At 72.2% G+C, this 56,170-nt stretch carries 45 protein-coding genes; 31 read left to right on the forward strand and 14 right to left on the reverse strand.

The annotated features are described in order from the left end of the window. The first annotated feature begins 216 nt into the window (after positions 1 to 216). The 9 genes from ACZ6MA_RS22970 (at position 217) to groL (ending at position 11,474) form a co-directional block, all read left to right on the forward strand. A complete protein-coding gene (locus ACZ6MA_RS22970; RefSeq protein ID WP_469435792.1) occupies positions 217 to 1,224 on the forward strand; it encodes a methyltransferase in 1,008 nt (335 codons plus the stop codon). Between the two features lie 12 nt (positions 1,225 to 1,236). Continuing rightward, positions 1,237 to 3,033: an ABC transporter ATP-binding protein gene (locus ACZ6MA_RS22975; RefSeq protein ID WP_469435793.1), complete on the forward strand. Its 1,797-nt coding sequence runs from the start codon at positions 1,237 to 1,239 to the stop codon at positions 3,031 to 3,033. After that, positions 3,030 to 3,992, forward strand: a complete 963-nt coding sequence (locus ACZ6MA_RS22980) for an LLM class flavin-dependent oxidoreductase (protein ID WP_469435794.1) — start codon at positions 3,030 to 3,032, stop codon at positions 3,990 to 3,992. Before ACZ6MA_RS22975 ends, ACZ6MA_RS22980 begins: the two co-directional genes overlap by 4 nt. Continuing rightward, positions 3,989 to 5,536 carry a flavoprotein gene (locus ACZ6MA_RS22985; protein WP_469435795.1) on the forward strand — a complete coding sequence of 516 codons (1,548 nt, stop codon included), beginning with the start codon at positions 3,989 to 3,991 and terminating at the stop codon, positions 5,534 to 5,536. The genes ACZ6MA_RS22980 and ACZ6MA_RS22985 overlap by 4 nt, the downstream gene beginning before the upstream one ends. After that, complete coding sequence (locus ACZ6MA_RS22990) at positions 5,517 to 8,150, forward strand: M16 family metallopeptidase (protein ID WP_469435796.1); 2,634 nt, start codon at positions 5,517 to 5,519, stop codon at positions 8,148 to 8,150. The genes ACZ6MA_RS22985 and ACZ6MA_RS22990 overlap by 20 nt, the downstream gene beginning before the upstream one ends. Positions 8,151 to 8,320: 170 nt before the next feature. Next, a complete protein-coding gene (locus tag ACZ6MA_RS22995; RefSeq protein ID WP_469435797.1) occupies positions 8,321 to 8,791 on the forward strand; it encodes a hypothetical protein in 471 nt (156 codons plus the stop codon). Beyond that, positions 8,788 to 9,114 carry a transcriptional regulator gene (locus tag ACZ6MA_RS23000; RefSeq protein WP_469435798.1) on the forward strand — a complete coding sequence of 109 codons (327 nt, stop codon included), beginning with the start codon at positions 8,788 to 8,790 and terminating at the stop codon, positions 9,112 to 9,114. The genes ACZ6MA_RS22995 and ACZ6MA_RS23000 overlap by 4 nt, the downstream gene beginning before the upstream one ends. Positions 9,115 to 9,414: 300 nt before the next feature. After that, positions 9,415 to 9,723 (forward strand): co-chaperone GroES, encoded by a 309-nt coding sequence (gene groES / locus ACZ6MA_RS23005; RefSeq protein WP_215081936.1) that lies wholly within the window; start codon positions 9,415 to 9,417, stop codon positions 9,721 to 9,723. A 128-nt stretch (positions 9,724 to 9,851) separates the two neighbouring features. Continuing rightward, complete coding sequence (gene groL / locus ACZ6MA_RS23010; RefSeq protein WP_469435799.1) at positions 9,852 to 11,474, forward strand: chaperonin GroEL; 1,623 nt, start codon at positions 9,852 to 9,854, stop codon at positions 11,472 to 11,474. Between the two features lie 206 nt (positions 11,475 to 11,680). Here the strand turns inward: groL and ACZ6MA_RS23015 are convergent, their stop codons facing one another. Beyond that, positions 11,681 to 12,442 (reverse strand): SDR family NAD(P)-dependent oxidoreductase, encoded by a 762-nt coding sequence (locus tag ACZ6MA_RS23015; RefSeq protein ID WP_469435800.1) that lies wholly within the window; start codon positions 12,440 to 12,442, stop codon positions 11,681 to 11,683. Then, a complete protein-coding gene (locus tag ACZ6MA_RS23020) occupies positions 12,439 to 13,191 on the reverse strand; it encodes an MOSC domain-containing protein (protein ID WP_469435801.1) in 753 nt (250 codons plus the stop codon). The genes ACZ6MA_RS23015 and ACZ6MA_RS23020 overlap by 4 nt, the downstream gene beginning before the upstream one ends. An 81-nt stretch (positions 13,192 to 13,272) precedes the next feature. Between ACZ6MA_RS23020 and ACZ6MA_RS23025 the strand changes: the two genes are divergently transcribed. Next, positions 13,273 to 14,184: a LysR family transcriptional regulator gene (locus tag ACZ6MA_RS23025; protein WP_469435802.1), complete on the forward strand. Its 912-nt coding sequence runs from the start codon at positions 13,273 to 13,275 to the stop codon at positions 14,182 to 14,184. Between the two features lie 76 nt (positions 14,185 to 14,260). Here the strand turns inward: ACZ6MA_RS23025 and ACZ6MA_RS23030 are convergent, their stop codons facing one another. Further along, complete coding sequence (locus tag ACZ6MA_RS23030; protein ID WP_469435803.1) at positions 14,261 to 14,575, reverse strand: WhiB family transcriptional regulator; 315 nt, start codon at positions 14,573 to 14,575, stop codon at positions 14,261 to 14,263. A 444-nt stretch (positions 14,576 to 15,019) separates the two neighbouring features. Between ACZ6MA_RS23030 and ACZ6MA_RS23035 the strand changes: the two genes are divergently transcribed. The 4 genes from ACZ6MA_RS23035 to ACZ6MA_RS23050 all read left to right on the forward strand — a co-directional run bounded on the left by ACZ6MA_RS23035 (position 15,020) and on the right by ACZ6MA_RS23050 (position 19,511). After that, on the forward strand, positions 15,020 to 15,631 hold the full coding sequence (locus tag ACZ6MA_RS23035; RefSeq protein ID WP_003948568.1) for a response regulator transcription factor: 612 nt from the start codon (positions 15,020 to 15,022) through the stop codon (positions 15,629 to 15,631). Positions 15,632 to 16,015: 384 nt separating this feature from the next. Further along, positions 16,016 to 16,618: a sigma-70 family RNA polymerase sigma factor gene (locus ACZ6MA_RS23040; RefSeq protein WP_469435804.1), complete on the forward strand. Its 603-nt coding sequence runs from the start codon at positions 16,016 to 16,018 to the stop codon at positions 16,616 to 16,618. 143 nt (positions 16,619 to 16,761) lie between these two features. Then, positions 16,762 to 18,264, forward strand: coding sequence for an IMP dehydrogenase (gene guaB / locus ACZ6MA_RS23045; RefSeq protein WP_469435805.1), 1,503 nt, complete (start codon positions 16,762 to 16,764; stop codon positions 18,262 to 18,264). Between the two features lie 119 nt (positions 18,265 to 18,383). Next, the gene (locus ACZ6MA_RS23050) at positions 18,384 to 19,511 is read left to right on the forward strand and encodes a GuaB3 family IMP dehydrogenase-related protein (RefSeq protein ID WP_365373573.1); all 1,128 of its coding nucleotides are present in this window, start codon (positions 18,384 to 18,386) and stop codon (positions 19,509 to 19,511) included. Positions 19,512 to 19,592: 81 nt separating this feature from the next. On the opposite strand, the gene ACZ6MA_RS23055 is transcribed toward ACZ6MA_RS23050, so the two are convergent. Next, a complete protein-coding gene (locus ACZ6MA_RS23055; protein WP_469435806.1) occupies positions 19,593 to 20,156 on the reverse strand; it encodes a hypothetical protein in 564 nt (187 codons plus the stop codon). A gap of 221 nt (positions 20,157 to 20,377) precedes the next feature. Between ACZ6MA_RS23055 and ACZ6MA_RS23060 the strand changes: the two genes are divergently transcribed. Beyond that, complete coding sequence (locus ACZ6MA_RS23060; protein WP_469435807.1) at positions 20,378 to 21,532, forward strand: rod shape-determining protein; 1,155 nt, start codon at positions 20,378 to 20,380, stop codon at positions 21,530 to 21,532. 163 nt (positions 21,533 to 21,695) lie between these two features. Here ACZ6MA_RS23060 and ACZ6MA_RS23065 read toward each other — a convergent pair whose 3' ends face one another. Next, a complete protein-coding gene (locus tag ACZ6MA_RS23065) occupies positions 21,696 to 22,967 on the reverse strand; it encodes a nucleotide sugar dehydrogenase (RefSeq protein WP_469435808.1) in 1,272 nt (423 codons plus the stop codon). Between the two features lie 343 nt (positions 22,968 to 23,310). On the opposite strand from ACZ6MA_RS23065, the gene ACZ6MA_RS23070 reads away from it, so the two are divergent. Continuing rightward, complete coding sequence (locus ACZ6MA_RS23070; RefSeq protein ID WP_469435809.1) at positions 23,311 to 25,017, forward strand: glycerol-3-phosphate dehydrogenase/oxidase; 1,707 nt, start codon at positions 23,311 to 23,313, stop codon at positions 25,015 to 25,017. An 8-nt stretch (positions 25,018 to 25,025) separates the two neighbouring features. Here ACZ6MA_RS23070 and ACZ6MA_RS23075 read toward each other — a convergent pair whose 3' ends face one another. Next, positions 25,026 to 26,237 (reverse strand): serine hydrolase domain-containing protein, encoded by a 1,212-nt coding sequence (locus ACZ6MA_RS23075; protein ID WP_469435810.1) that lies wholly within the window; start codon positions 26,235 to 26,237, stop codon positions 25,026 to 25,028. Between the two features lie 114 nt (positions 26,238 to 26,351). Between ACZ6MA_RS23075 and ACZ6MA_RS23080 the strand changes: the two genes are divergently transcribed. Further along, positions 26,352 to 28,334, forward strand: coding sequence for a protein kinase domain-containing protein (locus ACZ6MA_RS23080; RefSeq protein WP_469435811.1), 1,983 nt, complete (start codon positions 26,352 to 26,354; stop codon positions 28,332 to 28,334). Positions 28,335 to 28,498: 164 nt separating this feature from the next. Further along, a complete protein-coding gene (locus tag ACZ6MA_RS23085; RefSeq protein WP_469435812.1) occupies positions 28,499 to 31,225 on the forward strand; it encodes a protein kinase in 2,727 nt (908 codons plus the stop codon). A 30-nt stretch (positions 31,226 to 31,255) separates the two neighbouring features. Here ACZ6MA_RS23085 and ACZ6MA_RS23090 read toward each other — a convergent pair whose 3' ends face one another. Beyond that, positions 31,256 to 32,845: a class I adenylate-forming enzyme family protein gene (locus tag ACZ6MA_RS23090; protein WP_469435813.1), complete on the reverse strand. Its 1,590-nt coding sequence runs from the start codon at positions 32,843 to 32,845 to the stop codon at positions 31,256 to 31,258. Positions 32,846 to 33,006: 161 nt separating this feature from the next. Between ACZ6MA_RS23090 and ACZ6MA_RS23095 the strand changes: the two genes are divergently transcribed. From ACZ6MA_RS23095 to ACZ6MA_RS23110, 4 genes are all read left to right on the forward strand, one after another. Further along, complete coding sequence (locus ACZ6MA_RS23095; protein ID WP_469435814.1) at positions 33,007 to 34,269, forward strand: amidohydrolase family protein; 1,263 nt, start codon at positions 33,007 to 33,009, stop codon at positions 34,267 to 34,269. 6 nt (positions 34,270 to 34,275) lie between these two features. Beyond that, positions 34,276 to 35,445, forward strand: coding sequence for an acyl-CoA dehydrogenase family protein (locus ACZ6MA_RS23100; protein WP_469435815.1), 1,170 nt, complete (start codon positions 34,276 to 34,278; stop codon positions 35,443 to 35,445). Positions 35,446 to 35,447: 2 nt separating this feature from the next. Next, positions 35,448 to 36,506 (forward strand): acyl-CoA dehydrogenase family protein, encoded by a 1,059-nt coding sequence (locus ACZ6MA_RS23105; RefSeq protein ID WP_469436034.1) that lies wholly within the window; start codon positions 35,448 to 35,450, stop codon positions 36,504 to 36,506. A gap of 413 nt (positions 36,507 to 36,919) precedes the next feature. Then, a complete protein-coding gene (locus ACZ6MA_RS23110; RefSeq protein ID WP_469435816.1) occupies positions 36,920 to 37,399 on the forward strand; it encodes an ATP-binding protein in 480 nt (159 codons plus the stop codon). Between the two features lie 336 nt (positions 37,400 to 37,735). Here the strand turns inward: ACZ6MA_RS23110 and ACZ6MA_RS23115 are convergent, their stop codons facing one another. After that, a complete protein-coding gene (locus tag ACZ6MA_RS23115; protein ID WP_469435817.1) occupies positions 37,736 to 38,662 on the reverse strand; it encodes a cyclase family protein in 927 nt (308 codons plus the stop codon). Between the two features lie 137 nt (positions 38,663 to 38,799). Here ACZ6MA_RS23115 and ACZ6MA_RS23120 point away from each other — a divergent pair, with 137 nt between their 5' ends. The 4 genes from ACZ6MA_RS23120 (at position 38,800) to ACZ6MA_RS23135 (ending at position 43,521) form a co-directional block, all read left to right on the forward strand. Then, positions 38,800 to 39,711 carry an SDR family oxidoreductase gene (locus ACZ6MA_RS23120; protein WP_469435818.1) on the forward strand — a complete coding sequence of 304 codons (912 nt, stop codon included), beginning with the start codon at positions 38,800 to 38,802 and terminating at the stop codon, positions 39,709 to 39,711. A 47-nt stretch (positions 39,712 to 39,758) separates the two neighbouring features. After that, positions 39,759 to 40,922 (forward strand): acyl-CoA dehydrogenase family protein, encoded by a 1,164-nt coding sequence (locus ACZ6MA_RS23125; RefSeq protein WP_469435819.1) that lies wholly within the window; start codon positions 39,759 to 39,761, stop codon positions 40,920 to 40,922. Then, entirely contained in the window at positions 40,919 to 42,382 is a 1,464-nt protein-coding gene (locus tag ACZ6MA_RS23130) for an aldehyde dehydrogenase family protein (RefSeq protein ID WP_469435820.1), read from the forward strand. Before ACZ6MA_RS23125 ends, ACZ6MA_RS23130 begins: the two co-directional genes overlap by 4 nt. A gap of 65 nt (positions 42,383 to 42,447) precedes the next feature. Next, the gene (locus ACZ6MA_RS23135) at positions 42,448 to 43,521 is read left to right on the forward strand and encodes an alcohol dehydrogenase catalytic domain-containing protein (protein WP_469435821.1); all 1,074 of its coding nucleotides are present in this window, start codon (positions 42,448 to 42,450) and stop codon (positions 43,519 to 43,521) included. Between the two features lie 48 nt (positions 43,522 to 43,569). Here the strand turns inward: ACZ6MA_RS23135 and ACZ6MA_RS23140 are convergent, their stop codons facing one another. After that, positions 43,570 to 44,664, reverse strand: a complete 1,095-nt coding sequence (locus ACZ6MA_RS23140) for a GlxA family transcriptional regulator (protein WP_469435822.1) — start codon at positions 44,662 to 44,664, stop codon at positions 43,570 to 43,572. A gap of 232 nt (positions 44,665 to 44,896) precedes the next feature. Here ACZ6MA_RS23140 and ACZ6MA_RS23145 point away from each other — a divergent pair, with 232 nt between their 5' ends. Both ACZ6MA_RS23145 and ACZ6MA_RS23150 read left to right on the forward strand, forming a co-directional pair. Beyond that, positions 44,897 to 46,207 (forward strand): MFS transporter, encoded by a 1,311-nt coding sequence (locus ACZ6MA_RS23145; RefSeq protein WP_469435823.1) that lies wholly within the window; start codon positions 44,897 to 44,899, stop codon positions 46,205 to 46,207. Between the two features lie 77 nt (positions 46,208 to 46,284). Continuing rightward, positions 46,285 to 47,301: a hypothetical protein gene (locus ACZ6MA_RS23150; RefSeq protein WP_469435824.1), complete on the forward strand. Its 1,017-nt coding sequence runs from the start codon at positions 46,285 to 46,287 to the stop codon at positions 47,299 to 47,301. A 98-nt stretch (positions 47,302 to 47,399) separates the two neighbouring features. Here ACZ6MA_RS23150 and ACZ6MA_RS23155 read toward each other — a convergent pair whose 3' ends face one another. The 3 genes from ACZ6MA_RS23155 to ACZ6MA_RS23165 all read right to left on the reverse strand — a co-directional run bounded on the left by ACZ6MA_RS23155 (position 47,400) and on the right by ACZ6MA_RS23165 (position 51,572). Then, positions 47,400 to 48,035, reverse strand: coding sequence for a flavin reductase family protein (locus ACZ6MA_RS23155; protein WP_469435825.1), 636 nt, complete (start codon positions 48,033 to 48,035; stop codon positions 47,400 to 47,402). Positions 48,036 to 48,394: 359 nt separating this feature from the next. Continuing rightward, positions 48,395 to 49,291, reverse strand: a complete 897-nt coding sequence (locus tag ACZ6MA_RS23160; protein ID WP_469435826.1) for an enoyl-CoA hydratase/isomerase family protein — start codon at positions 49,289 to 49,291, stop codon at positions 48,395 to 48,397. Positions 49,292 to 49,346: 55 nt separating this feature from the next. Beyond that, the gene (locus ACZ6MA_RS23165) at positions 49,347 to 51,572 is read right to left on the reverse strand and encodes an acetate--CoA ligase family protein (protein WP_469435827.1); all 2,226 of its coding nucleotides are present in this window, start codon (positions 51,570 to 51,572) and stop codon (positions 49,347 to 49,349) included. Between the two features lie 109 nt (positions 51,573 to 51,681). Between ACZ6MA_RS23165 and ACZ6MA_RS23170 the strand changes: the two genes are divergently transcribed. Then, the gene (locus tag ACZ6MA_RS23170) at positions 51,682 to 52,122 is read left to right on the forward strand and encodes a Zn-ribbon domain-containing OB-fold protein (protein ID WP_469435828.1); all 441 of its coding nucleotides are present in this window, start codon (positions 51,682 to 51,684) and stop codon (positions 52,120 to 52,122) included. A gap of 9 nt (positions 52,123 to 52,131) precedes the next feature. Here ACZ6MA_RS23170 and ACZ6MA_RS23175 read toward each other — a convergent pair whose 3' ends face one another. Beyond that, positions 52,132 to 52,815 carry a pyridoxine/pyridoxamine 5'-phosphate oxidase gene (locus ACZ6MA_RS23175; protein ID WP_469435829.1) on the reverse strand — a complete coding sequence of 228 codons (684 nt, stop codon included), beginning with the start codon at positions 52,813 to 52,815 and terminating at the stop codon, positions 52,132 to 52,134. A 143-nt stretch (positions 52,816 to 52,958) separates the two neighbouring features. Beyond that, positions 52,959 to 54,131 (reverse strand): thiolase C-terminal domain-containing protein, encoded by a 1,173-nt coding sequence (locus ACZ6MA_RS23180; RefSeq protein WP_469435830.1) that lies wholly within the window; start codon positions 54,129 to 54,131, stop codon positions 52,959 to 52,961. Between the two features lie 88 nt (positions 54,132 to 54,219). On the opposite strand from ACZ6MA_RS23180, the gene ACZ6MA_RS23185 reads away from it, so the two are divergent. Together ACZ6MA_RS23185 and ACZ6MA_RS23190 are read left to right on the forward strand one after the other, a co-directional pair. Continuing rightward, a complete protein-coding gene (locus ACZ6MA_RS23185; protein WP_469435831.1) occupies positions 54,220 to 55,533 on the forward strand; it encodes an acyl-CoA dehydrogenase family protein in 1,314 nt (437 codons plus the stop codon). After that, positions 55,530 to 56,009 (forward strand): nitroreductase family deazaflavin-dependent oxidoreductase, encoded by a 480-nt coding sequence (locus ACZ6MA_RS23190; RefSeq protein ID WP_469435832.1) that lies wholly within the window; start codon positions 55,530 to 55,532, stop codon positions 56,007 to 56,009. Before ACZ6MA_RS23185 ends, ACZ6MA_RS23190 begins: the two co-directional genes overlap by 4 nt. Positions 56,010 to 56,170: the final 161 nt, after the last annotated feature.

Below are 56,170 nucleotides of genomic sequence, written 5' to 3' on the forward strand. Positions count from 1 at the left end.
CGCCAGCGCGGCGCTGAGCGCCGAGCCCCACTTGACGAAGCCCCCCCTGGTCACCTCGCCCGTCCTATCCCCCCCCCCCCCCCCCCTCTCTCCTCCCCCCTCCCCCCCCCCTCCCCCCCCCCCCCCCCCCCCGGGCCCGGGTGCGGGCGGCGACCCCCGTCCGCCCGCACCCGGGCCCATCCGTCAACGTCACCACACCCACCTGGAGCATCAGACATGGACGACCTGGCTCACGCCCAGCAACTCGTGGACTCGGCCGACCTGTTGCGTCCGGCGGCCATCCGCGCCGCGGCGACGCTCGGGGTGGCGGACCACCTCGCCGCCGGGGTGGGCGACGTGGAGGAGCTGGCGCGTCTGTGCGGAACGCGCACGGATCTGCTCGGCAGCCTCCTGGGCTATCTGACGACTCTCGAACTGCTGCGGGGCAACAAGGACGAGGGGTTCGCGCTGGAGCCGGCCGGGCTGCCTCTGCTGACCGACCACCCGTTCTCCGTGCGCGACAACCTCCGTGACGACGGCATGGCCGGCCGGTCGGACATCGCGCTCGTCGGACTGGTCCACACCATCCGCACCGGCGAGCCCGCCCATGTGGGGCTGTTCGGCCGGGGTTACTGGGAAAGCCTCAACGACGGCCCCGCCTTCGTCGAAGCCATGGAGCGCCTGTCCTCGGACCAGTTGGTGTGCGACGCGGAACTGATCGTCGACGGCTACGACTGGACGGGCGTGCGCGACGTCCTCGACGTGGGCGGCAACAGCGGCGCGGTGCTGATCAACCTGCTGCGCCGGTACCCGCATCTGCGCGGCACCGTGGTCGACCTGGAGAATTCGGTGGCGCTGGCCACCAAGAATCTCGCGAACGCCGGTCTTCAGGACCGGGGCGACGCCATGGTCGGCAGCTTCTTCGAGCCGCTGCCACCCGGCCGCGACGTCTACCTGCTCTCCGCGATCCTGGCCGACTGGGACGACGAGAACGCGGTCGCGATCCTGCGCCGTTGCGCCCAGGCCGCGGCCGGAACCGGGAAGGTCCTGCTCGCCGACGTCAGCCTGGACGCGCGCGTGGCGGGCCCGGAGACCGACCGCACGGAGCTGTGGCTGCGCGCCATGATGCCCACGCCCGTGCGGACCGTCACGGAGCTGAAGGCGCTCGGCCACGCGGCGGGCCTGCGGGTGACGTGGGAGGGACCGGCCACCGCGGTCAGGTCGTTGATTGAGTTCTCGGTCTAGGAGATCACTGCAATGAGCACGGCGAGTACGAGCGGGGACGCGCCCAAGGAGCGGTTGCTCATCCTGCGGGAGATATTCCGCGGCAGGTACCTGCTGCTGGCGGGGGTCATGGGCCTGGCCCTGGCCGCCACGTCGGCGACGCTGGTCCTGCCGTGGACCGTGGGCAAACTGCTGGCCGCCATCCAGGGGGACCAGGGCTTCACCCGGTGGACCTGGATCATGGTCGGAGTCGGCCTGGGGGCCGCCGCCGCCAACGCCCTGGCCACCTATCTGCTGTCCCGGATGGGCCACCGGCTCATCTGCGACCTGCGGGTCCGCAGCATGCACCACTCGCTCGGCCTGGGCCTGCACGCCGCCCGCGCCGAAGGCACCGGCAACCTGGCGACCCGTCTCACCGCCGACGCCGCCGCGGTCAAGAGCGTCGTCGACATCGGCCCGATCCAGCTGCCGATGTCGCTGATCACCCTGATCGGCACGCTCGTGATCATGGGGCTGCTGGACTGGATGCTGCTCCTGATCACCCTCGGGGCGTTCCTCGCGGCCCTGGCCGTCATCGCCGCGGTGGTGGTCGCACTGCGCCGCAAGTACATCGCCATCCAGGACGAGGTCGGCTCCCTCACCGAGCACTTCGTCGCGATGATGGAATCGCTGACGGTGATCAAGGCCTACCGTGCCGAGCGGCTCGTCTCCGACCAGCTCACCGCCCGCGCGCGGCAGGTCGCGACCTTCGAGACCGAGGCCTCCGCGCTGGAGGCCCTGATGGTCCCCGTCATCAACCTGGGCCAGCAGATCGCCCTGGTGGCCATCGTCCTCGGCGGCGGCGCGCGCATGGTGAGCGGCGACCTCGACCTGGGCACCTTCGTGTCGTTCCTGCTTTACCTGTTCCAGCTCGCCGCACCGATGATCATGGCGATGTCGGGAATCACCACCATCCAGGCGGGCCTGGCCTCCCGCAAGCGTTTCGACGACCTCTTCGCCCTTCCCTCCGAGAAGCCGGCGGCGCACACGGCCCCCGGCGACGCGTCACCGGCCGTCGCCGGAGCCCCCGCCGTCCGCTTCGACCAGGTCGCGTTCTCCTACGGCCAGGAGCCCGTGCTGCGGGAGGTGGACCTCACCGTCCCCGCCACCGGGCTGACCGCGATGGTCGGGCTCTCCGGTTCGGGCAAGTCCACCGTCCTCGGGCTGGTCGAGCGGTTCATGGACCCCGACCAGGGCCGGGTGGAGGTGTTCGGCAGGGACGCCGCCGAGTGGCCGCTGGAAGCCCTGCGCGGCCGGCTCGCCTACGTCGACCAGGCGTCCACGCTGCTGCGGGACACCGTGCGGAACAACCTCACCCTCGGCCAGGAGACCCCGGTCGACGAGGAGACCCTGCTGCGCGCCCTGCGGGACGTCGGCCTGGAGGAAGAGGTCCGCCACCTGCCCGACGGGCTGGACACGGTCCTGGGCGGCGCCCACGACCTCTCCGGCGGCCAGCGGCAACGACTGGCCCTGGCCCGGGCCGCCCTGTCGCAGGCACCGCTGGTCCTGCTCGACGAGCCGTCCTCCCACCTGGACAGCATCAACGAGGTGCGGCTGCGCCGTCTGATCGACCGGATCAGCCAGGACCGCGCGGTACTCGTGGTCGCCCACCGGATCTCCACCGTGCGCCACGCCGACCACGTGATCGTGATGGACGGCGGCCGGGTGACGGCCCAGGGCCGCCACGACGACCTGATGCTGACCAGCCCCATGTACGCGGAGCTGGTGCACGGGCAGGAACTCGGACTCTCCGGTGAGCCGGCCGACCTATCGACGGGAGCCAACCGGTGACCACCTTCTCCTTCATCGCCCCCTTCGCCCCGTACCGCCCGGAGCAGCTGCTGCCGTACGCCGCCCTCGCGCAGTGGAGCGACGCGCACCGGCTGTGGCAGGGCCAGGCCGTGCTGAACGACCCGTTCCAGGACTTCGCCCACGCCGCGGCGAGCGGCTTCCGGGTACCGACCGGCACCGGCGTCACCTTGATGCCACAGCGTCACCCGTACCAGGCGGCGCTCCAGGCCCACGCGCTGGCCGTGTCCAGCGGCCACTCGGTGGTGGCCGGGTTCGGGCCCGGTGCGGTCTCCTTCCAGCGCAGCCTGCTGGGAGCGCCGTACCGCAGCCAGCTCGGCGCGGTACGCGAATACGTCTCCGTCATGCGCGGACTGCTGGAGCAGGGCGAGATCAGCCAGGAGGGCGAGTACTTCACCTGCCACTCGGAGTTCCCGCTGATGCCCCGCCCGCCGGTGGAACTCGGTCTGGGCGTGCTGCGCCCGGCCATGGCACGGCTGGCCGGGGAGATCGCCGACGTCGCGATCACCTGGCTGACCCCGGCGCCGTACGTGCGCGATGTCGTCGTGCCCGCGCTCCGCGCCGGGGCCGAGGCCGCCGGGCGCCCCGTGCCCCGGGTAGCGGTGATGGTCCCGCTGGCACTGGCCGCGGCGGACCGGGACCCGGTCGAGCTGGCGGCCGTGAGCAACACCGGTCACACGCTGCTCCCGCACTACATCGACATGCTGGCCCGGTCCGGGATCACGGTGAACCCCGGCGACCCGCGGGGCAACGCCGAGGCGCTGCTCGCCGGCGGCGCCTTCCTCTACGGCGAACCGGACGAACTGGCCGCGCGCCTGCGGGAGTACGCCGACGCCGGGGCCGACGAGATCGTCCTCAACGTCACCGGCGTGCACATGCGGTACGGCGAGCGGGCCTCGCTGACGGAGCTGGAGACGCTCCTGGACAAGGTCACGTCATGATCGACGAGACACCGGCCGGAGCCCCCGCCGACCTGGGCCTGACCCGGATGCTCGTGGTGATCACGGGTTCCGCCTACGCCTGGTCCAGCCCGTACTGGCTGGAGCACCTCCGGCTGTCCTGCCCGGGGCTGGAGGTCCGTGTCGTGCTGACCCGCAGCGCGGAGCGCTTCGTGACCCGGCAGGCGGTCGGCTCCCGGGTGGGCGGTGCCGTGTCGAGCGACATCTGGCCCGCCGAGGACGAAACGGCGCGGCACGTGGAGTGGGCCGAGTGGGCCGAGGCGATCGTCGTGTACCCGGCGACCGTGCACTTCATGGCGCGCCTGGCGCTGGGGCTCGCGGACAGCCCCGTCCTGCTGGCCGCCCAGTGCACCCGGGCGCCGGTCGTCGTCGCGCCCGCGCTGCCGCCGGGCGCCCTGGAGGGCGACGCGTTCCGGGGCCACTGGGCCACGCTCGCGGCCCGGCCGAACGTCGTACTGGTCCCGCCGGTCCCGGGGCGCAGCCTGACCACGGGCCGCGAGGACGCCTGGGTTCCCCCGCCGATGCCCGAGGTGCTCCAGCTGCTCGCCGAGCGCCTGGCCGAACTCGCCGCCGCGCGGGACCGCTCCGCGGTGCCCGGCCCGCCGGGCTCCGGGGGGTTCGAGTCCGGGACCGAGTTCGGCACCGGGCTGCTGCGTACGTCGGTCCACACCCTGCCGACGGGCGGGACGCGCTGGCGAAGGTCGCCGGGGCCGCTCGCGCCCACACCGTTCCGGCCCGTCGACGACACGGTCCGCGCGGCGCTGGCCGAGGCCGGGGACGCCGACGGCGCCCGGCTGGTACCGGGGGACGCCGAGGGCCCCGCCCGGGTCTACGACGTGCGCGGCGCGATCTCCGCCGCGCACCTGCTCCTGCACCAGGGCCCCGGCGCCGAACTGCGCGGGCCCCTGCGCGACCTGGGCCGTCTGCTGCGCGCCGTCCACGACCTGGAGCCCCCCGCGGACCTGCCGGCCCGGCCGGCGCGCGGGCTGACGCGGCTGGGCGACTGGCTGGCGGGCCGGGCGGCCAGCCCGCGCGCCGCCTGTGTCCAAGGACAGTTGCGCCGCACCCTGGGCGAGGAGCGGTGGAGCCGGGTGACCGCCTGGTACCGGGCGACCGTCGCCGACCCCGCGACGGTGCTCGCGCACGGCGCGGCCGGCCTCGGGTCCTTCGTCGTCGACTCCGGCTCCGGACGCTCCGAGCTGCTCGTCGGCGAGGACGTGTGCGCGGCGCCCTGGTACTTCGACCTCGGCTGGGTCGTCGGCGAGCTGGTCGAACTGCAGTGGCAGCTGGGCGGCGACAAGGAATCGTGGCAGGCCCTCACCAGCGCGCTGTTCGAGGGATACGGCCGCGAGCTGGGGCAGGAGTGGACGCGGATGGCAGTGCTGCGCATCCTGCTCCACGTCCATGACATCGCCGCCTACGTCGACGACTTCGACCGCGGCTTCGACCACTACTGCGACTTCCTGAGGTTTCTCGTCGACCTCTCGCAGAACGAGGATTCCCAGGATGATGCACAAGGTCAGTAGGGCCACCCTCGACAACGGTCTGCGGGTCGTCGTCGAGCGGCAGCCGGGAGCGTCGCGCACGGCGGTGTGTGTCCACTACGGCGTCGGTTACCGGTCGGAGCGGCCCGACCGGGAAGGGTTCGCCCACCTCTTCGAGCACTTGATGTTCCGGGGCAGCGCGAGCCTTCCCGAGGGCAGCTTCTACGACCACATCCACCCGCTGGGCGGCCAGGCCAACGGCACGACCCACCAGGACTACACCGACTACCACCAGGTGGTGCCGGCCGCTGCCCTGGAACAGGCGCTGTTCAGCGAGGCCGACCGGATGCGGGCCCCCCGGTTCACCGAGCGGTCGCTGGCCGGTCAGCTGGACGGCATCGAGGTGGAGATCCACGAGGCCGTGGAGTCCCGGCCGTTCGGCGGGTTCCCCTGGCCCCTGCTGCCCGGTGTGGTCTTCGAGAACTTCGCCAACGCCCATGACGGGTACGGCCGTCTGGAACAGCTCCGCACGGCGACGGTCGCCGAGTGCGAGGAGTTCTTCGAGGCCCATTACGCCCCGGGCAACGCGGTGCTGACCGTGGTCGGCGATCACGACCCCGAGGAGCTGCTGGCCCTGGCCGAGCGGTACTTCGGCGGCATACCCCCGCGCCCGACCGCGCCGGCACCCGATCTGCGCGAGCCGCACCCGACCGAGGACCGGTGGGCGACCTGCACGGAACCCGCGGTGTCCGTGGCGGCCGTGGCCGTCGGCTACCGGCTGCCCGACCCCCGCGCGGACCTGGCGGGCTATCTGGCGCATGCCGTACTGGCCGAGATGATCAGCCAGCAGGGACTGGAGGGCGTCCAGGCGGCGTCGGCCGGCTGCGGCGTCTTCGGCCCGCTGGACGCCAGGGACCCCGACCTCCTGGTCCTCACCGCTCTGGTGCCCCCGGCGGACTCGCCGCGGCAGGCGGTGGAGGCGATGACCGGCCGGTGGCTCTCCTGGGCCGAGGACCCCCGGCTGGAGCGGGCCCAGGCCCAGGCCGTCCGCCGCATGATCACCGAACACCACCGGCAGCACGTCGACGTCTACGCCCGCAGCCGCGCCCTGGGTCGCCTCGAACTCCTCTTCGGCCGGGCCGAGCTGCTCGACGAACTCCCCACCCGGCTCGGCGACATCGGCCCCGGCGACGTCGCCGCCGCCGCTCGCGGTCTGCACGCGGCGGCCAAGGGCGTGCTGGTGATGACCCCCGGCGCGGCCAGGACCCGGCCCGCCCCGGCCCGCGGTACGGCCCCCGCGCCCGTCGCGGCGCGGACCTCCGGCACGCCCCGCCCGGCGGCCGTCCCGGCACCGGCCCGGCCGGTCCCGCCCCTGGGCGCGCAACCCGCGCCGTACTACGGCCCGCGCCGCGAGGTCACGCTCGTCAGCGGTACGCGCGTCGTGGCGGTCAGGGACGCCCGCGTGCCGTTGGTCGAGCTGCGGCTGCGGCTGCCGCTGGGCGCGCCGGGGTGGCGGCGCCCGGAGGACGCCGAGGCGCTGGCCCATGTGCTGGCCGGACGCACCGGGGCGGCGGGCCGGGCGGAGGAGCGGGGCGGCTCGTTCCATCTGTCCACCGACGGCCAGTGGCTCGACGTCACCGGTTTCACCCCACCGGACGGGGTCACGCACTGGCTGGGCCTCCTCGCCGAACTCGCGGCACCGGTGGACGCCGTCGTGCCGCTGCGCACACCGTCGCGCCGCCGTGACCCCGGGGCGGTGACCGATACCGCGTTGCGCGGGCACTGGCTCGCCCGCTTTGCCCCGGCGCGCGAACGGGCCGGGGAGCGCCTCGGCCTCGAGGCGGTGCACCACGACATCCTGCGCCGCGGCGGGGGCTGGCTGGTGGCCGTCGGCGACATCGATCCCGACCGGTTCGCCGCCGACGCGGAACGCGCCCTGTCCGGCTGGAAGACCGGCGCCCCCGGGGAAACGGACCGGTACGGGGAGACGGCGGCGTCGCCGGCCGCCGGCACGCTGGCGCTGCATCACGACGCCATGGCGGACGTGCACCTGACGCTGAGCGCACCGGAGCCGGCGGGGGACACCGCCTCGGCGGCCCGGTACCTGGCCACCGCTGTGGCCGGTGCCCACTATCAGTCCCGGCTGGCTTCCCACAGTCTGCACGCGGGCCTGGACCATACGGTGTTCTCCGCGCGCGACATCTGCCTCGGCTTCTCCCGGGCCTACGTCAGGGCGACATTGCCCGAGCGGCACGCGGCCCGCGGCGTGGCGGGCATCGCGGAGGTACTGGGCGCACTGCGGACCGTTCCCGTCACCGCGGCCGAACTCGAACCGATCCGCACCTTCTGCGCCGCCCAGCTGCTGGGGGTCTTCGACTCCCCGGCGGCCAAGGCCGACCTGCTGCGCGACACGGTCTCGGCGGGCAGGCGGCCCGACTGGGCGGAACGGCTGCCGGAACTTCTGCGGCGGGCGACCCCGGCAGAGGTCACCGCGGGGTGCGCCGACCTCTTCGCCGTGGACCGGATGACCCTGGTCGTGCTGGGCAGGCCGGGGCCGGCTGCCGAGGCGGCCGACCGGTGGACCGCGCTGCTGGCGGGCGACGGCATGCCGTCGGCTTCCCTCCCACGCCCGTACGCCGGCCGTCCCCCGGTGTGACCTTTCGCCCCCTCGCCTGTGCACTCGCCCCGTGCACTCGCCCCGTGCCCGCCCGGACCTTCGAGCCGGGCGGGCACGTCCTTTCGCGCCCGCCGCGGTGGCGGGACGGATCCGCGTTCCGCGGGCCCGCGGCCTTCCGCCGGGGCGGTGATCCGCATATACTTTCCAACATGGAAAACAGTTTCTCCGACCCCAGTACGCCCGATGCCGCCCGCGCCCTCGCCGCCCTGGACACCGCGGCCGGGTCCCGTGCCCAGGTGGCCGACCGGATCGCCAGCCCCTGGTGGTACCACGGAGGGCTGGGCCTCGCGTTCGCCCTGATGTTCGTCTCGATGAGCCTGCGGGTGGCCAACTGGGCCGTCGGGCCCTTCGTGCTCGCGGTGCTCGGACTCGGCTGGGCGCTCAGGCGCTCGACCGGCGTTTCCATGGACCGCTATCTGGGCACCCCCGCCGCCAGTCGGCTGACCATGGCCTACGTCGTGGCGCTGCTCGCACTGGCCGCCACCGGCATGGGTCTGGAGTGGGGCGCGGACCTGCGGGGGGCCATCGCCGGCGCCGGCGTCCTGATCGGCGTCCTCACCACGGTCATGGGCTTCCGCATCGACGCGGCCGCACGACGAGACCTCCGGGCGGGGCGGTGACCGAGCCGCGCTTCGACGAAGTGATCCACGCCCCCAACCGGCTCCAGATCTGCGCCATGCTCGCCCCCGTCGAGACCATGGCCTTCGGCACCCTCCGCGATGCCCTCGACGTCAGCGACTCGGTGCTCAGCAAGCACGTCAAGGTTTTGCAGGCGGCCGGATACCTGGAGGTCACGAAGGCCCGGGGGGCCTCCTACCCCCGCACCTGGATCGCCCTGACCGGGGACGGCCGCCAGGCCTACGCCGGGCACATCGCCGAACTCCGCCGCATCGTCGAACTGGGGACCCCCGCCCAGAGGGATCCGGCACCGCCCGGTGAGTGACCCGGAGGATTACCCCTCGCGTCGCGCGGGCAGATCCACCCCGGCGACCGCCCGGGCGCCGGTGCGACGCCCTGCGCGAGGGGTCGCCCAAGGGTTCGGCCGAGGCGCGCGGCGCACCTCGAATTGGCACTCCGCTTGACCGAGTGCTAACCGCGTCATAGTCTCGGCTCCGTTGGCACTCTCCACCGGGGAGTGCCAGACACGGCGACGGGCAGCTCCGGCACCCGCGACGACGGATCCGACCTGGTCGCCACCTCAGACAGTTAACCCCGTGAGATCTCCGAAGGGGGAGGTCGGATCGTGACGACCGCCAGCTCCAAGGTTGCCATCAAGCCGCTCGAGGACCGCATTGTGGTCCAGCCGCTCGACGCCGAGCAGACCACGGCCTCTGGCCTGGTCATCCCGGACACCGCGAAGGAGAAGCCCCAGGAGGGCGTCGTCCTGGCCGTGGGCCCGGGCCGCTTCGAGGACGGCAACCGTCTTCCGCTCGACGTTACCGTCGGCGACGTCGTGCTCTACAGCAAGTACGGCGGCACCGAGGTGAAGTACAACGGGGACGAGTACCTCGTCCTCTCGGCTCGCGACGTTCTCGCGATCGTCGAGAAGTAGCCGGGGTCCGGGGGCAGGTCCCCGGAAAGTACCGAACCCCAGTTTGCATTGATCTACGCCCCGGCCACCCGAGTCTGAACAACCGGGCGACCGGGGCGTAGTTCGTTCGAGAGGACACAACAGCTCCCATGGCGAAGATCCTGAAGTTCGACGAGGACGCCCGTCGCGCCCTCGAGCGCGGCGTCAACAAGCTTGCCGACACCGTGAAGGTGACGATCGGTCCCAAGGGCCGCAACGTCGTCATCGACAAGAAGTTCGGTGCCCCCACCATCACCAACGACGGCGTCACCATCGCGCGCGAGGTCGAGCTCGACGACCCGTACGAGAACCTGGGCGCCCAGCTCGTGAAGGAGGTGGCGACCAAGACCAACGACATCGCGGGTGACGGCACCACCACCGCCACCGTGCTGGCCCAGGCGCTGGTCCGCGAGGGTCTGCGCAACGTCGCCGCCGGCGCCTCCCCGGCCTCGCTGAAGAAGGGCATCGACGCCGCGGTCAAGGCCGTGTCCGATGAGCTTCTCGCGACCGCCCGTCCGATCGAGGACAAGACCGACATCGCCGCCGTGGCCGCGCTCTCCGCGCAGGACAAGCAGGTCGGCGAGCTCATCGCCGAGGCGATGGACAAGGTCGGCAAGGACGGTGTCATCACCGTCGAGGAGTCCAACACCTTCGGCCTGGAGCTGGACTTCACCGAGGGCATGGCCTTCGACAAGGGCTACCTCTCGCCGTACATGGTCACCGACCAGGAGCGTATGGAGGCCGTCCTCGACGACCCGTACATCCTGATCCACCAGGGCAAGATCTCCTCGATCCAGGACCTGCTCCCGCTGCTCGAGAAGATCATCCAGGGTGGCTCCTCCAAGCCCCTGCTGATCATCGCCGAGGACGTCGAGGGCGAGGCCCTGTCGACCCTGGTCGTCAACAAGATCCGCGGCACGTTCAACGCCGTGGCCGTCAAGGCCCCCGGCTTCGGCGACCGCCGCAAGGCGATGCTCGGCGACATGGCCACCCTCACCGGTGCCACCGTCATCGCCGAGGAGGTCGGCCTCAAGCTCGACCAGGCCGGTCTGGACGTGCTGGGCACCGCCCGCCGCGTGACGATCACCAAGGACGACACCACCATCGTCGACGGTGGCGGCAACTCCGAGGACGTCGTCGGCCGCGTCAACCAGATCAAGGCCGAGATCGAGTCCACGGACTCCGACTGGGACCGCGAGAAGCTCCAGGAGCGCCTCGCCAAGCTCGCCGGTGGCGTCTGCGTCATCCGCGTGGGTGCGGCCACCGAGGTCGAGCTCAAGGAGAAGAAGCACCGTCTGGAGGACGCCATCTCCGCGACCCGCGCCGCGGTCGAGGAGGGCATCGTCTCCGGTGGTGGCTCCGCGCTCGTCCACGCCGTCAAGGTCCTCGAGGGCAACCTCGACAAGACCGGCGACGAGGCCACCGGTGTCGCCGTGGTCCGCCGCGCCGCCGTCGAGCCGCTGCGCTGGATCGCCGAGAACGCCGGCCTCGAGGGCTACGTCATCACCGCGAAGGTGGCGGAGCTCGACAAGGGCCAGGGCTTCAACGCCGCGACCGGCGAGTACGGCGACCTGGTGAAGGCCGGCGTCATCGACCCGGTCAAGGTCACCCGCTCCGCCCTGGAGAACGCCGCGTCCATCGCGTCGCTGCTGCTCACGACCGAGACCCTGGTCGTCGAGAAGCCGGCCGACGAGGAGCCCGAGGCCGGCCACGGCCACGGTCACTCCCACTAGTCGCCCATCCGTCGGCTCCGCGGCCGCGGGGTCGCTGCGGGCTGGTTTCGGCTGAGGTCAGCCAAAACCAAGCCCGTCCGGCGATTGAGGACACCACCGAGCAGCGGTGGAGCGGGCGATACGGCCCGCACCTCATACGAACGGCCGAGGCCGGCACCCCAAGGGGTGCCGGCCTCGGCCGTTCCCGTGCCCATCCGGCCGAAGGCCTACCGGCGGCCCGTCCCCGACGACGCCCGGCCCAGCGCCCCGCGCGGGGCCAGCTTCGCCAGACCGCTGAACGCCTTGTAGCGGGGGTCGGGCACGGACACCGTCTTGCCGCGCGCCAGGTCCTTCAGCGCCGAGGTCACGAGCTTGTCCGCGTCCAGCCACAGCCAGTTCGGGATGTTCTCGGCGGGCATGCCCGCCCGCTCATGGAACTCCGTGCGGACGAAGCCGGGGCACAGCGCCATCAGCCGCAGCCCGCTGCCCTCCAGGTCCTTCGCCGCGCCCTGGGTGAACTGCACGACCCACGCCTTGCTCGCCCCGTACGTGCCGCGCGGCACGAACGCGGCCACCGACGCGACGTTGACCACGCCGCCGCGCCTGCGCTCGCGCATGCCGGGGACGGCCGCCGACGTCAGCCGCAGCACCGCCTCGCAGTGCACCTTGAGCATCCGCAGCTCGTCGGCCATGGTGACCTCGAGGAAGACGCCCTTGTTCCCGAACCCGGCGTTGTTGACCAGCAGATCCACCGGCTGTGTACGGTCCGAGAGCCGGTTCTCGACCGCCCCGATGCCCTCGTCCTCCGCCAGGTCCGCGCGGAGCACCTCCGCTTCCACGCCGTGCCGGTCGTGGAGTTCGGTCGCCTGTTCGTTGAGCCGCTTCTCGTCGCGCGCCACGAGCACCAGGTTGTGCCCGTCGGCCGCCAGCCGCCGAGCGAAGGCCGCGCCGATGCCCGCCGTCGCTCCCGTGATCAGTGCAGTCGTCATACGGGAACGTTAGTGCTCGGCGCCGTCCCCCGGGGGGCCTCCGGGGCTCCGACTGACCCTTCCGGCTGATTACGCTGCCGCGCCGCGGCGGAGCGGGCGGCCTCCAGGGCCTCCGGGTGCAGGGCGTCTCCGGCCGCCAACACCCGGGGCAGCAGGGACCGTTCGGTGGTGAGGGCGCGGAAGAGGAAGGAGATGCTCACCTCGTGGCCGGGCCGGTGCACGAGTGTCACCGCATCACCCACACGGACCTCGCCGGGCTCCACGACCCGCAGATACGCCCCGGGCGCCGCCGCCCGGGTGAACCGCTTCATCCAGCCCGACTCGCCCAGCCAGTCGGCGAACGTCCGGCAGGGGATGCGCGGCGCGCTGACCTCCAGCACCAGATCCGCGCCGATCCGCCAACGCTCGCCGATCAGCGCGCCATTGACGTCGACCCCCCTGGTGGTGAGGTTCTCGCCGAAGGAGCCGTCGGGCAGCACGCGGCCCAACTCCCGCTCCCAGTCGTCCAGGTCCTCGCGGGCGAAGGCGTACACCGCCTGGTGGTCCCCGCCGTGATGGCGCCGGTTGACCACCTCGTCACCGGCGAGTCCGCTGCCCGCCGTGCCCTTCGGGCCGGGCGGAGCCACGGCGACCGGTCCGGCGACGGGGCGCTTGTCGATGCCGGTGGCCAGACCGGCCGCGAAACCGGGGGCGTCCCCGGGGGCCGGCGCGGTCCGCGCGCCGCCGACGTTCACAGAGATCACATGCATGAAAGGAAAGGGTAGGCACGACCCCTCAAAGGGGCGAACGCATATTTTCGGCCGCCCCCAAGAAGGCCTTATGCTCGACGCATGATCGAGGCTCGTCATCTGAGGGTGCTGCGCGCGGTGGCCGCCACCGGTTCGTTCTCGGCCGCGGCGCGTGAGCTGGGCTGCACCCAGCCCGCCGTCAGCCAGCAGATGAAGGCCCTGGAGCAGTCGACGGGCACCCCGCTGCTGATCCGCACGGGCCGTGAGATGCGGCTGACCCAGGCGGGCGAGGCCCTCGTCCGGCACGCCTCCGGGATCCTGGCCGGGCTGACCGCGGCCGAGGAGGAGATCGCGGCGATCGCCGGGCTGCGCGCCGGGCGGGTGCGGCTGGTCTCCTTCCCCAGCGGCAGTTCGACGCTGGTGCCGGGCGCGCTGGCGGCGATGCGGGCCGCCCATCCGGGCACCCGGGTCTCCCTCGTCGAGGCCGAACCGCCGCGCTCGGTGGAGATGCTGCGCGACGGCGACTGCGAGATCGCGCTGGCCTTCCGCTACCCCGAGGTGCGCGGTGCCGACCCCGCGGCGAGCGCGGAGTGGGACGACCTGGTCGTACGGCCGCTGCTGACGGACCGGCTCATCGGTGTGATCCCGGAGGGGCACCGGCTCGCCGGGGCCGACCGCGTCGGGATCGGGGAACTGGCCGAGGAGCCGTGGATCGCGGGCTGCCCGCGGTGCCGGCGGCACCTGGTGGAGGTGTGCGAGAGCGCGGGCTTCACCCCGCGCATCGACTTCGCGACCGATGACTATCCGGCCGTGTTCGGGCTGGTGGGGGCGGGGCTCGGGGTCGCGGTGATGCCGGAACTGGCCCTGGAGTCGGTACGCCCCAAGGGCGCCCGGATCGTCCCGGTGGAGCCCGTCGTGCAGCGTGAGATCGTCGCCCTCACCCTGCCGGACCTGGCCCGGGTTCCGGCCGTCGGGGCGATGCTCGAACAACTGGCGGCCGCCGCCCGCCGGTGACGGGGGCCGGTAAGACGTTTCCTCAGCGGTCACGCCGAGCGGTGGAACGTTTCTTCATGCGCCGGGGTAGGGGGCCTCACGCACTGAGAACGCCGGTCACGGCGATGCCCCGGTGTCGCGCGCGCCCCATCAGCTCCTCACGCTCATCCTCAGTGAGGCCGCCCCATACGCCGTAGGGCTCGCGCACGGCCAGCGCGTGCGCCGCGCACTCCGCGCGCACGGGACAGCGCATGCACACCTCTTTCGCCGAGGCCTCGCGGGCGCTGCGGGCGGCGCCGCGTTCGCCCTCGGGATGGAAGAAGAGGGAGCTGTCGACCCCTCGGCACGCCGCCAGGAGCTGCCAGTCCCACAGGTCGGCGTTGGGACCGGGAAGACGGGAGAAATCTGCCATTGCTATCCCCTCGGAGCGATCTGTGACGCGAAGTGAGCGATGTGTGAGTGGTTCCTGAGTGGTGTGCGGGGTGATCCTTTTAAGGAGTTCCCCATCATCTGCTGTGTAAGCAGATGTAAATATGACTCATTGCGAATCTAGCCATAGACACCAGCAAATGGGAAGAAAAACGGCGCCGGATGGGCAAATGGGGCATGGCACGGGTGGTGAGACGGGCGCCCCCAATGCGCCCTGCTCCGTGTCCGCGCCCTCACGTAGAGTGCCGAACGTGGCCGACCGAGCCCGTAACTCTTTCGGGTGACCGTCGTTGAGAGTGCGGAGGCGGTTGACGGATGAAGCAGTCGGGCAGGTGTCCGACCCAGCGGGAAAACGTCGATCGCACAGGTGACGATCAGTACCAGCCTGGAGGCTCAAGGTGACGCGCATCAGCTGCGGAGGGCGGTCATGACATCCGTCCTCGTCTGCGACGACTCCCCGCTTGCCCGAGAGGCGCTCCGTCGTGCGGTGGCGACCGTGCCCGGCGTCGAGCGTGTGACGACGGCGGCCAACGGCGAGGAAGTCCTCCGCCGCTGGGGCGCCGATCGTTCGGACCTCATTCTGATGGACGTTCGGATGCCGGGGCTCGGCGGTGTGGAGACCGTGCGCCGGCTGCTCTCCGCCGACCCCGGGGCCCGGATCATCATGCTCACGGTGGCCGAGGACCTCGACGGGGTCGCGCTCGCGGTCGCCGCCGGGGCGCGCGGCTATCTGCACAAGGACGCCTCGCGCGCCGAGCTGCGGGCGACCGTGACCCAGGCGCTCGCCGACCCGACGTGGCGGCTCGCCCCCCGGCGGCTGCGCTCGGCGGAGATGGGCGCGGCGCCCACGCTCACCGCGCGGGAGATCCAAGTACTCGAAGGCATGAGCCACGGCCGGTCCAACGCGGAGATCGGCCGTGAGCTGTTCCTCTCCGAGGACACGGTCAAGACCCACGCGCGGCGTCTGTTCAAGAAACTGGGCGCCTCGGACCGGGCGCACGCGGTGGCGCTCGGATTCCGCTGGGGTCTGGTCCGCTAGACCGCGGTCCGCTGGACCGTGGTGGTGTGGCGCGCAGTGTCGTGAGGCCGCGGTGCGCGCCACCCGGTGGTGCCTGCCGCGGCCGCACCGCGTCGGCGTCCGACGCCGAAACTCCGAGGGATGCCGCATCCTTGGAGGTGTGACTCCTCCCCGGCAGGAGCCGAGGCTTCTCACTCGGCCCCAAAAGATCTCATGACGGACAAGGCTGGCCCCGTGCCCCACGGCACGGGCACAAGCTATCGGTGGAGTCGTGAGTGCAGGGGCGGGCATACCCGAAAGGGGGAGGCGCTAGACGTGAGTGCGAGGACACCGACGCGTAACGGTTCGATGCACAACCACGAGGGCGATGCCACGGAAGGTTCCACACCGAGGCACCATGGACCGATGCGCGACGACGACAAGGCGGGGTCTCCCATGCCCGCGGCCCCAGGGGAGATCGGCGCCCTCGTCGCGCGCGCCGTCGAGGGCGACCGGCGGGCGACCCACGATCTGCTGGCCCTGGTGCACCCGCTGGCTCTGCGCTACTGCCGTACACGGCTGTCGCGGCTGCCGGGTGACGCCCGGCACTTCGTGGACGACCTGGCCCAGGAGGTCTGCCTGGCGGTGCTGTGCGCCCTGCCGCGCTACCGCGACACCGGGCGCCCCTTCGAGGCCTTCGTCGTGGCCATCGCCGCGCACAAGGTCGCCGATCTGCAGCGGGCCGCGATGCGGCATCCGGGCAGCACCGCGGTGCCGTCCGACGAGATGCCCGAGCAGCCCGACGACTCGCTCGGTCCCGAGGAGCGGGCGCTGCTCAGCAGCGACGCCGAGTGGGCCCGGAAACTCCTGGCGAACCTTCCGGAGAACCAGCGCGAGCTGGTGCTGCTGCGGGTCGCCATCGGGATGACGGCGGAGGAGACCGGACAGATGCTCGGCATGTCGCCGGGGGCGGTGCGGGTCGCCCAGCACCGGGCGCTCAGCCGGCTCCGGGCGCTCGCCGGGCAGTGAGCCATGCCCGGGCGGGCCCGGGCACACCGTCGAATAGTAGGAACATACAAGTGATGCGGGACTCAGCCGTCGTGGAATGGGACACCTGTGACGGCCGTTAGCATGGGAGTCCGCGCTGGGGCAAGACCATTTGGGAAGGTGTCATGACTGACAACGTCGACGGAATGCCCGGAAAATTCGCGATGCTCGGTCTGACATACGACGACGTCCTGCTGCTGCCGGGCGCCTCGGAGGTACTGCCGAACGGGGTCGACACCTCGTCCCGCGTCTCGCGCAACGTCCGGGTCAACATCCCGCTGCTGTCCGCCGCGATGGACAAGGTCACCGAGGCGCGGATGGCGATCGCCATGGCCCGCCAGGGCGGCGCGGGCGTGCTGCACCGCAACCTGTCCATCGAGGACCAGGCCAACCAGGTCGACCTGGTCAAGCGCTCCGAGTCGGGCATGGTCACCGACCCGATCACGGTCCGCCCGGACGCCACGCTCGCCGAGGCCGACGCGCTGTGCGCGAAGTTCCGGATCAGCGGCGTGCCGGTCACCGACCCGGCGGGCAAGCTGCTCGGCATCGTCACCAACCGTGACATGGCCTTCGAGCTGGACCGCCGCCGTCAGGTGCGCGAGGTCATGACCCCGATGCCGCTGGTGACGGGCAAGGTCGGGATCTCCGGCGAGGACGCGATCGAGCTGCTCCGCCGCCACAAGATCGAGAAGCTGCCGCTGGTGGACGACGGCGGCGTGCTCAAGGGCCTCATCACGGTCAAGGACTTCGTCAAGGCCGAGAAGTACCCGAACGCGGCGAAGGACTCCGAGGGCCGCCTGGTCGTCGGTGCCGCCGTGGGTGTCGGCGAGGAGGCGTACGAGCGCGCCCAGGCGCTCGTCGCGGCCGGTGCGGACTTCCTGGTCATCGACAGCGCCCACGGCCACAGCCGGGGCATCCTCGACATGATCGCCAAGGTCAAGTCCAACATCGACGTCGACGTCGTCGGCGGCAACGTCGCCACGCGTGACGGTGCCCAGGCGCTGATCGACGCGGGCGTCGACGGCGTCAAGGTCGGGGTCGGGCCGGGTTCGATCTGCACGACCCGGGTCGTCGCCGGTATCGGCGTCCCGCAGGTCACCGCCATCTACGAGGCCGCGCAGGCGTGCCACGCGGCCGGTGTGCCGCTGATCGGCGACGGTGGGCTGCAGTACTCCGGCGACATCGCCAAGGCCATCGCGGCCGGCGCCGACACGGTGATGCTCGGCTCGCTGCTCGCGGGCTGCGAGGAGTCGCCGGGCGAGATGGTCTTCATCAACGGCAAGCAGTTCAAGTCCTACCGGGGCATGGGTTCGCTGGGCGCGATGCAGTCGCGCGGCCAGGCCCGCTCGTACTCCAAGGACCGCTACTTCCAGGACAACGTCCTCTCCGAGGACAAGCTCGTGCCCGAGGGCATCGAGGGCCAGGTGCCCTACCGTGGCCCCCTCTCCTCGGTGGCGCACCAGCTCATCGGCGGTCTGCGGGCCTCCATGGGCTACGTCGGCTCGGCCGATGTGCAGGAGCTGAAGGACAAGGGCCGCTTCGTGCGCATCACGTCGGCGGGGCTCAAGGAGAGCCACCCGCACGACATCCAGATGACGACCGAGGCACCGAACTACTCCCGCCGGTAGTAGCCGGTAGTCATAGGCGGTTCGTACGGAGCCCGCGACCGAAAGGCCGCGGGCTCCGCCGCGTCGGGGATACTGGTATGCGCAGACGGAGCGCCAAGGAAAGTTGAAAGGCCACACACGTGACTGAGATCGAGATCGGGCGCGGCAAGCGCGGCCGCCGGGCGTACGCATTCGACGACATCGCCGTCGTCCCGAGCCGCCGTACGCGCGACCCGAAGGAGGTCTCGATCGCCTGGCAGATCGACGCCTACCGCTTCGAGCTGCCGTTCCTGGCCGCTCCCATGGACTCGGTCGTCTCGCCCGAGACCGCCATCCGCATCGGCGAGCTGGGCGGCCTCGGGGTGCTGAACCTCGAGGGCCTGTGGACCCGCTATGAGGACCCGGAGCCGCTGCTCGCCGAGATCGCCGAGCTGGACGAGACGGCCGCGACCAAGCGCCTGCAGGAGATCTACGAAGCTCCCATCAAGGAGGAGCTGATCGGGCAGCGCATCAAGGAGGTCCGTGACTCCGGTGTCGTGACCGCCGCCGCGCTCTCCCCGCAGCGCACCGCGCAGTTCTCCAAGGCCGTCGTCGACGCGGGCGTGGACATCTTCGTGATCCGCGGCACCACCGTCTCCGCCGAGCACGTCTCCGGCGCCGCCGAGCCGCTGAACCTCAAGCAGTTCATCTACGAGCTGGACGTCCCCGTGATCGTCGGCGGCTGTGCCACCTACACCGCGGCGCTGCACCTGATGCGCACCGGCGCGGCGGGCGTCCTCGTCGGCTTCGGCGGTGGCGCGGCGCACACCACGCGCAACGTGCTGGGCATCCAGGTCCCGATGGCGACCGCGGTCGCCGACGTGGCCGCCGCCCGCCGCGACTACATGGACGAGTCCGGCGGCCGTTACGTCCACGTCATCGCCGACGGCGGCGTGGGCTGGTCCGGCGACCTGCCGAAGGCCATCGCCTGTGGCGCGGACGCCGTGATGATGGGCTCCCCGCTGGCGCGCGCCACGGACGCCCCGGGCCGCGGTTACCACTGGGGCATGGAGGCCGTCCACGAGGACGTGCCGCGCGGCAAGCGCATGAACCTGGGCACGGTCGGCACGACCGAGGAGATCCTCGCCGGTCCCTCGCACACCCCGGACGGCTCGATGAACATGTTCGGCGCGCTGCGCCGTGCGATGGCCACCACGGGCTACAGCGAGCTGAAGGAGTTCCAGCGGGTCGAGGTGACGGTCGCGCCGTCGCAGCACGACAACCGCTGAGCCGGCACTTTCGAGGGGCCCGGACCGCTGCGGCGGCCCGGGCCCCTCGGCGTGTGCGGTCTCCCGCCGGGGCGGGGCTTGTCAGGCGCCGAGCTTGCGGGCGGTGCTGAAGGCGCCGATGCCGCCGAGGGCGTAGAAGAGCGCGTCGATGCCGCTCAGGTCGTCCTGCCACACCTCGTTGACCGTGTCGAAGTGGTCGAAGAGCACCTCGGTGAGGGACACGTGGAAGCCGTCGGCGAGCGCCAGGGCGTAGCCGAAGGTCTGGCCGAGGTAGACGCCGAGCAGCCCGAGGAGCGCGCCGACGACGGGCAGGGCGGCGTTGCGCCCGCCGATCTTGCCGAGGGCCGCGCCGACGAGGGCGCCGATACCGACGGCGAGGTAGCCGATCTGGCGGCCGTCGGTGGCCTTGAGGATGTAGCCGTAGATGCCGGCGCCGACGAGCATGGCCACGATGCCGAGGAGCACCGCGAGGCCCACGTTGCCCTGGCGGACCGGCGCGGGCGGCGGGAAGCCGCCGGGAGCACCGTACTGCGGAGCACCGTACTGCGGGGCGCCTTGCGGGGGTGCGCCGTACGGCTGCTGCGGCGGCTGCTGGCCGTAGGGGTTCGGCTGCTGCTGCGGCGGCTGCTGCCAGGGCTGGTTCATGGTCGTGTTCCCCCGTGGGTGAAGAAGATGAGTGAAGAAGACGGGCGCGCGGAAGTTGCAGAGTGTGAAGCGTGGGCCACAAGCTAGCAGCCGGGCCTGACAGCACGACAAGAAAAGCCGGTGGTCCCCGACATGGCCCCGGCCGTGGTGCTGTCACCGACAGCGAGCGGGCCGCTGTGAACTCCGCATAAACGTTCGACCATAGGGAATAATGGCAACTTATGGCACAAAGCAAGTCGTTCAGCGGCAGGGACATGGGCATCGACCTCGGCACGGCGAACACGCTCGTGTACGTGCGGGGGAAAGGAGTGGTGCTCAACGAGCCATCCGTGGTCGCGGTCAACGCCGCTGACGGCGGAGTGCTCTCGGTCGGATCCGAGGCCAAGGAGACCATCGGCCGCACCCCTTCGAACATCGTGGCCATCCGCCCGCTGCGCGACGGCGTCATAGCCGACTTCGAGATAGCCGAGCGGATGCTGCGGCACTTCATCAAGAAGGTCGCGGGCAACCGCCGCTTCTCCCGTCCGCGCGTGGTGGTGTGCGTGCCGTCGGGCATCACCGGTGTCGAGCGCCGCGCGGTCATCGAGGCGGCGACGCAGGCCGGGGCCCGGCAGGTGCACCTGATCGAGGAGCCGATGGCCGCGGCGATCGGCGCGGGCCTGCCGGTCAGCGAACCGACCGGCTGCATGGTCGTCGACATCGGCGGCGGCACCACCGAGGTCGCCGTGATCTCGTTGGGCGGCATCGTCACGGCGCGGTCGGTGCGGACCGCGGGTGACGCCATGGACACGGCCATCACCTCGTACGTGAAGAAGCACTATGCCCTCGCGATCGGTGAACGGACCGCGGAGGAGATCAAGATGAGCATCGGCTCGGCTTCTCCCACGGCCTCCTGGACCGCGGCCGGGCTGAGCGCGCTCGCCAAGCAGCTGGAGAAGAACGACGGCCTGGAGGACGTCGGCGGCGACCCGGAGGAGACCCAGGGCCTGCGGGCCCCGGACCGCTTCACCATTCGCGGTCGCGACCAGGTCAGCGGTCTGCCCAAGACGCTGGAGCTGACGGCCGACGAGGTCCGGCACGCGCTGACGGAACCGGTGGACGCGATCGTCATGGCCGTGCGGCAGACCCTGGACGAGACCCCGCCGGAGCTGGCGGGCGACATCATGGACCGCGGCATCGTCCTGACCGGCGGCGGTGCGCTGCTGCGCGGCCTGGACGTGCGGCTGAGCAAGGAACTCGACATCCCGGTGCTGGTCGCCGACGAGCCGCTGGACTGCGTGGCCGTCGGAACCGGCCGCTGCGTGGAGAACTTCGCCTCCCTCAGGACGGTGCTGGACGCGCAGCCCGGCCGGCTGCTCGGCACGGGCCGGCTGTAGGGGCGGGTTTCCGGCGGGCTTCCGCCGGTTGTCCGCCGGGCTTGTGTCAGGCGTTCCCCGGGCCGGTCCGGTGTCTCCCCGCATGTCCGGCGGGCAGACACCGGACCGGCCTTTTTCTCGCCCGTGGCGGCCGGCCGTCGGGCGGGGGCGACGTGGGCACGGCCTACAGCCGGTGCGCCGCCCCCGCCGGGCTCGCGCCCCGGGTGTCCAGCAGCAGTTGTGCCTTGACCGCCAGCCCTTGCAGGTCGTACGTGCGGTGGGGCTGCAGAAGGAGCGTCAGGTCGGCGACGGCGGCGGCCTCGTAGAGGCAGTCGGCGCGCGGCACGGGACGGCCGAGGACCCGCCACTGCGGGACGTAGGGGTCGTGGTAGCTGATCTGGGCGCCCAGCTCCATCAGCCGGGAGGCGATCTCGCGGGCGGGCGAGCCCTCCTGGTCGCCGGTGTCCGCCTTGTAGCCGACGCCGAGCAGGAGCACGCGGGCGCCGCGCGCCGACTTGCCGTGCTCGTTCAGGAGCGTGGCGCAGCGCTGGATGACATAGCGCGGCATCCGGCCGTTGACCTCCTGCGCCAGCTCCACCATCCGCAGGGGGTGACCGAGACTGCGGCCCTTGTAGGAGAGGTAGTTCGGGTCGATGGGCACGCCGTGGCCGCCCACCCCGGGCCCCGGGCGGAACGCCTCGAAGCCGAACGGCTTGGTCTCGGCGCAGCGCACCACGTCCCACATGTCGACGCCGATGTCGTGACAGAAGACCGCCATCTCGTTCGCGAGTGCGATGTTGACGTGCCGGTAGTTCGTCTCCAGCACCTTGACCGCCTCCGCCTCGCGGGGCCCCCGGGCGCGGACGACCTTCTCGCAGATCCGCCCGTAGAAGGCGGCGGCGGCCTCGGTGCAGGCGGGGGTGAGGCCGCCGATGACCTTGGGGGTGTTGGTGTAGCCGTGGCGCCGGTTGCCGGGGTCGAAGCGGCTGGGCGAGTAGGCGAGGTGGAAGTCCCGGCCCGCGCGCAGCCCGGAGCCGGATTCGAGCAGCGGACGGAGGTAGTCCTCCGTGGTTCCCGGGTAGGCGGTGGATTCCAGGAGCACGGTGGTGTGCGGGCGCAGCCGGGAGGCGAGCGCGCGGGCCGCGTCGCCGATGGCGCCGAGGTCCAGTGCCCGGTCCTCGCCGAGCCGGGTGGGGGCGCAGATCACCGCCGTACGGACCCGGCCCAGCTCGGTGTCCTCGGTCGTGGCGCGGAAGCCCGCCGAGAGCATCCGGCGGACGCCGGCGGCGGTGAGGGTGCCGTCGGCGCCTTCGGTGGGCAGCCGGCCGGCGCGCAGTTCGGCGACGGTGTGCGGGTCGGGGTCGTAGCCGACGGTGGCGATGCCGGCGGCGGTGGCCGCCTGGGCGAGCGGGAGGCCGAGGTGGCCGAGTCCGAGGACGGCGAGATCTGCGGGCATGGCGTGCGGTCCTTCCCGGAGGGGTCCTGCTGGCCGGTCCTTCCCGGAGGGCGGCGGTCGGAGGGCGTTTCCGGAGATTCCGGAGGGCCCTTCCGAGAGGTGGGCCCAGAGGGGAGGCGGATGGCCCCGCGGGCGGACGGGACCGATCCCCGGACGAGTTACATCAGGTTAAGCGGATATATGACTGTTATCCGGGATTACCGCGGCGCGGCTCGCGTCCGACACGGCCGAAGCGGCCGATCTGGTGCAGCATCGGAAGGGAACGGGTGCCCGGCAGTCCTGGTGCCCCGGTGGCCCGGGGCCACCGGGGGCGGCAGCGAGAACGGTCAATCGGGAGGCAGCAGTGAGGACAGCGACACTCGGGCCGGCCGAGCGCGGCGAGGCGCTCGCCCGAATGGCGGAGCGGGAACTGGACATCCTGGTGGTCGGCGCCGGTGTCGTCGGCGCGGGGACCGCGCTCGACGCGGCCACCCGTGGGCTCACGACCGGGCTCGTCGAGGCGCGCGACTGGGCGGCGGGTACCTCCAGCCGTTCCAGCAAGCTGATCCACGGCGGGCTGCGCTATCTGGAAATGCTCGACTTCGCGCTCGTGCGGGAGGCGCTCAAGGAGCGCGGGCTGCTGCTGGAGCGGCTGGCACCGCACCTGGTGAAGCCGGTCCCGTTCCTCTACCCCTTGCAGCACCGGGGCTGGGAGCGCTTCTACGCGGGCTCGGGCGTGGCGCTCTACGACGCGATGTCGGTCTCCTCCGGTCACGGGCGGGGGCTGCCCACCCACCGGCACCTCACGCGCAAGCGCGCGCTGCGGGTCGCGCCCGCCCTGAAGAAGGACGCGCTGATCGGCGCCCTGCAGTACTACGACGCCCAGATGGACGACGCGCGCTATGTCACCACCCTCGTGCGCACCGCCGCCGCCTACGGCGCGGACGTCGCCAACCGGGCGCGCGTGGTCGGCTTCCTGCGCGAGGGCGAGCGGGTCGTCGGCGCCCGGGTGAAGGATCTGGAACAGGGCGGCGAGTTCGAGGTCCGCGCCCGGCAGGTCGTCAACGCCACCGGGGTGTGGACGGACGACACCCAGCAGCTCATCGCCGAGCGCGGCCAGTTCCACGTACGGGCGTCCAAGGGCATCCACCTCGTCGTGCCCAAGGACCGCATCCACTCCACCACCGGGCTGATCCTGCGCACCGAGAAGAGCGTGCTGTTCGTCATCCCGTGGGGCAGGCACTGGATCATCGGCACCACCGATACCGACTGGGACCTGGACAAGGCGCACCCCGCCGCCTCCAGCGCCGACATCGACTACCTGCTGGAGCACGTCAACGCGGTGCTGGCCGTCCCGCTGACCCGCGACGACGTCCAGGGCGTGTACGCCGGACTGCGTCCGCTGCTGGCCGGGGAGTCCGACGCGACCAGCAAGCTCTCGCGCGAGCACACCGTCGCCCACCCGGTACCGGGGCTGGTGGTCGTGGCGGGCGGGAAGTACACCACCTACCGGGTGATGGCGAAGGACGCCGTGGACGAGGCGGTGCACGGACTGGCCCAGCGGGTCGCGGACTGTGTCACCGAGGACGTGCCCCTGGTGGGCGCCGAGGGCTACCGGGCCCTGTGGAACGGCCGGGCGCAGCTGGCGCAGCGCACGGGCCTCCACGTGGCACGCGTCGAGCACCTCCTGAACCGCTACGGCTCGATGGTCGACGAAGTGCTGGACCTCGTCACCGCCGACCCGAAGCTCGGCGAGCCGCTCACCGGTGCCGAGGACTATCTGCGGGCTGAGGTCGTCTACGCCGCGTCCCACGAGGGGGCCCGGCATCTCGACGACGTGCTCACGCGCAGGACCCGGATCTCCATCGAGACCTTCGACCGGGGCACGCGCAGCGCCCGGGAGGCCGCCGAGCTGATGGCGGGGGTGCTGGGCTGGGACCGGTCGCAGGTCGAGAAGGAGGTCGAGCACTACGAGAAGCGCGTGGAGGCGGAGCGCGAGTCGCAGCGGCAGCCCGACGACCAGACGGCGGACGCGGCACGGCTGGGCGCCCCCGAGGTGCAGCCGCTGTAGCCGGTCCGTCAGGGCCGCGGACAGAACTCGGAGTTCAGGAGAGTCCTTTCGGTGGCCGCGTCGGGCGGGTGGTCGCTGTTGACCCGGTAGCTGACGACATGCTGCCCGTCCGCGGTGCCGAGGGTCTGTACGTACGAGCCGCTGATCTCGCCGTTGTGGCCCCACAGGGTGCGGTGGCAGCCCAGCCGCACGGGGAACAGCCCCATGCCGTAGCGGCCGTACGAGGCCGTCGTGTCCCGCATCTGCCGCAGCTCCGGTGCGGGCAGGAGGGCGCCGCGCAGCAGTGCGCCGAAGAGCCGGTTGAGGTCGGGGAGGGTGGAGACGAGTTCGCCGGCGGCGCCCGCCGAGGACGGGTTGAGGTCGGTGGCGTCGGCGGTGCGGCCCCTGGCCGTCGTCGTGTAGGCGCGGCCGTGCGGGGAGGGCAGCACCGCCCGCGTGCCGGGGAAGCTGGTGCCGGTGAGGTGCAAGGGGGCGATGACGCGCCGGTAGGCCTCTGTGGCGTAGGAGTGCCCGGTGACCTGACGGATGACCATGCCCAAGAGCAGATAGTCGGTGTTGGAGTAGCGGTACCGCTCGCCGGGGGCCGCGTACGGCGGGTGCGCGAGGGCGGTCCGTACCAGTGCGTCGCTTTTATGGGTGTCGAAACGGTGCGCGGCGAAGCCCGGACCGAAGAAGCGGCGGAAGAAGACGCGGTCGTCGGTATAGGAGAACAGCCCGCTGGTGTGGGTGAGGAGTTGGCGGACCGTGACCGGGCAGCCCGGGGTGCGGCCTTCGTCCTCGCTGCCGCTGCCGCTGCCGCTGCCGCTGCCGGTGTCGCTGTCGTCGGCTTTGTCGTCGTCGTCAGGGCGGGGCAGCAGGGTGGCGATCGGGTCGGGGAGGTGGAGGGCCACCGGGTCGTCGAGGTCCAGCTTGCGTTCGGCGGCGAGCTGAAGGGTGACGGTGGCGATGACGGTCTTGGTGATGCTGCCGACGCGAAAGCGATCCATGGGGTGAATGGGGCGCCCGGTTTGTAGGTCAGCGACGCCCGCCGTGTGGAACCGGACCCCGTGAGCATCTTGTGACAGCTCGGCCGCACCGGGAACCGTCCGCGGGGAAACGAGGTCTTGGACAGGGGACCGGGTGGCGCTGTCACCACCCGCCGACACCGCGGACACCGTCACGGCGCAGGTCAGCGCGGTGACGGCGGAGGCGAGGCGCACGAGGGCGGTGTGCGTCGACATGTGCTCATCATCCACGGGCACTCGGACCCTGGCCTTCCGCCGGTCCGTGGATGAGAGACAATGGTCGCTCTGCCAGGGTCGGTTGGTCGCAGAGCTGATTGCCAGAGGGGACGCATGTCGGAGGCGGAGCAGACGCAGGGCACGGCAGGGCGCCTCCTGGCCGGGCGGTACCGCCTCGGGGGCATCCTCGGCCGCGGCGGCATGGGCACGGTCTGGCGGGCGACCGACGAGACGCTCGGCCGGACCGTCGCGGTCAAGGAGTTGCGCTTTCCGGCCAACATCGACGAGGACGAGAAGCGCCGCCTGATCACACGCACGCTGCGTGAGGCGAAGGCCATCGCCCGGATCCGTAGTGCCGGTGCGGTCACCGTCTACGACGTGGTGCACGAGGACGACCGCCCGTGGATCGTCATGGAACTCATCGAGGGCCGCTCGCTCGCCGACGTCATCCGTGAGGACGGCCCGCTCAAGTGGCGCCGGGCCGCCGAGGTCGGACTGGCCGTCCTCGACGTGCTGAGCGCGGCACACCGTCAGGGCATCCTGCACCGCGACGTGAAGCCGTCGAATGTCCTCATCGCGGACGACAACCGTGTCGTCCTCACCGACTTCGGCATCGCCCAGGTCGAGGGCGACCCGTCGGTCACCTCGACGGGCATGCTGGTCGGCGCCCCTTCCTACATATCCCCGGAGCGGGCGCGCGGGCAGAAGCCCGGCCCGCCGGCGGACCTGTGGTCGCTGGGCGGCCTGCTGTACGCGGCGGTCGAGGGCGTTCCCCCGTACGACAAGGGCTCCGCGATAGCGACCCTCACCGCCGTGATGACCGAGCCGCTGGGCCCCCCGCGCAACGCGGGCCCGCTCGAAGGCCTCATGTACGGGCTGCTCGCCAAGGATCCCGCCAAGCGGCTGGACGAGGCGGGCGCGCGGGCCCTGCTGACCGACGCGGTCAACGCCCCCGACGAGCGGCTCCCGAAGGCCCCGGAGGCCTCCCCGGCCCTGGACGCCACCCAGGCGATCGCCCTGCCGTCCCCCGCCGAGATGCGCTCCGGCAAGCGGCCGTCCTCCCCGGCGGGCAAGACCGCCCCGGCCCCGGCCTCGACGCCGGGCTCGCGGAAGGGCGACACCCGTGCCCCCGCCGGACCCTCCGCCGGGTCCCGCGCGACGGACGGGACGGGCGGGGCGGGCGACCGGATGCGGGGAGCGTTCAAGTCCGTCCGGGGCGGGGCCCCGGACGGCGGCGCGAAGCCGGCCCGGCCCGCGAGGCCCGCGCCCTCCATACCGTCCGCCCAGCGGCAGACCGGCTCCGGCCGGCCCGGAACCGGCCACGGCGCGCACCCCGCCCGCCCCGGACGGGCGTCCATCACGGACGTCGTGTCCCGCCGCACCCTGCTGGCCGTGGCGGTCATCGTGGCGCTGGCCATCATCGGCACCGTGCTCGCCATCACGCTGAACGGCGACGGCGACGACAAGGGCACCACGGGCGGCAGCAAGGGCGGCACGTCCAAATCCGTCAAGGACAAGGCGACTTCCTCCCTCACCGAGCAGGGCGCCAAGGGGCCGGCCGCCGGGTCGGACCAGGGCAAGGGCGACACGTCAAAGGACGAGTCGGACTCGTCGTCGGACGGTGATGGCGTGCCCGGCGGGTATGTGGCGGTCAAGAACACCGAGTACCACTTCAGCATCGCCATGCCCAAGGGCTGGAAGAAGACGGGCACCGCCGGGGCGCACTCCGGGGCGATATACAGCCAGTCGGGCGGTTTCCCCCGCCTCCAGGTCGACTTCGGCTCCCAGCCGGGCTCGGACGCCGCCGCGGCGTGGCGTGAATCCGACTCCGCCGCCAAGAGCGGTGGCATGCCCAACTACCGGCGCCTGGGCATCGACGAGGTCGAGGACTGGGACGATCACGACTACCCGACCGTCGCGGACTGGACCTTCGAACGCGATCAGAAGGACAAGCGCGTCCAGGTCCTCAACCGGGGCTTCAAGGTGGACGACAAGCGCGGCTACGCCATCATGGTGACGTGCGAGAAGGGCAAGTGGTCCGACGCGGAGTGCCGGACGCTGCGCGAGACGGCGTTCAGGACGTTCCAGCCCGCGTGACGGGCCGGAGCCCGGCCACGTACTGAGCCGTACCCGCCCGAAGAGACGGGTTCGGCACGTATCGTGAGTTCCCGTGAACCATACGCAGCCGCAATAAGCAGCTAAATGACCGACTTTGATGGTCATTCGAGCGAGGGTGTGGATCGCGCGCTTGGGGAGGCGTCGTGGACGACTACGCGGGTCGGGTGCTCGCCGACCGCTATCGCCTGCCGCTTCCGCCGTCCGACGCGTTCGAGCTGGTGGAGACGCGGGCGTTTGACACCTACAGCGGCCAGGAGGTCCTCGTCCGGCAGATCCCCCTGCCGGAGGTCGTCGACGCGGAGGTCATGGGCGACGACGACCCGTCACCGCCCGGATACGGGGGCGAGCGCGCGGCCGGATACCGGACCGAGGCCGCGGGCGGGCACGGTCCGCGGGACGGATCCGGGCCGGAGAGCGGCCCCGGGCGCGAGACCGGATACGGCGCCGGTCCGGGCGGGCCCACGGGCCATCCGGGCGGGCCCACGGTCCAGGGGCCCGGTGACCCGGTGGTGCGCCGGGCTCTGCTCGCCGCGACCGCTGCCGCGCAGCTTCCCGACCACCCCCGGCTCGACCAGGTCTTCCACGTCTTCGTCGAGGCGGGAAGCCTGTGGATCATCAGCGAACTCGTATCGGCCCGCCCGCTCGCGGCCCTGCTCGCCGAGCGCACCCTCACACCGCACCGGGCCGCCGAGGTGGCCGCCGACGTCCTCACCGCGCTGCGCGCCCTCCACGCCCAGGGCTGGACCCACCGCAACGTCACGCCCCGCACCGTCCTCATCTGTGACGACGGCCGTGCCATGCTCACCGGCCTCGCCGCGGGCGCGGCGGAGGAGGCCCTCTGCGGCCACGACCCCCTCCCGGCCGGTACCGCCGGGCAGCCCGGCCCCGCGACGGCCGGGCACGCGTCGCTCTCAGTGCCCCGCGCGGGAGCCGCTCCGGCGGATCCCGCGTACCCGCGGCTCCCGGACCAGCGCCCCCCGAGCCCCCGGCAGGGTCCGGCGCGGGGGAGCGGGGCCGCGCGCGCGACGGGGGAGGCGGGCGCGGCCGGGATCCCGGCGCAGACGGGACCGGTGTATCGCGACCAGGGTGTGAACGGCGGGTACGCACCGTCCGGCGGCGGGACGGCGGCCACCGGCCGGGCGGGCGGCCACGGGCGCGACGGGGCCCGGGACGACCGGGCGCCCCGGGCCGGGGCGGTCGCCGCGTACCGCGCGGGCGCCCGGGCCGCGGCCGCGCGCGAGGCGATGGAGAGCGCCCCCCGGCCGCCGGCCGGCTCGCCCCCCTGGGGTGACGGCGGCACGGCCGCTTCCCCCGCTTCCCCGTGGGGCGCCGGCGCACCGGCCGGGCGCCTCGGGCCCGGTGGGGCGCCCGGCTCCGGCGGTCCGGGCGCGCCCGTCCCCGAGCGGAACGGGGCAGAGGCCGGTGGCACGGCTTCCACCGGAGACGGCTGGGGGCACACCGCCGGGCCGGGCGGCGCGCTCGCCGCCGAGCGGGCACGGCAGGCGCGCATGGTGGTGGTGGGCGCCGTCACCGAACGGTGGGCGCCGGAGCAGGCTCACCCGGTGCACCAGAGCTGGCAGCTCGCGCCGCCCGTGGGCCCCGCCACCGATCTGTGGGCGCTGGGCGTGCTGCTCTTCCGCGCGGTGCAGGGGCACCCCCCGTACCCGGAGGAGAGCACGGCCGAGCTGGTGCGCCTGGTCTGCGCGGAACCGCCCGCCTACGCCGAGGAGTGCGGCGCGCTGCGCCCCGTGGTCGAGTCGTTGATGCGCAAGGACCCGGCCGACCGCCCCGAGTGCGAGGAACTGCGCGGCTGGCTGCGGTCGCTGATCCGCTCGGCGCCGGAGCCGGACCTCGGCAGCCGTACGGTCACCGTCCCGTCGCTCGGCGCGAGCCTGCCCGCCGACCCGCGCAGGCTGCCGCTGATCCGACGGCGCGGCGAACTCGTGCGCCGTCGGCGCGGCCGCGCCTCCGGCTCCCTCGCCCCGGTGCCCGCCGTGCACGGGAGACACAAGAAGGCGGCCGGGGAGCGGCGGGGGGAAGGCCCGGAGGAGTGGGACGAGCCGGCGGCCGCAGGTGCGCCGGTTCACGACCATGCCGACGACCAGGCCATCGCACCGGGCGCGGCGCACTCGACGGAACAGGCACCGGAGCGACGTGGGGGTCCGACACGCCGGTCGCCCCGGCATCTCGGGCGGCTGCTGCTCGGCCTGATCCTGCTCCTCCTGGTCGGGGCGGTGCTGTACGCGCTGCTGTTCATGCCGCGCGCCGACGAGAACGCGGGCCGGGGGCGGACGGACCGTACCGGCACGGCGGGGCTGCGGAGCGCCGCCCCCAACCGCCCGGCGACGAACGGCGGGACGGCCCAAAGCGATGGCTCCGGCACACAGGCGGCGCGCACCACCGGACCCCGGGGCGTCCCCAAGGGCTACACCCTGCGCCAGGACCCCGGGGGTTTCTCCGTGGCCGTCGCCGAGGGCTGGCAGCGCCGTGGCGAGAACGACCGGGGCCAGGTCGTCTACGCCGGCGGGGACTACGAGCTGATCGTGGTCCCTGGCCGGGACAAGGTGGCGGAGTTCGGCGACGACCCACTGGACTACCAGCAGGGCAAGGAACCCGAGCTGGAGCCCTACCGCTCCTCGTCCTGGTCGGGCGCCTCGGGGCTGCGCCGCGTCGACGTCGGTGGGAGGACGAGGGCGGAGGGCACGTACAACTGGAACGACGGCGGTGGCCGGCAGGTCTATGTGCGCAACGCCGCGATGATCCTGGCGGGCCGCTATCACGTGGTGCAGCTGATCGGACCGATGGACGGGCAGCGCGCGGTGGACGGGTTCTTCGAGCAGGCGGTGTCCACCTACCGGCTCACGGGCTGAGGCCCGCCCGGCCCCGCGAGCGGCCGCCGGTCAGCCGGAGAAGCGTTCGCACAGCTTGTACTTGAGGACCTTGCGGAGCGTGTCGTCACGCGGCAACTCGTCGACGACCTCCACTTGCTCGGGCAGCTTGTGGACGGCCAGTCCCGCGCTCCGCAGGTGGGCCGTGATGTCCCCGAGCCCCAGCGGTCCGGCGCCGGGGGGCTGCTGGACCACGGCGCACACCCGCTCGCCGGACACCGCGTCGGGGAGACCGATGACGGCGACGTCCTCGACGCCGGGGTGGTCGTGGAGCAGTCGCTCGATCTCCTGGGCGGAGATGTTCTCGCCCTTGCGGATGATGATGTCCTTGGTGCGGCCGGTGAGCACGAGGTGCCCCTCGACGGTGAGCCTGCCGAGGTCACCGGTGATGAGGAAGCCGTCGGCGTCGAAGGCCTCGGCGGTGTGGGTGGGATCGAGGTAGCCCTGGCAGACGGCCTCGCCGCACAGTCGTATCTCCCCTTCCGCGCCGGGTGGGAGCGGCTTGCCCTCGGGATCGACGACCCGGATCCGCATGCCGGCCGGGGGGCGTCCCTCGGTGGTGGCCAGTTGCTCCGGGGTGTCGTCCGGAGAACCCATCGTGATCATCGGGGCTTCGGTCATGCCGTAGCCGTGGGTGAGCGCGCACCCGAGTTCGTCGACCACCGCGTGATAGAGCCCGGGCGGCTTCGGCGCCCCTCCGCCGGCCATGAGACGGAGGGTGGGGATGAGCCTGCGGGTGGGGTCCTTGCGCTGCTCGGCGAGGAGCAGGGAGTAGAAGGCGGTGGAGCCCCCGGCGACGGTGACACCGTTGCGGCGGTAGGCGTCGAGCGACCCGGGCAGGGCGAAGTGCTCGAAGAGGACACTCGGAAAGCCTCTGAGCAGCAGCATCACGGTGTAGTCGGGGCCGGCGACGTGTGCGTAGGGGAAGGCCATGGAGCCCACGTCGGCGACCGTCAGGCGCAGTGCGTCGGCGAGACAGGCACCGGCGGCGATGATGGAGCGGTCCGTGTGCAGCACGCCCTTGGGCTCGGAGGTCGTACCGGAGGTCCAGTAGACCCAGCGGACGGTGGTGCCGTCGGCGGGAGGGGGCGGGAGCACGGAGGGGTCCGCCTCCGGGAGGCCGGCGTACGCCGTGAAGACGAGCGGCGGCGACGGCAGCGTGAGGGCGAGGCGGTAGGCCATCGCGGCGTGGTCGAAGCCCCGCCAGACTCCGGGCACCGCGAAGAACTCCGCCTGAGTGGCCCGTAGCGCGTGGCCGACCTCGCGGTCGCGGTAGAAGGGGATGAGCGGTGTCTGCACGGCCCCGAGCCGGGCCAGCGCGAAGGCCAGGGCCACGGTCTCGATGCGGGTGGGCAGTTGCCAGGCGACCCGGCTGCCCGGCCGTACCCCCAGCCCGTACAGCCAGGCGGCGACGCGCTCCGCCCGGCCGCGCAGCTCCCCGAAGGTCAGACGGCGGTCAGGAGCCGTGCCCTCGGCCGCCCCCGGGCTGTCGGGTTCGCCGGCCTGGAGGAGCGCGGGCGCGTCCGGGGTGAGCGAGGCCCGGCGGTCGAGGAGTTCCCACAGGGTGCGGGACGCGGCCAGGCCGGAGGCGGTGCCGGACATGAGGGGCCTCCCTAAAACTGACGGCTCATCAGATGTGGCGGAAGCGTAGGGGTGGCCGCCTTGTCGGTCCAGGGGGTGCGGACTAACCTCGCATCTGATGGAGCGTCAGGAAATGTGCTGCATCGGCTTGTCGTCGCCGGGTCAGCGAGAGGGAGCCCCTCATGGATCTGCCGCGCATAGTCAGCGTGGACGACCACGTGATCGAACCCGCCCACCTCTTCGAGTCCTGGCTGCCCGCCCGGTACCGTGATCGCGGCCCCCGCCCCCTGACGGCCGGGATCGGAGAACTGGCCTATGTGGCGGGCAAATACGTCATCACCATGGACCCCGAGGGCCCGCCCACCGACTGGTGGCTCTACGAGGACCTCCGGTTCCCCTACAAACGCAACATCGCGGCCGTCGGCTTCGATCGTGACGAGATGACTTTGGAGGGCATCACCCGGGAGGAGATGCGCCCCGGCTGCTGGGATCCGGCGGAACGCCTGAAGGACATGGACCTCAATCACGTCGAGGCGTCCCTGTGCTTCCCCACCTTCCCGCGCTTCTGCGGCCAGACCTTCGCCGAGGCGCGGGACAAGGAGGTCGCCCTCGCGTGCGTGCGGGCCTACAACGACTGGATGGTCGAGGAGTGGTGCGGCGACAGCCGGGGCCGGCTGATCCCGCTGTGCCTCATCCCCCTCTGGGACGTCGCCCTCGCCGTCCAGGAGATCCGGCGGAACGCCGCTCGCGGCGTACGGGCCGTGACCTTCAGCGAGATCCCCACCCACCTCGGGCTGCCCAGCATCCACTCCGGCTACTGGGATCCCTTCTTCGCCGTCTGCCAGGAAACCGGCACCGTCGTCAACATGCACATCGGTTCGTCCTCGCAGATGCCCGCGGCCTCCCCGGACGCGCCACCCGCCGTCCAGGCCTCCCTGTCGTTCAACAACGCCATGGCATCGATGATGGACTTCCTCTTCAGCGGCGTCCTGGTGAAGTACCCCCGCCTCACCCTCGCCTACAGCGAGGGACAGATGGGCTGGATCCCCTATGCCCTGGAGCGCGCCGACGACGTATGGCGCGAGCACCGGGCCTGGGGCGGTGTGCGCGATCTGATCCCCGAGCCGCCCTCCACCTACTACTACCGGCAGGTCTTCTGCTGCTTCTTCCGCGACAAACACGGGATCGCCTCACTCGATGTGGTGGGCCGCGACAACGCGACCTTCGAGACCGACTACCCCCACGTCGACTCGACCTTCCCGCATACCAAGGAGATCGCACTCGACCACATGAAGGGCCTGGACGACGAAACCGTGCACAAGGTGATGCGGGGAAACGCGATCCGGATGCTCGGCCTGGATCTCGATCAGGATCAGGGCCTGGGCCTGTGCCCGGACACGGGGTGCGCGGCCCCAGTGCCCGGCGTCGGCCGGCCGGACGCGTGAGGGCTCATGGACCTCACGTTCACCCGGGAAGAGGAACGGTTCCGGCGCGAGCTGCGGGCCTGGCTGCGCGAGACCCTGCCAAAACTCCCCGCGAAGCCGCCGCCCGCCCACTGGCCGGCACGGCGCGCCTATGACTGCGCCTGGCAACGCGCCCTGTACGACGCCGGATACGCCGGGCTGCACTGGCCCGCCGAGGCCGGTGGGCGCGGCGCCACCCCCACCCAGCACCTGATCTTCCTGGAGGAGACGGAACTGGCGGGCGCGCCGTACGTCGGCGCCAACTTCGTGGGCCTCCTGCACGCCGGCCCCACCATCGCCGCCGAGGGAACGGCCGGGCAGCGGGCACGCTGGCTGCCACCGATCCTGCGCGGCGAGGAAGTGTGGTGCCAGGGCTTCTCCGAGCCGGAGGCGGGCTCCGACCTGGCCGCACTGCGCACCCGCGCGGTCCGGGACGGCGACGCGTACATCGTCACCGGCAGCAAGCTCTGGACCTCGCACGCCGAGGTCGCCGACTGGTGCGAGCTGCTCGTCCGCACGGATGCCTCCGCCCCCAGGCACCGGGGCATCTCCTGGCTCGCCATGCCCATGGACGCCCCCGGGATCACCGTCCGCCCGCTGCGCACCCTCGCGGGCTCCACGGAGTTCGCCGAGCTGTTCCTCGACGAGGTGCGGATACCGCTCTCGTACCGCGTCGGCGCCGAGAACGACGGCTGGCGCGTCACCATGGTCACCCTCTCCTACGAGCGCGGCACGGCCTTCGCCGGCGAGGTCGTCGCCTGCCGCCGCACACTGGCCCGGCTGGCCCGGACGGCGAAGGAGAACGGCCGGTGGGACGACGTGGTCCTGCGCCGTCGCCTGGGACGGCTGAACGCCGAATTCGGCGCGCTGTGGCGGCTGACGCAGTGGAACGTCAGCGCGGCGGAGCGGGGGGCGCACGGAGGCGGGAGCGCGGTGCCGGGCGTCGGCGGCTCCGTCTTCAAGCTCCGCTATTCCGAGGCCCGGCAGGAGTTGTACGACACGGCCGCCGAGGTCATCGGCCCCGAAGCGCTGGACGCCGGGCACCCGTGGACGGCGGACCGCCTCTCCGCCCTCTCCTACACGATCGCCGCCGGCACCACCCAGATCCAGCAGAACATCATCGCCGAGCGCATCCTCGGCTTACCCAAGGGCCGTTGACCATGGACTTCCGGCTCGACGACGACCAGCGGGCCCTGCGGACGGGGACGCGGCAACTTCTCGCGGCGCTGTTCCCCCGCGAGCGACTCCGAGCGATGGTGGACGGGGGCCGCGCGGCGAGCCCGGGCGGCTCGGGCAGTCCGGTCCGTGGGCTGTGGAAGGAACTGGGCGACGCCGGCTTCTTCTCTCTGAGGTCGGCCGAGGAGCGCGGTGGAGCGGGGCTCGGACTGCCGGAGGCCGTGCTCGTCTTCGAGGAGGCGGGCCGGGTCCTGCTGCCCGGCCCGCTGGTCGCCACCCACCTCGCGGCGGGCCTGGTGGAAGGAGCGGCCGAGGGGGAGGCGCTGGTGACGGCCGTGGACCGGCCGGGCCCGGTCGAGCATCTCGCCTTCGCGGACGCCGTCCTCCTCCTCGACCGCGCCCCGGTCCGGATCCTGCGCACGGGCACCGGCACGGCGGGGGCCCCGCGCGCGCTGGGGGCGCGGCCGGTCAAGGAGGCGATCGACCCGACGACACCGCTGCACCTCGTGAGCCGGCTGCCGGACGACGCGGAAGCGATCGGCGCCGCTCACGACGCCGCCCGACTGCGCCGGGAAGCGGCCTTGCTGACGGCGGCCCTGCAACTGGGCAGTGCCTCGCGCACGGTGGAGATGACGGTCGCGCACATCAAGGCCCGATCGCAGTTCGGCCGCCCGATCGGCGCCTTCCAGGCGGTGCAGCACCTCTGCGCCCGGATGTTCGTCCGCGCCGAGATCGCCCGCCGCAGTATCTATGCCGCATCACTGACAGTGACACTCGGTGATATTTCCCGGGCTAAATTGCTCGCCGACGCGGCTGCTGTCCGTAATGCCCGTGACTGCCTGCAACTGCACGGCGGGCTCGGATTCACCTGGGACGCGGACGTTCATCCGCACCTCAAGCGGGCCTGGGTGAGAGCGGCGCAATGGCTGTCGGAGGCCGAGGCGGAAGAAGTGCTCGCGGAGGAACTCCTGACCGAATTCCCCACGGGATGTACGGCCGGGCGGAAGGAGTGGAGTGCGAACGTCGAAAATAGCGCTGAGTGAGCAGTGTGGTGGAAATGCCCGTTATGTCACTAATAAGTGATTACACAGCGTCGATATCGGGTTGTGTCCTGCGTGTAACTCGTCGCGGGGCGGAGTTCTCCCCGACCTCGGGTACGCTCCCTTGGATGCGAGTGGTTCAGAAGCGCAATTATCCCGGTGCCGCCGATATGGCGGCGCCGAACGCGGGATCGTCTGCCACTCGCGTCGGCTCGGGGGCCGCGATTCCCCGATGTTCGAGTCCCCGCAGCGCGCGTCGCACAGTATGCAGTACGCATACTCCTTTGCGCCGGAATATGCCTGAAGCGCTTGTTGGGGTGACTCTACGTCAACCATGCTGTCTCGGAAGGAGATCACGTTCCGTGACCTCTCGGAGACGCGAGGCGTTGTGTCCGCCGGTTCGGATGGTGTGAGCGGTGCAGGTGCTTCAGATGCAGATGGAGGTTCGGGCCGACCCCGCGGAGGTGGGGCGGGCCCGCAGGTGGGCGCGGTCGCGCCTGGCCGGTACCGGGATAGGGATGGACGAGCCCCTGGCCGAAACGCTGATCCTGCTCATCTCGGAGCTGGTCACCAACGCCGTGGTGCACACGGGCTGTCCGGCCGTCCTGCGCATGCTCTTCCCGGGGGCGGGCGGCTCCGCCGAGGCCGTGTCCGGGGGGTGCCCGAGCACCGTCCGCGTCGAGGTCGCCGACATCAGCGCACGTCCGCCGCGCCGCCGCTGCGCGGAGGGCGACGACACCGGAGGGCGGGGGCTGGAGCTGGTGGACGGCCTGGCCGACCGCTGGGGTTGGCAGCCGGAGGGTGCCGGCAAGCGCATCTGGTGCGAGGTCGACCGTGGAGAACCCCTCTGGGTCGGCGCTTTCGAGCCGCCACGCGCCGTCACAAATCGGGCGTAGTCGACAAAGTCCAGACCAGGTGTTGACGTGAAGTGTTCGCGTGATCACCCTTGGACGCAGCGATTCGTTGCGAGGGGACGTCGAGAGGTCCGTGCTGCAGGGACCGGCTTGGCGAGTACGGGTCGCGGCCCGGCGCGGCTTCAGGGCAGAGGCGCCGGAGCTGGGTGGCGGCGTGCGGTGCCGTGCTCGGGGTGCGCATCAGCGCGCCGTCGCCCGCCCACCCCTCGTCAGATCCTGCCGCTGGGCGGCGATGGGCGGCGATCGGCATGCCGGTCGTCTTAACGGGGCGGGAAGACCGAGGCCGGGGTCGGAGTGCGGGGCCGGGGTGGCTGTGAGTCAGAGGATCGCCACCGGCGCCACCGGCGCTCCTGTCCCACCCGCGAAGGGCTCGGGAGTCGCCGACAGCAGAAACGCATAGCGTTTCTCCTCCGCGCACGCTGCCGAGAGTTCCTCAAGGTTCCAGTTCTGCCCCTGCAGCATGCCCATCTCGACCAGATCGAGTGCGTGCACGGGCAGCCATAGATTCTCGAACTCCGGTGGGAAGGCCTCGAAGGTCAAGGTGTCGTTGGCGACGGCGGCCACGTCGCGGGCGTGAAACCACTCCGGCGTGCGGATCGACAGTCCGGGTGACGGGAAGGCGTACGCTTCCCTGTCCCCTGCCAGGTACCGCTGTATCTGACCCGTTCGCACCATGACGATGTCGCCCGTCCGCACCGTGACGCCGGCCAGCTCCTGTGCCGCGTCGAGATCCTCGGGGGTCACGATGTGCCCGCTCTCGAGCCGCTCGGTCCCCCGGGCGCGTGCGACATCGAGCAGCACACCCCGGGAGACGACGGCCCCCGCCTTCTCCATGCCGCTGAAAGCTGCCCGGCCGTGCGTGGTGATCGAATCCGCCGGGCGGCCGTTGTAGATCTTTCCGCTGTGGGAGACATGGGGGAGCGCATCCCAGTGCGTGCCCGCCTGGAGGCCCATGGTCACCGTGTCGTCGCTGGTGGCGATGGTGTCGGGGCCGAACATCTCCCAATTGACGGCGATCATCGTGTGGAGCGGATTGACCCTGCCGGGGATCATCCCGGTCTGAACCCCGTCCTGCCGGAGCGGCAGGGCGAGAGGGATACGACGGCCCGTCCTCACGGTCGCGACGGCGGTGCGCACCACGGCGCCGGTGATGAGGTTGAGGGTGCCGATCTCGTCGGCCGCCCCCCAGCGCCCCCAGTTGTTGACGCGTTTGGCGATCTCGTGGAACTCGGGCGGCAGTGGCATGGAAACCCTTCCAGAAGTCGTAACCCGTAGGCGCGCGCCAGCAGTTCGCGCGGCCACTTCGGTGGCGGGTCTTGTGCTCGTGCCCGCTCTGCCCAAAAATCTAACGGGCCGTCAGAAACTCCGGGAAGGGGCAGGCCGTGGGGAACTTCTTGGCGGACAAGGTGGTCGCCGTCACCGGAGCCGGTCGGGGGATCGGCCGGGCGGTCGCCCTGGCCTGCGCCGACGAGGGGGCGAAGGTCGTCGTCAACGACTACGGCGTCTCCGTCGACGGCAGCGAGCCGACCAGCGCCGTCGCGACCGCCGTGGCCGAGGAGATCGGGAAGGCGGGCGGTGAGGCGACCGCCCTCGCGGACGACGTATCGACCATGGCGGGAGGCCAAAGGATCGTCGACACGGCACTGACCCGGTACGGGCGGCTCGACGGCGTCGTCTGCGTGGCGGGGATCCTGCGGGAGCGGATGCTCTTCAACATGACCGAGGAGGAGTGGGACCCGGTCATCGCCACCCATCTGAAGGGCACCTTCACCGTCTTCCGCGCCGCCTCGGCGCTGATGCGCCGACAGGGCGGCGGCACCCTCATCGGATTCACCAGCGGCAACCACCAGGGCAGCGTGTCCCAGGCCAACTACGCCGCGGCCAAAGGCGGCATCATCTCGCTCGTCCGCAGCGCCGCACTGGGCCTGAACAAATACGGGGTCACGGCCAACTGTGTGGCTCCCGTCGCCCGCACCCGGATGTCCGCGAACGTCCCCATGGAGTTGAAGGAGATCGGTGAGCCCGAGGACGTGGCGGCGCTGGTCGTCTATCTCCTCAGCGAGCGGGCCCGGGAGGAGGGGATCACCGGCCAGGTCTACACGGTGGCCGGCCCCAAGATCGCGCTCTGGGCGCAGCCGCGCGAACTGCGCGCGGTGCACGCCGAGGGCGCCTGGACTCCCCGGCGGATCGCCGACGTGCTGCCGGGAACGGTCGGCACCGACCCGATGCCCATGCTGGACCGGTTGGAGGCCATGGCGAAGGCGGCCGCAGCCGAAGGCCGCCCGAACGCGTGACCTCCCGGAATTCCGCCCCAAGGTCTCGGCGAGAGGAGAGGGCAGGAGTGGACTTCGCTTTCGGGCCACAGGACGAGTCGTTTCGCGGATCCGCCCGGGCCTGGCTCGACGCGCATCTCGCGGGCGAGCCGGCCCGCGTCCCCGGCCGCGCCTGGGAGCGCGAGCTGGGCGCGGACGGCTGGATCGGCCTCGGCTGGGACCGGCATCACGGCCGCTTCGGCAACCGGGCCGCGACGGTGACCGAACAGGTCGTATGGGCGGAGGAGTACGCCCGCGCCCAGGCCCCCGCCCGTATCGGCCACATCGGTGAGAACCTCCTGGCCCCCACTCTCCTCGCCCACGGCGACGACACCCAGCGCGCCCGGTTCCTCCCCCCGATCGCCCGTGGCGAGGAACTGTGGTGTCAGGGCTACAGCGAGCCCGGTGCGGGATCGGACCTCGCCTCGGTACGGACCGCCGCCGTGCGGGACCACGGCAGCGGAACCTATCGGATCACCGGACAGAAGATCTGGACCTCGCTCGCCCACGAGGCGGACTGGTGCTTCGTCCTCGCCCGCACCACCGAAGGATCGCGGCGCCATCACGGGCTCTCCTTTCTGCTGGTGCCGATGGACCAGCCCGGCCTGATCGACGTCCGGCCCATCCGGCAGATGTCGGGAGCGGCCGACTTCAACGAGGTGTTCTTCGAGGGGGCGAAGGCTGGAGCCGAGCACCTCGTCGGCGGCGAGGGCAACGGCTGGCGGGTCGCCATGAGCCTGCTCGCGAGGGAACGCGGCGTCTCCACACTCGTCCAGCAGATCGGCTTCGCGGCCGAACTGACGCGCACGGTCCGCCTCGCCCTGGAAACCGGTGCCGCGGCCGAGCCCGTCGAACGCGATCGGCTCGTGGGGCAATGGGCCGCGTTGCAGGTCATGAGATGGAACGCCCTGCGCACGCTGGGCGCGGCGCCGGATCCGGGGGCACCCAGCGTCGCCAAACTCCTGTGGGGAGGGTGGCACCGGACGCTCGGCGAACTGGCGATGCGGGTGCGGGGCGCCGACGCCACGGTCGCCCCGGGGGACTGGAGTGCCGACCGGCCCTATGAACTGGACGCCGTGCAACGCCAGTTTCTCTTCTCCCGTGCCGACACCATCTACGGCGGGTCGGACGAGATCCAGCGCACCATCATCGCCGAGCACGTCCTCGGTCTGCCGAAGGAGTTCCGCCCATGACCGCATACGGGCACTGGATCGACGGCGCGTGGCGTACGCCGGAAAAGGGGCACTATGCAGTTGTCAATCCGGCGACCGAACAGGTCGTCGGGGAGGCCCCGGAGGCGACTCCCGCCGAAGTCGCCCGTGCCGTGACCGCCGCGCGGGCCGCTCAGGACGGCTGGTCCCGGACGGATCCGCGCGAGCGCGCGGCCGTACTGGACCGGATAGCGGATCTCCTCATCGAACGCGGAGGGGAGCTGGCGACTCTCCTCCAGGCGGAGACGGGTGCGACGCGTCGCGTCGCCTCCACCCTGCAAGTGACCCCGGCCGTCGACCGCTTCCGCCGCTACGCGCGGGGCGCGTTGGAGCCGGATGTCGTCCCTCTCGGACCACGGACCGCCCAGGCCAGTGCGCTCGCCCCCGGCGGCCTGATCGGGGCCGCCGCGGTCCGTCGCCCGGTGGGCGTCGTCGGCTGCATCACCTCCTACAACTTCCCGGTCGTCAATCTCGCGGGCAAGGCCGCCCCGGCCCTGGCCATGGGCAATACGGTCGTCGCCAAGCCGGCCCCGCAGGACCCGCTCTGCTGTCTGGAACTGGGGCCGCTGTGCCAGGAGGCCGGTCTCCCGGACGGCGTCCTCAACGTCGTCACCGGCTCGGACGCTGCCGTGGGGGAAGCGCTGGTGTCCCACCCCGAGGTCGACATGGTGAGTTTCACCGGCTCCACCGAGGTGGGAAAGAAGATCGCCGAGTCCGCGGGGAGGTCGATGAAGCGCACCCTGATGGAGCTGGGCGGCAAGGGCGCGGCCATCGTCCTGGCTGACGCCGACGAGAAAGCGGTCGCGTCGGCGATCGGGGCGGTCGGTTCGGTCTGGTCCTTCCACAGCGGGCAGGTCTGCACGGCGCCGACCCGGGTGCTCGTCCACCGGTCGATGTACGAGAAGGTCGTCACCGGTCTCACACACTACGCCCGGTCGCTGACAGTCGGTAACCCTGTGGATAACTCCACGGTCGTCGGCCCGTTGATCTCCGCCGCGCAGCGCGACCGCGTCGAGGCCTCCATAGCCGGAGCCCGTGACCAGGGGGCCCGCATCGTCACCGGCGGCTCCCGGCCCGCCCTGGCACCCGGCTTCTACGTCGCGCCCACCCTCATCGCCGACGTCACGCCGGACATGACCGTCGCCCGGGAGGAACTCTTCGGCCCGGTCGTCGCCGTCCTCCCGTTCGACGACGAGGACGAGGCGGTCCGCATCGCCAACGGCACCTCGTACGGCCTCTACGACTACATCTTCAGCGGCGACACCGGACACGCCTGGTCGCTCGCCGCTCGATTGCGCAGCGGCAACATCGGTATCAACACGGCCCAGCGGCACCCTGAGACCCCCTTCGGCGGCTTCAAGGACAGTGGTATCGGTCGCGACGGCGGTTCCTTCGGACTGCACGCGTACAGCGAACTCCAGTCCGTCGTCTGGTCCTCCTGAGGAGGCGGCCCCGGGAAGACCCGTGGCCGCCTCGGCCCGTACCGCGTTCCGAGAGGACAACAGCCATGCGAGGCGTCATCTTCGACGGCGAGCGGCCCCGCGTCGTCGACGACCTGGAGGTCCGCGCCCCGGGCCCCGGCGAGGTCCTGGTCGCCGTCACCGCCGCCGGGCTCTGCCACAGCGACCTGTCGGTCATCGACGGGACCATTCCCTTTCCGGTCCCGGTCGTCCTCGGGCACGAAGGGGCGGGTGTGGTCGAGGCGGTCGGGGTGGGCGTCGCCCACGTCGCGCCCGGTGACCACGTCGCGTTGTCCACACTGGCCAACTGCGGTGCCTGTGCCGACTGCGACCGGGGGCGGCCGACCATGTGCCGCACGTCCATCGGCGTACCCGGCAGGCCGTTCTCACGAGGCGACGAGAGGCTCTTCCAGTTCGCCGCCAGTTCGGCCTTCGCGGAGTACACGGTCGTCCAAGCGGTCCAAGCGGTCAGGATTCCCCGCGACGTGCCCCTGACCTCCGCGGCCCTCATCGGTTGCGGCGTGCTCACCGGCGTCGGTGCCGTCCTCAACCGCGCGCGGGTGGCCCAAGGCGACTCGGTGCTCGTCATCGGCACCGGCGGCATCGGGCTCAACGTCCTGCAAGGGGCACGGTTCGCCGGGGCGTCCACCATCGTGGCCGTCGACGCGAACCCGGCCAAGGAACCAGCGGCCCGGCAGTTCGGCGCCACCCACTTCATCCACGCGGCCACCACCCCCGGCATCGCGGACGCGGTCCGGGAAGTCCTGCCCAGGGGGGCCGACCACGCCTTCGAGTGCGTCGGTGACACCGGACTCGTCCGGCAGGCCATCGACCTGCTCGACCGGCACGGCCAAGCGATCCTGCTCGGGGTGCCGCCCGCCGACGCCGAAGCGGCTTTCCGCGTCTCAACCCTGTATCTCGACAAGTCGATCCTCGGCTGCCGTTACGGCTCGGCACGCCCCCAGCACGACATCCCCCTCTACGCCCGTCTCTACCGTGAGCACCGGCTGTTGCTGGACGAACTGGCCACCGAGACCTACCCGGTCGAGGAATTCGCCCACGCGGCGGACGACGCGCGACACGGCCGTATCGCACGGGCGGTCCTGACCTTCCTCCGCTGACCAGGCCTCGCTGACCGGGCGCTCGGCTGCCGCCGTCCCCGGCTGCCGTCAGCCGAGGGCACGCGCGGGCGCCGCGCGGAAGGTGCGCCGGTAGACGGTCGGCGAGACACCGAGCGCCGCCTGCAGATGCTGCCGCATGGACGAAGCCGTTCCGAAGCCCGCGTCCCGCGCCACCTGATCCACCGAGAGATCACTGTCCTCCAGCAGATGACGTGCGCGCTCCACCCGCTGCTGCGTCAGCCACTGCCCGGGGCTGATGCCGACCTCCTCCCGGAACCGGCGCGTGAAGGTGCGCACGCTCATCGCCTCCCGCGCGGCCATGTCGCGCAGCAGGATCGGCTCGTGCAGCCGGCCCAGCGCCCAGGCGCGGGCCCCCGTCGTCGTGGCGGACCGGGGTTCGGGCACGGGCCGCTGGATGTACTGGGCCTGACCGCCGTCGCGGTGCGGTGGCACGACGCTGCGCCGGGCGACCTCGTTCGCCACGGCGGTGCCGTGGTCGCGGCGCACGATGTGCAGACACAGGTCGATGCCGGAGGCGACGCCCGCCGACGTCAGCACGTCACCGTCGTCGATGAAGAGCACATCGGCGTCCACCCGGACCGCCGGAAACAGCCGCTGGAAGTGTTCGGTGTTGCACCAGTGCGTGGTCGCCGGGCGCCCGTCGAGCAGTCCGGCGGCGGCGAGGACGTACGAGCCCGTACAGATGGACACCATGCGCGTGCCGGGGCGGATGCCGGCGAGGGCGGCGGCCAGGTCGTCGGTGAGGCGCCCCTCGGTGTAGGCCGGGCCGAGCCGGTAGGAGGCGGGTATGACGACGGTGTCGGCCTCGGTGAACGCCTCCGGGCCCCGCTCGACGGTGATCGAGAAATCGGCGTCGGTGCGCACCGGGCCGGGAACGAGGGCGGCGGTCGTGACCTCGTAGAGCGGATCGCCGGCGGCGGTGCGGGCCTTGCCGAAGATGCGGTACGGAATGCTCAGTTCGAAAGGGATCACACCGTCCAGGGCCAGCACGACGACCCGGTGCGGCCGGTCACCGCCGGCGGGCCGGCCGGGCTCGGCTCCCCCGGAACCGGCGTCGGCCAGGCGCTCGCCGCCGAGGGTGGCCGGCCGGCCGTCGGTATCCGTTCCCATGGTCTGCGACATGTTCCCGCGCTCCTCGTCCGGCTCCGGATGGGTAGTGGCCCCTGACGGACAAGGCTCCGGCGGACCGGCACATTCCCGGCGCCCGCCGACCACCGCTTCCGGAGGTTTACCGTCCCGCGTACGCCTAACGGCCAGAGGCCGCACTACCGGGCCGGAAGCACTGGCCCGATCCTTGCGATGACTGTCACAGCGGCCACTCGATCGACGGGGTGACGCACATGATCCTGGTGACATGACCCAGACAACCGAACTTCGCGCGTCGGCGGGCGGCGGCGCCACGCACCCCGGTCGCCGGCCGCGCGTCCACCGGGCGTGGTTCGTCGCCGCCGTGTCCTTCGTGACCATCATCGGCGCGGCCGGTTTCGCCTCCCTGCCCGGTCTGCTGATCGAACCGTTGCACACGGAGTTCGGGTGGTCGCGGGGGACGATCGGTTTCGCGGTCTCGGTCAATCTGGCGCTCTACGGGCTCACCGCCCCCTTCGCCGCGGCCCTCATGGACCGCTTCGGCATGCGCAATGTCGTCGCCTGCGCGTTGACCACGATCGCGGCCGGTGCGGGCCTGACCGTCTTCATGACGGCGAGCTGGCAGCTCGTCCTGTGCTGGGGAGTGCTCGTCGGGCTGGGCAGCGGTTCGATGGCGCTGGCCTTCGCCGCGACCGTCGCCCAGCGGTGGTTCGCGACCCGCCGTGGTCTGGTCACCGGCATCCTCACCGCGGCCGGCGCGTCGGGACAGCTGGTCTTCCTCCCCCTGCTCTCCTGGATCGTCGAGCGGCACGGCTGGCGGCCGGCCGCCGCGATCGTGGCCGCCGTCGCCCTCGCCGTCGTCCCCTTCGTGCTGCTGCTGATGCGCGACCATCCGGCCGACGCGGGCCTCGCGCCGTACGGCTCCACGGCGTACGTGCCGAAGCCGCCTCCCGTGGCCGGGGCCGCCCGCCGTGCGGTGACCGCCCTGCTCGACGCGGCCCGCACCGGCCCCTTCTGGCTGCTCGCCGGCACCTTCGCCATCTGCGGCGCCTCGACGAACGGGCTCGTCAAAACGCACTTCGTGCCCGCCGCCCACGACCACGGCATGCCGGCCACGGCCGCCGCCGGCCTGCTCGCGGTGATCGGCGTCTTCGACGTCGTCGGCACCATCGCCTCCGGCTGGTTCACCGACCGCTTCGACGCACGCCGCCTGCTCGCCGTCTACTACGGGCTGCGCGGCATCTCCCTGATGTTCCTGCCGATGCTGCTGGCGCCGTCCGTCCACCCACCGATGATCTTCTTCATCGTCTTCTACGGGCTCGACTGGGTCGCCACCGTCCCGCCCACCATCGCCCTGTGCCGGGAGCACTACGGGAACGACAGCGCGATCGTCTTCGGCTGGGTGCTCGCCTCCCACCAGGTGGGCGCGGCCCTGGTCGCCTTCCTCGGCGGCATGGCCCGTGACGCCTTCGGCTCGTACGACCTCGTCTGGTTCGCCTCCGGCGCGCTGTGCGCGGTGGCGGCCCTGCTCGCCCTGATCATCCGTCGTCGGCCGGCCGCGGTGATGTCGCCCGGCTGACGGCCGCGGGTGTTCCGTCCGCCCGCGACGCAACCCTTCCGCCTCCGGGGGAATCTTCTCTGGGGAGAGGGGCGTAAATGACACAGCAGGCAGAACCGGACGCGATACCGGACGACGCGGCGAGGGACGGTGTGCCCGAGGAGCCCCTTGGGCCCTCGCGGCGGGTGACGCACGAGGACGGCTTCGGCGCGGCGTTCTGCGCGTCCATGGCCGCCTTGTGCGTGGAGGCCGCCCTCGCCGGGACGATCGCCGTTCTCGTCCTCCTCTCCCGGGAGCACGACGGACTGCCCGGCGACCCCCTCGTGATCACCGCGGTGGTGCTGGTGGTCGCGCTCCTGGCCGTACTGCTCAGCGGATTCGTCACGGCGGTCGCGGTGATGCCGACGCTGGCGCTCGCGAGCCGGGCCGCGCGGCGCGCGGGGAGGACCGGGGGGCCGCTGTGGGTCCTCGGGGCCGTACCGGTCGTCTCGGCGGTGATGGTGGCGGCCTTCGGCGGCGTGGCGGCTCTCGGGAGCCTCTCGCTCGCGCGGCCCGTGACGTACGTCCTGACGTGGGCGGCTCTCACCGCCGTCCTGCTGCCCGGTGCCCTGATCGCTCAGGTCGCCGCCCGGCGGGTCCGCGACGGCCGCTTTGCGCGTACGGCCCGGCGCGTCGCGCGTGACGGCGTCCTCGCCTGGCTGGTCGTCGCGGCCCTCGGCGCGGGGGCGTACGGGACGGGGCTGGTCAGCGTGTACGAGCCGCCCCGGCTGGAGAAGTCGGACCTCGCCGGTATGTGGAGCGACGGCCGCGGCGGTGAGGTCAAGCTCGCCCCCGACGGGTCCGCGACCGCCCATGGGCTCGACAACTTCGTCTGGGACGGCATGGGCAAGGACAGGGCGACGGACTGCGACGGCAGGGGGACGTGGACGGCGGTGAAGGACGGCGGGACGGTCCAGGGGATCTCGCTGCGCATCGGCGCGTGCGAACTGTCCCGCGACTGGAGCGTCAGCGGCACCGAGAAGGCGCCGCGGATCTTCCACGAGATCGGCAAGCCGGGTTCCGGCAAACGGTATGTGCTCAGGAAGGTCGTCACACACGGCCAGGGCGGGAAGTAACCGGAGCGTGAAGCGGACCGGGAGCGCGGGATGGGACGGACGCGCCCCGGCGCACGACTCGTCACCGGCAGCGGCTTCCGAGCCCTCCGGGAGGGGCGTCAGGGGCTGAACGTGCCGAACGCGCCCCGGTGGAACAGCAGTGGCCCCGCGGCCGCCGCCTCCTCGTCCGTCCCGAGTGCCTCGACCCGGCCGACGACGATCAAATGGTCCCCGCCCGTGTGCACGGCGTGGATCACGCAGTCGACCCAAGCGGGTACATCCGCGAGCCGTGGTGACCCCGTTACGGGTGAGGGTTCGTGGGGCACGCCCGCGAACTTGTCGGCCGTGCGGGAGCCGCTGATCGCGAAGGACCGGCAGAGCGCCCCCTGTCCGGATCCGAGGACGTTGACGCAGAAGACGCCCGCCCCGGCGACGCGTGGCCAGGTGGTGGACGTCCGGGCGACCATGAACGCCACGAGCGGCGGGTCGAGGGACAGTGACGCGAAGGACTGGCAGGCGAAGCCGGCCGGGGGCTCCCCCTCCGCGCCCGGCGCGGTGACGACCGTGACGCCGCTGGCGAAGTGGCCGAGGACGCGCCGGAACTCCTCCGGTGTCGGCGGAGGGCGTTCGTCCGCCCCGACGGCCCGCAGCTCCGGCCGGGGCAGGGGGTCGACAGGCCGCCCGGCGGAAGTCGGTGACCCCGTCGACCGCAGATAGCGCACGACCGCGGCGGCCATCCCCGCGTGTCCCATCATGAAGCCCATTGAATCTGATGGACCATCAGATGGGAAGCGTCGCGACGCGCCGCGCGTGGCTTGATCCGGCTCAGGTCAGCCAGTACCAGCCCGTCCGGCGATTGAGGACACCGCCGCGCAGCGGTGGTGCGGGCCCACGGGCCCGTAGCGGCCGCCTACATGGCCCGCCGAGAGGTGCCCTGAGGGCTTGATCCGGCTCAGGTCAGCCAAACCAGCCCGTCCGGCGCTTGAGGACGCGCCCGCAGGGCGCTCGCCGGCGGCCAGGACGGCCCGGAGCCGAAGAAGACGCCGGCCAGGCGAGAGGCTCGCCGCCGCGGGCGGCAAAGACGGCCGGTGGCCGAAGATCTGCCGGACACGGCCTAGTGCCCCTGGTACGAGGGGTTGCGGCGTTCCACGAAGCTCGCCACGCCCTCGATCGCGTCCGCCGTCGTCATATTGATCTCCTGAGCGGCGGCCTCGGCCGCGAACGCGGCCGCACGGTCACCGTCGAGGGAGGCGTTGACCAGCTGTTTCGTCAGCGCGAGCGTGCGCGTCGGACCGGCCGCCAGCCGCTCGGCCCAGGCCCTGGCCGTCGCGGCGAGATCCGCCTCGGGCACCACACGGTTGACCAGCCCCAGGCGCTCCGCGTCGGCGGCGGTGAGGGCGTCGCCGAAGAACAGCAGTTCCTTGGCGCGCCGCGGTCCGATCAGGCGCGGCAGCAGATACGCGCCGCCGCCGTCGGGCACCAGGCCACGCCGTACGAACACCTCGATGAACCGGGCGGATTCGGCCGCCAGCACCAGGTCACAGGCCAGCGCGAGATGCGCGCCGAGGCCCGCGGCCGTGCCGTTCACGGCGGCGATCACGGGCTTCTCGCAGTCCAGCACGGCGCTGATCAGCCGCTGCGCGCCGCGCCGGATGGTGCGGGCCACGTCGCCGGGCACCCGGTCGGCGGCAGGGGCGGCAGGGGCGGCGGCGGAGGCGGTGCGCAGATCGGCACCCGCGCAGAATCCCTTGCCGGTGGCGGTGATGACCACGGCTCGGACGCCGGGGTCGGCGGAGTCCTGATCGAGCAGGGAGATCAGGCGTTCGCGCTGGCCAGGGGTGATGGCGTTGAGTACGTCGGGCCGGTTGAGGGTGATCCGGGCGACGCCGTTGTCAGTGGTGTGGAGTACCAATGACTCAACGGATCCGACGGACTCGACGGGTGCGGTGCCTCCGGCACGCTCGGCGGGTTCGGGTGGTTCGACAGGTGTCTCATGGGGGGAGACGGTCATGGGGGAACTCCTGGTCCTGCGTGCGGCGGGGCGTGGCCCGGCGGTGGGCGGGGGCTCAGCGGCAGAAGGCGAGTGCGTCGAGGGCCACGGCGCCCTGGCCGCGTTCCAGCACCAGCAGGGGATTGATCTCCAGCTCGGCGAGGGAATCGCTCAGCTCCAGCGCCATGCGCTGCACGCGCAGGACGGTTTCGACGAGCGCGTCCACGTCGGCCGGGAGGCCTCCTCGGACGCCGCTGAGCAGGGCGTGGCCGCGCAGTTCGCCGAGCATCGCGCGAGCGTCGCCCTCGCCGAAGGGCGGGACGCGTACGGCCGTGTCGTGCAGGGCTTCCACGAGCACCCCGCCCAGCCCCACCGTGACGGTGGGACCGAAAAGGCTGTCCGGGGTGATGCCGAGGATCATCTCGACGCCGTGCCCGACGAGTTGGCAGACCAGGATGCCGTCCAGGGGCAGCCCTTCGTAGCGGGCGATGTCGGTCAGCTCGCGGTAGGCGTCGCGTACCTGGCTGGCGGACGTCAGGCCGATCTTGACGAGGCCGAGTTCGGTCTTGTGGGTGAGCTGCGGCCCCGAGGCCTTCATCACCACGGGGTAGCCGATCTGGGCGGCCGCGCGTACGGCCGCGGCGGCGCTGGTCACCAGTTGTTCGCGGGGGACGCGGATGCCGTAGGCGCGCAGCAGCTGTTTGGCCGCGTGCTCGCTGAGCTGCTCGCCCGGGCGCATGAGCGCCCGCGCCTTGCGTGCCGAGGGGGACGGTGTGCGCGGGGCGTCGTCGAATGGGGAGCGGTAGCCGGTGGTGAAGCGGTGGTGGTCGAGATAGGCGCGGACGGCGGTGACGCAGTTGGAGAAGGTGCGGAAGGTGGCGACGCGGGAGGAGCCGAGCAGGGTGGTGCGGTAGGCGTCCTCGGTGCCCACGGGCGAGCCCCATACGACGCACACCAGCTTGTCCGTCTCCTCCGCCGCCGCCACGAGATCCTGTGCGAGCCGGTCGCTCATGGGCGGGAAGGGGCCGGTGATCGGACAGACGAGGACGCCGATGGACGGGTCGGCGAGGAGGGCGTCGATGATCCGTCGTCCGCGCCAGTCCCCGACGGGGTGGCCGCCGTTGTCGATGGGGTTCGCGACGTTCAGGTACTCCGGTATCCACGCGTGGAGTTCGCGCTGTTTCCCGGCGGAGAGGGTGGGGAGTTCCAGACCGGCCGCCGTGGCCAGATCGGCGAAATGGGCTCCCGTGCCGCCGGAGATCGAATAGACGGCGACACCGGTGGCTTGGGGCGGCCGGGCTCGGGCGAGCAGGGCCGAGGTGTCCTGGAGTTCGTCGAGTCCGTCCACGCGGATCACGCCGAACTGCCGCATGGCCGCGTCCACCACCTCGTCCGCGCCGGTCAGCTTGCCGGTGTGGGAGGCGGCCGTACGGGCACCGGTCTCGGTGCGGCCGACCTTGACGGCGACGACGGGCACCCGGTGGCGGGCCGCGCGGTCGGCGGCGAGGAGGAAGGCCCGGCCGTCCTTGATGCCTTCCACATACGCCGCGATGGCCCCGACCTCGGGCCGGGTGGCGAAGTAGGAAAGGAAGTCGGCGCACTCCAGATCCGCCTCGTTGCCGGTCGGGGCCCAGTGGGAGAGCCGGATACCGAGTTCCTGGAGGGCGAAGAGGGGGCGTCCCTGGTGGCCTGACTGGGTGATCAGCGCGATGGCCGGCCCGTCGAGATCGGTGCGGAAGCGCTCGAAGGCGTTGAGGTTGGTGTTCGGTCCGAGCAGCCGGATCCCGGAGGCCTGGACGGCGGCGGCGAGCCGGGCCTGGGCCGCGGCGCCCTCGGGCCCGGTTTCGGCGAAGCCGGAGGCGAAGGCCACGGCGAAGGTGACCTTGGCGGCGGCGAGTTCGCCGATGAGGGGGGTGGGGTCGCCGACGAGCAGGACGGCGAGGTCGATCTGCTCGGGTACCTCGCCGATGGACGGGTGGCAGGTGAGGCCGAAGACGGTCCTTCGGGTGGGGTGCACGGGGTGGACACGGGCGCCGACGTGCTCGGACCACGCGAGCAGCTGTCGGGTGATCCCGGTGTTCGGGCGGCCCTCGGCGTCGGAGGCGCCGATGACGGCCACGGCGTGGGGGCGGAAGAACCGGTCCAGGTCGGGTACGGCCGACCGCAAGGGCCGGCCGCTGACGTCCAGGTCCTGGGCGGCGTCGGCCAGGCCGTGGACGGCGGGGTGGGGGCGCTCACCGCAGGCCACCACGCGGGCGGTGCGGGAGGTGGTGGTGAGGGTGCCGTGAGTCGATCCAAGCATCGTTCTCGCCCACTCCTGTCCATGACCGAATGGCTGACGTATGGTCAGGCTACCGATCTGATGAGCCGTCAGGAATGGTGCGGTCAGTGGGAAAAGGAAGGGTGCCTTCTTGGTTGCGACACCTCACGCCGCCGGCGGGACGCCGCGGTTCGACCTGCCCGGCATCGATGCCTTCACCCGGCCCTACTGGGACGCGGCGGCCGAAGGCCGGCTGCTGATACGCCGCTGCCGTGCCACCGGGTGCGCCCGTCCGCACCACTATCCGCGGGAGTTCTGCCCCTACTGCTGGGGCGAGGACGTCGAATGGGAGCAGGCGAGCGGCCTGGCCACGCTGTACACCTGGTCCGTGGTCCATCGAAACGATCTGCCCCCCTTCGGGGAGCGGGTTCCCTATACCGCCGCCGTGGTGGACCTCGCCGAAGGGCCGCGCATGATGACCGAGGTGGTCGACTGCCCCGAGGCCCGGCTGAGCATCGGCATGCGCCTGCGGGTCCGTTTCCGTGCGCCCGATGGGACCGCCGTACCGGTGCCGGTCTTCGGCCCGTACTGACCCGGGGCCTTACGGCCAGAGAAGTTCCCTGGCCCACGAGCCGTCCGTGGTCCGGCGGTAGACGAGGCGTACGTGGCGGCGTTGTGCGTCTCCCTGGAAGAACTCGACCTCGTCGGCTGCCAGCACGTACAGCGTCCAGCTGTCGACAGGGGCGTCGGGCTCCTGCCGCGCCCGTTCCCACGCCGCGTCCGAGGCCCGTGCCAGGTGGGCCAGGGAGGTGAGGGGTTCGCTCTGGTGTCCGGTCAACGCGGCGGCCAGGGCGCCCGTCGAGCGCTGGGCCAGGTCGGCCCGGCTCTCCGTCGCGTCCGCCGCCGTCACCGTGCCCCGCACCCGGACCTGCCGGCCGACGGCGGGCCAGTAGAAACCCAGCGCCGCATGGGGCCGTACGGCCAGGTCCCGGCCCTTGTGGCTCGTCTTGTGGGTGGCGAAGTGCCAGCCCCGTTCGTCCGCGTCGTGCAGCATCAGCGTCCGGACGGACGGCCGCCCGTCCGCGTCCGCCGTGGCGAGCGCCATGGTGTGCGGCTCGGGGGCACCCGCCTCGGCCGCCTCGCGCAGCCACTGCTGGAAGAGGGGCAGGGGATCGGGGGGAGCGGCCCCCGGTTCGAACCGAGGGAGTGCGGTGTCCCATACGCGCAAGGAGCGAAGGAGCTCGCGGAAGGACTCCTGCCGATTGTCGTCCGAGTGGTGGTTCATGAGCCCCATCTAACTCCCGGTGCCCCGCGTGCCCCGCCGTCCGGGCGACGGACACGCGCCTCGGCGGCGGATACCCCCGGCTGTCCGTCTCGGCCGTGGGGGCACGGCGACGGCGGGAGAGCCCGGCGGGCCCGGGGGCGGTGTCAGTCCCGGCCCAGGATCACGGTGCCCGATGAGCAGAACCAGCCGCCGGTCCCCGAGGCGACGGCGAGCCGGGGGAGCCGTCCGTCGTCCTTGCGTACCTGGCGGCCCGCCTCCGCCTCGCCGCGCAGCTGTCGCACGGCCTCGACCAGCAGGAACAGACCGCGCATGCCGGGGTGGCAGGCCGACAGGCCGCCACCGTCGGTATTGACCGGCAGCGCGCCGCCGACCAGCAGCCGCCCCTTCTCCACGAAGGCGCCGCCCTCGCCCTTCGCGCAGAAACCGAGGTCCTCCAGCGTCACGAGCGTCATGTAGGTGAAGGCGTCGTACAGTTCCGCGACCTCGATGTCCTGGGGGGTCACGCCCGCCCGCTCGAACGCCAGCCGTCCCGAGACGGCCGCCGGGGACACCGTGAAATCGGCCCACTCGGACATCGTCGTATGGGAGACCGCCGTACCGGCGCCCCGTATCCACACCGCGGGCTTCGCCGTGTCCGCCACGTAGTCCTCCGCCGCCAGCAGCACCGCGCAGCCGCCGTCCGAGCGTACGCAGCAGTGGAGTCTGGTGAAGGGGTCGGCGATCACCGGTCCGCCGAGAACGTCGTCGACCGTGATCGGATCCCGGTACATGGCCTGGGGGTTGTGGGCGGCGTTGGCACGGGTTTGAACGGCGACGTCGGCAAACTGTTCCAGCGTGGTGCCGTACTGGTGCATGTGGCGTCGGGCCGCCATGGCGTACTTGGCGACGAGGGTGTGCCCGTACGGCGCCTCGAACTGTGCGGGCCCTTGTGCGCCGAAGGAGAGGTTCGCCCGGCGGCGGCCCGCCTTGAGATCGGCGCGGGCGGTGGAGCCGTAGACCAGGAGCACCGCGTTCGCGTGGCCCGCCGCGATCGCGTCGGCGGCGTGGGCGGCCATGACCTCCCAGGTCGAGCCGCCGACACCGGTGGAGTCCACCCAGGTGGGCCGCAGCCCCAGGTACTCGCCGACCTCCAGGGGGGCGAGGGTGCCGAGGCCGGCCGAGGCCAGGCCGTCGACGACCCGCTTGTCGAGTCCCGAGTCGGCCAGGGCCCGGCGGGCGGCCTGGGCGTGCAGGGCGTAGGGGGTGGCCGTGTCGACGCGGCCGCAGTCCGAGAGGGCGACGCCGACGACGGCGACCTTGCGGTGTCCGGGACTCATGAATCTGACGGTACATCAGCAAGACCTCTGGGAAAGCGCGAATCGACTCCCTAATATGACTCACCGTCAGTTAGGGAGGAGCCCGCCGATGGACGCCTCGCTGAGCGAGGAACAGCTCCAGATCACCCGCGTTCTGCGAGAACTGCTGCTCGAACACTGCGGACCGGACGACGTCAAGGCCGCGGTCCGTACCGAGGCCGGTTATGACGAGGGCCTGTGGCGCCGCCTCGCGGAGGGGCTGGGCCTGCCCGGTCTGGCGGTGGAACGCCGCTACGGGGGAGTGGGGTGCGGGCCGACCGAGCTGGCGTTGGCGTGCGAGGAGACCGGCCGGGCGCTGCTTCCCTCGCCTCTGGTGCCCGCGGCGGGCTTGGTGACACCGCTGGTCGCGGCCCTGGGCAGCCCCCGGCAGCGCGCGGAGCTGCTGCCGCGGCTCGCGGCGGGGGAGCTGACGGCGGCGCTCGCGGTCCCCGGCCGCGCCCTGCCGACGGCCCTCGGGCTCACGGGGCCGAACCACGGCGCGTGGTCCGGTGGCGGCCGGGCGGGCGGTGTGCAGGGGCGGCCGGTGGACGGCGGCCGGAGCTGGCGGCTGTACGGGGAGGTCCGGCAGGTCCTCGACGGACACCGTGCCGGTCTGCTGCTCGTCGCGGCCCACGTCGGCGGGTACACGCGCGGCCGCACCCTGTTGTTCGCCGTGCGGCCGGGGGACGCCCGTGGTGTGGTCCGTACACGGCAGACCGTGCTGGACGAGACCCGGCCGCAGGCCCGGATCGAGCTGCGGGACACCGACGCCGAGCTGCTGGGCGCGGACCCGGACTCCGGCGCCGGGCTCACCGACGACGTGTGCGGCGCGCTGGCCGCGGTCGGCGGGCGCGTGGCGGCCGTACTGGCGGCCGAAGCGGTGGGAGCGGCGGACCGGGCGCTGGAGCGGACGGTGGAGTACGCGCGCGTGCGGGAACAGTTCGGCAGGCCGATCGGATCGTTCCAGGCGGTCAAACACCGGCTGGCGGACCTCTACGTGGCGGTGCGGGCGGCGCGCTCGGCGGCTTACTACGCCGCGTGGGCCGTGGGCCGCGAGACGGATGCCGGGGCCGGTCCGGGGCGGGGCGAGGGGCCGCGCGGGGACCCGGCCGCGGCCGCTTCGCCGCCGGGGCGCGAGAGCGCGCGTGTCGTCGCCGGGCTCGCACTGGCCCAAGCGCTGGAAACGGCGCGGTTCGTCGCGGGAGAAGCCGTCCAACTGCATGGAGGTATCGGCGTGACGTGGGAACACGATGTGCAGCTGTACTTCAAGCGGGCCGCCTCGGACGAGTTGTTGTTCGGGCCCGTGCACCGGTTGCGGGGACGTGCGGCACAGACGGCGGGGTTGTTTGACGCCGGTGGGGACCGGGAAGCGGTGGCCCTGTGACGGCCGCCGTGAAGCGCCTCGTGCAGAAGGTGACCGCGACCCGCGCGTTCGCCCGGGTCGCACCGCACTGCGTGCCGGCGCTCGACCGGACCCTGCACCGGCTGACCGGCGGGAAGGTGCTGCTCAGCGCCGGGATGCTGCCGAGCGTCCTGCTGACGACCAGGGGTGCGAAGAGCGGGCTGCCCCGGCGGACGCCGCTGGCGTGCATGCCCGAGGGTGACGGTCCCGGCGGCTGGATCCTGATCGGCAGCAACTTCGGCCGGCCCGGGCATCCCGCCTGGACGGCGAACCTTCTGTCGCACCCGGACGCGGAGATCAGCTGGAAGGGGCGGGACATCGCGGTGCGGGCGCGGCTGCTGCGCGGAGCGGAGCGGGAGGCCGCGTGGGCGGCGGTGGTGAGGTTCTGGCCGCCGTACGCGCGCTATCAGGCGCGTGTGGAGCGGGAGATCCGGCTCTTCCGGCTGGAACGGAGGTAGCCGCGCGACTGCGTGAGCGGTGCGCGGGAGGCGACGTGCGCTGTCGGATCGCGCCGCGGGGGGGGGGGGGGGGGGGGGGGGGGGGGGGGGGGGGGGGGGGGGGGGGGGGGGGGGGGGGGGGTGGGGGGGGGGGGGTGGGGGGGGGTTGTTCTCTGGGGGGA

It is taken from the genome of Streptomyces sp. NPDC042259, assembly GCF_055582085.1.

Excerpts from the sequence above, each read along its gene's own strand:
- ACZ6MA_RS22970 (WP_469435792.1), top strand. The coding sequence starts at position 217 with ATGGACGACCTGGCTCACGCCCAGCAACTCGTGGACTCGGCCGACCTG.
- ACZ6MA_RS22975 (WP_469435793.1), top strand. The coding sequence starts at position 1,237 with ATGAGCACGGCGAGTACGAGCGGGGACGCGCCCAAGGAGCGGTTGCTC.
- ACZ6MA_RS22985 (WP_469435795.1), top strand. The coding sequence starts at position 3,989 with ATGATCGACGAGACACCGGCCGGAGCCCCCGCCGACCTGGGCCTGACC.
- ACZ6MA_RS22990 (WP_469435796.1), top strand. The coding sequence starts at position 5,517 with ATGATGCACAAGGTCAGTAGGGCCACCCTCGACAACGGTCTGCGGGTC.
- ACZ6MA_RS22995 (WP_469435797.1), top strand. The coding sequence starts at position 8,321 with ATGGAAAACAGTTTCTCCGACCCCAGTACGCCCGATGCCGCCCGCGCC.
- groL (WP_469435799.1), top strand. The coding sequence starts at position 9,852 with ATGGCGAAGATCCTGAAGTTCGACGAGGACGCCCGTCGCGCCCTCGAG.
- ACZ6MA_RS23015 (WP_469435800.1), bottom strand. The coding sequence starts at position 12,442 with ATGACGACTGCACTGATCACGGGAGCGACGGCGGGCATCGGCGCGGCC.
- ACZ6MA_RS23020 (WP_469435801.1), bottom strand. The coding sequence starts at position 13,191 with ATGCATGTGATCTCTGTGAACGTCGGCGGCGCGCGGACCGCGCCGGCC.
- ACZ6MA_RS23025 (WP_469435802.1), top strand. The coding sequence starts at position 13,273 with ATGATCGAGGCTCGTCATCTGAGGGTGCTGCGCGCGGTGGCCGCCACC.
- ACZ6MA_RS23030 (WP_469435803.1), bottom strand. The coding sequence starts at position 14,575 with ATGGCAGATTTCTCCCGTCTTCCCGGTCCCAACGCCGACCTGTGGGAC.
- ACZ6MA_RS23035 (WP_003948568.1), top strand. The coding sequence starts at position 15,020 with ATGACATCCGTCCTCGTCTGCGACGACTCCCCGCTTGCCCGAGAGGCG.
- ACZ6MA_RS23040 (WP_469435804.1), top strand. The coding sequence starts at position 16,016 with ATGCGCGACGACGACAAGGCGGGGTCTCCCATGCCCGCGGCCCCAGGG.
- guaB (WP_469435805.1), top strand. The coding sequence starts at position 16,762 with ATGACTGACAACGTCGACGGAATGCCCGGAAAATTCGCGATGCTCGGT.
- ACZ6MA_RS23055 (WP_469435806.1), bottom strand. The coding sequence starts at position 20,156 with ATGAACCAGCCCTGGCAGCAGCCGCCGCAGCAGCAGCCGAACCCCTAC.
- ACZ6MA_RS23060 (WP_469435807.1), top strand. The coding sequence starts at position 20,378 with ATGGCACAAAGCAAGTCGTTCAGCGGCAGGGACATGGGCATCGACCTC.
- ACZ6MA_RS23065 (WP_469435808.1), bottom strand. The coding sequence starts at position 22,967 with ATGCCCGCAGATCTCGCCGTCCTCGGACTCGGCCACCTCGGCCTCCCG.
- ACZ6MA_RS23075 (WP_469435810.1), bottom strand. The coding sequence starts at position 26,237 with ATGTCGACGCACACCGCCCTCGTGCGCCTCGCCTCCGCCGTCACCGCG.
- ACZ6MA_RS23080 (WP_469435811.1), top strand. The coding sequence starts at position 26,352 with ATGTCGGAGGCGGAGCAGACGCAGGGCACGGCAGGGCGCCTCCTGGCC.
- ACZ6MA_RS23090 (WP_469435813.1), bottom strand. The coding sequence starts at position 32,845 with ATGTCCGGCACCGCCTCCGGCCTGGCCGCGTCCCGCACCCTGTGGGAA.
- ACZ6MA_RS23095 (WP_469435814.1), top strand. The coding sequence starts at position 33,007 with ATGGATCTGCCGCGCATAGTCAGCGTGGACGACCACGTGATCGAACCC.
- ACZ6MA_RS23100 (WP_469435815.1), top strand. The coding sequence starts at position 34,276 with ATGGACCTCACGTTCACCCGGGAAGAGGAACGGTTCCGGCGCGAGCTG.
- ACZ6MA_RS23105 (WP_469436034.1), top strand. The coding sequence starts at position 35,448 with ATGGACTTCCGGCTCGACGACGACCAGCGGGCCCTGCGGACGGGGACG.
- ACZ6MA_RS23115 (WP_469435817.1), bottom strand. The coding sequence starts at position 38,662 with ATGCCACTGCCGCCCGAGTTCCACGAGATCGCCAAACGCGTCAACAAC.
- ACZ6MA_RS23130 (WP_469435820.1), top strand. The coding sequence starts at position 40,919 with ATGACCGCATACGGGCACTGGATCGACGGCGCGTGGCGTACGCCGGAA.
- ACZ6MA_RS23135 (WP_469435821.1), top strand. The coding sequence starts at position 42,448 with ATGCGAGGCGTCATCTTCGACGGCGAGCGGCCCCGCGTCGTCGACGAC.
- ACZ6MA_RS23140 (WP_469435822.1), bottom strand. The coding sequence starts at position 44,664 with ATGTCGCAGACCATGGGAACGGATACCGACGGCCGGCCGGCCACCCTC.
- ACZ6MA_RS23145 (WP_469435823.1), top strand. The coding sequence starts at position 44,897 with ATGACCCAGACAACCGAACTTCGCGCGTCGGCGGGCGGCGGCGCCACG.
- ACZ6MA_RS23150 (WP_469435824.1), top strand. The coding sequence starts at position 46,285 with ATGACACAGCAGGCAGAACCGGACGCGATACCGGACGACGCGGCGAGG.
- ACZ6MA_RS23155 (WP_469435825.1), bottom strand. The coding sequence starts at position 48,035 with ATGATGGGACACGCGGGGATGGCCGCCGCGGTCGTGCGCTATCTGCGG.
- ACZ6MA_RS23160 (WP_469435826.1), bottom strand. The coding sequence starts at position 49,291 with ATGACCGTCTCCCCCCATGAGACACCTGTCGAACCACCCGAACCCGCC.
- ACZ6MA_RS23165 (WP_469435827.1), bottom strand. The coding sequence starts at position 51,572 with ATGCTTGGATCGACTCACGGCACCCTCACCACCACCTCCCGCACCGCC.
- ACZ6MA_RS23175 (WP_469435829.1), bottom strand. The coding sequence starts at position 52,815 with ATGAACCACCACTCGGACGACAATCGGCAGGAGTCCTTCCGCGAGCTC.
- ACZ6MA_RS23180 (WP_469435830.1), bottom strand. The coding sequence starts at position 54,131 with ATGAGTCCCGGACACCGCAAGGTCGCCGTCGTCGGCGTCGCCCTCTCG.
- ACZ6MA_RS23185 (WP_469435831.1), top strand. The coding sequence starts at position 54,220 with ATGGACGCCTCGCTGAGCGAGGAACAGCTCCAGATCACCCGCGTTCTG.